The sequence below is a fragment of the Enterobacter cloacae complex sp. P14RS genome (assembly GCF_014895895.1).
Taxonomy (GTDB): Bacteria; Pseudomonadota; Gammaproteobacteria; order Enterobacterales; family Enterobacteriaceae; genus Enterobacter; species Enterobacter bugandensis.
Genome location: NZ_JADBQM010000025.1, coordinates 1 through 57671, shown reverse-complemented (window position 1 = coordinate 57671; position 57671 = coordinate 1). Strand labels below are relative to the sequence as shown.

The following is a 57671-nucleotide window of genomic DNA, read 5'->3' as shown; positions in this document are numbered from 1 at the left end:
GGTTAACCATATCACCATACTTACGGATCGGGGAGGTCCAGGTGGCGTAGGCTTCCAGACCGAGGCCAAAGTGCGGGCCTGGCTCGGTGCTGATTTCCGCGAAGGACTGGAAGCGGCGAATACGGCTATCCAGGAAACCGGACGGCTGAGCGTCCAGCTCGCGGCGAAGCTTGCAGAAGCCCGGCAGTGTCAGCACTTCTTCCGGATCAACATGCACATCGTGATTCTTCAGGAGGGCCGCGAGCGCTTCGGTATTGGCCGGATCGAATCCGGTATGAACGTTATAAATACCGAAGCCCAGCCTGTCGCGCAGCACGCGCGCGGCACAGATGTTGGCGGCAATCATCGCTTCTTCGACGATGCGGTTAGCAATGCGTCGCGGCTCGGCCACGATATCCAGCACTTCGCCTTTTTCACCGAGAACAAAACGATAATCCGGACGATCCTTGAAGACCAGGGCGTGAGTCTTACGCCACTCGCCGCGGTTCAGGCAGATGCGGTGCAGCAGACGAATCTGTGCCGCGATAGCATCGGATTCAGGTTTCCAGCTGCCAGTGTTTTCCAGCCAGTCGGATACATTGTCATAGGCCAGCTTGGCTTTGGATTCGATGGTGGCGGCAAAGAATTCGATATCGTCTTCAATCGTGCCATCTGCGGCAATGGTCATGCGGCAGGCGAGAACCGGGCGCACCTCATTTGGGCGCAGCGAGCAGAGGTCGTCAGACAGTTCGCGCGGCAGCATCGGGATGTTAAAGCCCGGCAGGTAGTTGGTGAACGCGCGGATTTTCGCCGTTTCGTCCAGCTTGCTGCCTTCCACAATCCAGGCGGTTGGATCGGCAATGGCGACGGTCAAATGCAGTTTGCCATCGGCGCTCTCTTCAGCGTAGAGCGCATCGTCCATATCTTCTGTGCTGGCGCTGTCGATGGTGACAAACTCCAGCGCGGTAAGATCGCGGCGCGCCAGGCCTTCATCCTGCATCTCAGTTGCCACGCCGTTCGGCGCTTCTTTTTCAAGATTATGGCGCGCCAGCGTGACCCACCACGGGACGAAATGGTCGTCGCCAAAGGTGATGAACTGGGTCAGTTCAGCATAGAAACCGCGGTCGCCTTTCAGAGGATGACGGCGCATTTCTGCTACGGCCCAGTCACCTTCTTTAAAATCATGCTCAACGCCGCGGGCGGCGCGGCAGGGAATGGCATCTTTCAGCAGGGGGTGATCCGGCACGACAGAAAGACGATCGTCCTTTCTCTGCACTTTGCCCACAAAGCGGGTCAGGAACGGCTCGATCAGTTCTTCCGGCTCGGCGGATTCACGTTCCTTCTCGGTATGGATGACGGCCATGACGCGATCGCCATGCATCACTTTCTTCATCTGCGGTGGCGGAATGAAGTAGCTTTTCTGCGCGTCAACTTCAAGGAAGCCAAAGCCCTTTTCCGTGGCTTTCACGACCCCTTCTGCACGCGGCGTCTGGGAATGCAGTTGCTGTTTAAGCTGCGCTAGCAGCGGGTTGTCCTGAAACATAATGTTCTATTTTCGTAGCCATTGAGCGGCTGACAGTTTTACGCGATTCTCACTGCTACAGCAAGCGCTCTTTGGGGAAAGAGTGTGGTTATTCCGCTTTGCCGGACGCGACTTTTAGTCGATTGAGCCAGCCCTCCAGCGCGCATTGGCTGAGCAGGTTGATCGCCTGAACGGCAGTAAGTCCTTCTTCCGTGAGCGGGGTAAATTGTGCGGCGCTGAAGCGGTCCGGCGAGCGTGTCAGCAATTCGGCTGCTGCCGAAAGCGCCGGAGGAGGCAGCGAAACCGTTTCCCGGCTGTTTATCAGGATCTCCCCCATCAGATCGAGCAAGGTCGGTTCATGGCACAGGACCGGCGTCAGCGCCTCAAGCGTGGGCTCTGCCTGCCAGCGGGAGAGGGACTCAAGCTGATGTGCACTGGCATAGCGAAGCTCGACCACGGGCAGAAGCGAGATCCACGCGTCGGAGGACGTTGGCAGGGTGTGCGGCTGAATATGATGGCCCGGCAGCCAGCGGACGGGATGGCCGAGCAGCGCCTGAAAGACGGCGACCACGCGCGCCTGAAAACCGATAAAGCCGATTATCTGGTTAATTACCACAACGTCATAGATAGACAGACCTACCTCATCAAGCTGGTTTCGCGCCTTATCATCAATGACGTCAGGTGAGCTGGCGAGCTGGCGGGCGTACTGCGTGATTTGCGCCAGCCGTCGGTTACTTTCGCGGGAGGAGTCAGGGCCCGGCAGCGGGGCGAGGAGGGCGGCGTAGTGGTTGCACAGCCGCTGAACGCCGCAGGCCTGCGCCACCGTCAGCGCGGTACTTAACCGATCGTAGGCGCTAAGCGTTCGCAGGCGGTTTACGGGAAGTGAGAGCGGGAACAGCTGATGACATAAGGATCTGGCAGGAGCGAGCCAGCCGGTACAGGCGGCGACAAGCTCATCTGGCAGGGCTAAATCGAGCAAAAAACGATCGTCGACGTTAGCGGCTTCGGGCACCAGGGGCAGCACATCCGGCTGCGCGTGGTTAGACTGGGTTTCGTGATACCAGTGGCCTTTGCCGGAAAAACGGCGTTGTTCCATGGGCGTTCCTTGATCTCAAAATGGCGATCAATATCCTGGCGTAAGGCAGATAAAGGGAAAAATATTGTTAGGTGATAACAAATAGCAGAACGGAATAACGAAGGGGAGTGCGGAGGGGGAAAGCTCTCTTCCCGTGCGGGAAGAGAGCCACAGCTTATTTAATTTCCAGCTCGTTCATTGCAGCGATGTTGAAGCCGCCGTCAACGTGAACCACTTCGCCGGAGATACCTGCGGAAAGGTCAGAGCACAGGAACGCAGCAGAGTTACCCACATCTTCAATGGTAACGGTACGACGAATCGGGGTAACCGCTTCGCAGTGTGCCAGCATTTTACGGAAATCTTTGATGCCGGACGCCGCCAGAGTGCGGATAGGGCCAGCAGAGATGGCGTTAACGCGCACGCCTTCTGGACCCATTGCGTTCGCCATGTAGCGGACGTTGGCTTCCAGAGAGGCTTTCGCCAGACCCATAACGTTGTAGTTAGGGATAGCACGCTCTGCGCCCAGGTAGGACAGGGTCAGCAGCGCTGCGCCCGGGTTCAGCATTGCGCGGCAAGATTTCGCCATTGCAACGAAGCTGTAGGAGCTGATGTCGTGCGCGATTTTAAAGCCATCACGGGTTACCGCGTTCACGTAGTCGCCGTCCAGCTGGTCGCCAGGAGCGAAGCCGATGGAGTGAACGAAACCGTCGAATTTCGGCCATGCTTTTGCCAGTTCAGCAAACATGCCGTCGATGCTTTCGTCTTGTGCAACGTCACATTCCAGAACAATGCTGGAACCCAGCTGCGCGGCAAACTCTTCAACACGGCCTTTCAGCTTGTCGTTCTGGTAGGTGAACGCCAGCTCAGCGCCTTCGCGATGCATTGCCTGTGCGATGCCGTATGCGATGGACAGTTTGCTGGCAACGCCAGTCACCAGAATGCGCTTACCGGAAAGAAAACCCATAGCTTTAATCCTTATATTCATTGCTTATTTTGCCTTGTAATTCATAGCGTTACAGGCAGTATTTCAAAATCATTCGAAATTAGCTCGAAATTATAGCCCACTCACGGCCCCTTGTGTCACGATATTTCTCGTCGATCTCCGAAGAGGAATGCCCCAAAAGGTGAGGCGCGGGCTGGAGGGGGCTCAAAATTTCAGCATTCGTCCAGTATATCACCCGGCAGCAGCTTCGCCTCATCCAACCAGCAAGGTTCAGCGATCCATCAGCGGTATTCACACGTTCCTGGCGTTTTCAACGAAACGCGCAACGACAATAAAAAATACCGGGACGAAAAAAATCGCGAGGAGCGTGCCGCTGATCATGCCGCCAAACACCCCGGTGCCGATAGCGTGCTGCGTGCTGTCACTCGCGCCACGCGCCAGCATCAATGGCACCACGCCTAACGTAAAGGCTAACGATGTCATCAGAATAGGGCGCAGACGCTGGCTTGCGGCCTGTATCGTAGCCGCCAGCAGGGGTTGTCCTTCCCGGTGGAGTTGCCTTGCAAACTCGACAATCAGAATGGCGTTCTTGGCGGAAAGGCCTATCAGGGTGATAAGACCGACCTTAAAGAAAACATCATTCGTCATGCCCGCAACGGAGACGGCAACCACCGCACCGATAAGCCCCAGGGGAACGACCAGCATGACCGCAAATGGAATTGACCAGCTCTCATACAGGGCGGCGAGCACCATGAATACGACCAGTATCGACAGAACGATCAGACCCGGGAGCTGAGATTCGGATTTTCTCTCCTGCAATGAGCTCCCGGCCCACTCGCCGGCCATCCCCTGCGGTAAATCCCGTGACAACGTCTCCATGGCCTTCATTGCAGTGCCGCTGGATTTGCCCGGGGCCGCACTGCCGGTAATGCGGATAGCAGAATATCCCTGATAACGCGTCAACTGCTGCGGCGCAACGTTCCAGGAAAGCGTCGCAAACGTAGATACTGGCACCATCTGCCCCATACGGTTTTTTACCGATAATTTCAGGATCTGCTCAGGCTGCATGCGGTAAGGGGCGTCGGCCTGAATAATGACCTGCTGAACGCGGCCCTTGTTCGTGTAGTCATTAACGTAGTTCGACCCCATGGTGACCGAGAGCGTCTGGTTGATTTCATCAAATGAAACGCCCAGCGCTTCCGCTTTTTCCCGGTCAATCTGAAGGGCCAGGCTTGTTCCTTCCGGCAGACCGTCTATATACACGTCACTCAGTTCAGGACGTTGATTAGCTTTCATAACCAGCGCATCGGCCGCTCTCTTTAACGCCTCGTAGCCCAGTCCCGCCCTGTCCTGCACGTACCAGGTGAAGCCCGAGGAGGTGCCCATATCCGAAATGGCCGGCGGGAGAAGGCTCATCGTGACGGCATCAGAGACGTTAGCCATGCTGGCCTGTATATGGTCGGCTTCATTCTGTGCGGTCGTACCCTGCCGATCTTTCCAGTCCTTCAGCGTGGTGAAGGCCATGGCCGAATTCGGTCCCGAGCCTGAAAACCCAAATCCCAGAATCATAATGTTGCTTGCAATATCCGGCCGGGCCGCAATTTCCTCTTCAAATTTTTTAACCACTCTCAGGGTGCGCTGCATTGTGGCATCGGAAGGCAGCTGAAATGAGGACATAAAATAGCCCTGATCTTCATCCGGAAGAAAGGACGAGGGCAGCGAAGAAAGCCCCAAACATAGGGCAGCACATAGCGCAACATACAACAGCAGCATACGCCCGGTACGTCTCAGCACCGCGCCCAGCCAGGATTCGTACCACGTCGTGAGGGTACGAAAGCGGGCGTTAAACCCTGCTGCGAACCTGCCACCTACGTGCTTTGCTGCGCTGTGAGGCTTAAGCAGCGTCGCGCATAGCGCGGGGGTAAGCGTGAGGGCAAGAAATGCCGACAACAGTATGGAGACCGCCATGGAAATACAAAATTGTCGATAAATAATCCCGACGGATCCTTCGGCGAAACCCATGGGAATAAAGACGGCGGTAAGCACCAGCGTGATCCCGATAATTGCCGGCGTGATTTCATTCATGGCCTCCCGGGTTGCGTCGCGCGGAGAGAGTTGTTTTTCTTCCATCAGGCGCTCGACGTTCTCCACGACCACAATAGCGTCATCTACGATAATCCCTATCGCCAGAACCATGCCGAACATGGTCAGAATATTGATGGAGTATCCACTCAATAGCATCACCGTGAAGGTGCCAAGCAGTGCGACGGGGGCAACAATCGCCGGGATAAGCGTACAGCGTATCTTATGCAGAAACAGCAGCATTACGAGGAAGACCAGAATCATCGCTTCCACAAATGTCTGCACCACCTTCATGATGGAGAGCTTCACAAAAGGCGCGGTATCGAAGGGAACCGTAAACGTCATTCCTTCCGGTAACACCTGAGAAAGTTCGTCGATGCGTGCGCGTACGCCTGCAGCCGTGCTCATCGCATTGGCGCCAGGCGATAGCTGGACCGCCGCAGCCGTTGCGGGAACTCCATTTTCGCGGATACCGAAAGCGTAGCTTTGCAGGCCGGACTCAATGCGCGCGACGTCGGACAGCTTCAGCCTTGCGCCGGACGCCTCTGATTTAAGAGTAATATTCCTGAAAGCCTCTACGGAAGTGAGTTGCCCCTTCACGGTGATCGGATACGTTACGCCTTGCCCTTCAGATGCCGGTTCATCTCCCGTTTTGCCGGGCGAAACCAGGGCATTTTGCTGGCCAACGGCGGTAAGCACATCGCTCACCGAAAGTCCGTAGCTATGAAGCTTCATCGGGTCCAGCCAGATGCGCAGCGCTTTTTCGCCACCAAACAGCTGAATTTTCCCTACTCCAGGTACGCGGCGAAGCTCGTCGCTGACATGCCGGGCAAAGTAATCGCTTAAATCGGCTTCCTCAAATTTACCGGTTGCGGACTTCAGCCCCACCATCATTAAAAAACCGGAATTGGCCGCCTCGACGTTGATGCCATTTTGCCTGACCGCCTGTGGCAAACGCGGCTCCACAATTTTAATCTGGTTCTGAAGGTCCATCTGCGCCAGCTTGATGTCCGTGCCGGGCTTAAACGTCACGGTAATAGACGCAGAACCGGTTGTGTCACTGGATGATTCGAAGTAAAGCAAATTATCGACGCCAGATATTTCGCGCTCAAGTAACGACACCACCGACGTATTCATAATATCGGGGCTGGCGCCCGGGTAGGTGACAGAAATAATAATCCCAGGCGGTGCCACCGCAGGATACTGCGCAACCGGCAGCCGGGGGATAGACAATACACCCGCCAGGACGATAAAAAGCGCCACGACCCAGGCGAAAATGGGACGTTCAATAAAGAAATGAGGCATTAATTTAACTTCCAGATACGTGACTATTTCAGTGAGTTATTTTGTTCAAGATGGTGTGATGGAGAGTCTACAACTCGCCTGTTTAGCGGACATGGGCGGTTTATGGAGAGAGTGTGGAGCGAAACAACACGGTTGTTTAAATCATTCTCACGATGAGGTACAACGGTGAACCGCCAAAAAAGAGAATTAAATAACACTCATAGTAAAACACCAAATCGTTAAAATCTGGCGTAGCGTTCAGCAGCACAGTGAACGTAATAATGAGATAAACGAAAATCACCATTAGCCAGAAGGCGATGAGAAGTAATTCAGTGAACGCGCCTGCTTTGTTTTGTATTATCAGAGAGACAACCGACAAGGCAATGCAGCCATAGATCATGGGGGAAGAGAGTAGCGTTGCGGCGACTTTCTCATCCATTATATGCATCAATACCAGCCAGGTATAAAGTAATCCCCACGATAGCAGCAGGAAGAGAGAAAATATGCCGATTTTTTTAGGAGAGAAGTATTTCGAAAGTTCCATGCTCATTATCTCAGCCAAATTCAGAAAGCCTTTAAGCGACAGGGGTATTTACCACGTTAAACGAAAGACGGTTTAACTCCGAATAACTATTGTGGACTGACATTGTCGAGTCTTTATTGACTGAATGTGTAGGCTGTATGGAGAAATTGCCGGGCGCTTAAATTAACCCAGGAAATTTTCGCGGTCACGGCACTTTTTCCCGGAGCCTGTGTCTTATTGTGCTAAAGATATCTGATAGCGTGCTCAAAGGGATTTCACCCGCGGAGATAAAATGAACAAAAATACTCTAATCCTTGTTGTTGAAGATGAAAACGAAATTGCCGATATACTGATGAGTTACTTAGAGCGTTCTGGGATGAAAACGCTGAGAGCCCGGCAGGGCGAGCAGGCGATAGCGCTTAATCGGCTCCATAAACCGGATCTTATATTGCTGGATATCCATCTGCCCGTATGCGATGGCTGGAGTGTACTCACGACGCTCCGTCAGGAAAGTTCTGTGCCCGTCATTATGGTGTCCGCACTCGATCAGGACGTGGATAAGCTGATGGGACTCAGGCTTGGCGCGGATGATTACGTCATCAAACCTTTCAACCCTTCCGAAGTGGTCGCGCGAGTTGAAGCCGTGCTGCGCAGAACCAGACCCGTTTTCCAGCAGGCGGGTGCCGTGCCTCTCAGGACGCCTTTTATTACGGTCTACCCGGACGATTTTTACGTTGAGGTCACCGTGGGCGAAGAGGTAGTCTCCCCAGTATTAACGACGACGGAATTTAAACTTCTTACTTACCTGGTGAGATACCCGCGAAAGGTCTGTTCCCGGGAAGAGTTACTTAACGCGTGTCTGCCGGAAGGCGATACGCTCGACAGAACGGTAGACAGCCATATGAGCAAGCTACGTAAAAAGCTGGAGCTTGCAGGCCTTTATGGCGTTCCTGAGAGCATCAGGGGGATGGGCTATCGGCTCGGGGAGAAAAAATGAACAGAGATTCTGTTCTGAGTCGGCAGATCCTAACGTATATGCTGCTGCTGACGTTTATGATCATTGCCATTGCGGTACTGGGCTCCTGGTTTTTTTACTCTTTTATTCTCGATCACCTCCCCGGCGGTGCCGTTGCGGGCGATGACGAGCAAATGACGATGTGGGACTGGGTGTGGATTGGGACCGCGACAACAATCAGTCTGATAATCGCGATATTTTTAACGATAAAACTTTCTTCACGAATACTCACCCCGTTAAACGCGGTAGCGTCCAGCCTGAGAAAAATTTCTCAGGGCCAGCTGGATGCCCGTGCTTATTGCGCCAGCTCCCGTCTGGGAGAGGTCAATCATCTGGTCACGGATTTCAATGAAATGGCGGAAAAACTCCAGACGCTGGATATTCAGAGGAAATCCTGGAATGCCGCCATTGCCCATGAGCTGAGAACCCCGGTCACGATTTTACGCGGACGGCTTCAGGGGCTGGTTGACGGCGTTTTTGAGCCGGATCCGCTGCTTTTTAATAATCTTCTCAAGCAGACTGAGGGGTTAACCCGTTTGATTGAAGATCTTCGGGTGATCAGCTCTGACGGCGGGGCGGGTTATACGCTGTATAAATCCAGAACGGACCTCAAAGGCACAATCCAGGATGCGCTTGATACTTTCATGCCCGAGTTCAAGCGCAACCAGTTTGCGATTAAAACAGAATTGAGTGAACAGCGATGCGTGTTCGATCCGTTGCGCATCAATCAGTGTCTGGCCGTTCTGTTTGACAACGCATTACATTATTCAACTTCGCGAAAACTCATCGTAAAAAATGGCGTCTCTGATAAAGGCAATTATATCCTTATTGAGGATGGCGGGCCGGGCATCCCCAGGGAATTTCATGATTTCTTATTTCAACCTTTCCAGCGGGATAAAGGTGCCAGAGATGTTAATCCCGAAGGATGTGGTTTAGGGTTATCGGTGGTAAAAGCCATCATGCTGGCTCATGGTGGCGATGTAACGTATACCCTATCGAAGCAAAACCACTCCCTGTTCAAACTGACCTGGCCCGATGCCTGAGCCCTGGCGGCAGGTCAGCCTGGCCTGCCCGCCGATAGCGGCAACTGCCATATATCGCCTAACTTTGTATCCCATTCCAGAGGGGTAATTCGCAGTTTGCCCCGTTTTGGGCTTAAGGTTATTTCACTGAAGTAAATTTCATCGCTTTTCAACATGAGGTCAACGCGGCAGTAGTCAAGGCCCTTCGCCAGCTCCTGAGCGGCCAGCAGAGCCTCACGGAACAATTTCGGCTCGCCGGGCGCGACCGGCGTATTAGGATATTCCATCTGGAAGGGTTGTAAATTCCAGTGTCGGTCGTAAACGTTGATAAATTCTCTGCCGCGGTCATCTGTAAAATCGGCCTCAACATAGTGTGCGACGCCGTGAAAACAGTGAATTCTCAGCATTTCCGGCGTGCTGTTCCTGTCCGCATTATTGAAAAGATCGACATAGGGCTCACACAGTATAACGGGTGTAATATTTTTGTACTGCCACTCGCGCGTGGTGTAATACAAATTCTTCTTTAAGGCGAGAGTGAGCTTTTTTCGGGCCTGCCGGTAATTGAACTGGTTTTTGTTTGTACAGATTATTGTGCTTCCACTGTCATGATTGCACTTAAGGACGAATTGATCGGGCAGTGTTGAAAAATCGATATGCGAAAACCTGCGGTATACCCCAATCAAAGGCACCGCTTTTACTCGCGTTGTTCTGGACGCAACGTATTCGCGGACGGCGAGTTTATCGGCAAGCATTGTGTAGAGATTATTATGGTCATAGACCAGGCGATGACATATTTTTTCACTCAACGTAGTGGGTGATTTAATGTCAGGGGTTATGCCTGATGTCTTTTTGAGTTTTGCAGTGTGAAAATTGAGGTCCGTCATGAAATATGAACGGCATTTTCTGATGAGATACTCCGTATATTTTAGAACATATGTGGTGGTGTTCATTTCTTCTCCTCCGTAATGTTCCGGTATTCTGGAGAAGAACTATTGCTGGATATTGCTTAAAATATGGAGCAGGGATGGAGACAAAAAAATAAAAGGATTAAATAGCGCACGCAGGCTATTTAATCCTTATTTGAGCGGAGCAATCCGTGTTTACCGCCGCGCTTAACGGTCTTTTCTCCACGCATCGGCGGTCAATGCTTCACCGAAATGCCCGGCAATCAGCCTTTTCGTCAGCTCATGAAGCGGGGAGGCCATCACATCCGCCGTGCTGCCGCGCTCGACGACTTCCCCCTGGTGCATGACCATTACCTGATCGCTGATGTGCTTCATCATCCCCAGATGCTGGGTGACGTAGATGTAGGAGATACCCTGCTTTTCCTGTAATTCGAGCATCAGGTTAATCAGCTGCGAACGCATCGACATATCCAGCGAGGCAAGCGCTTCGTCTGCAACGATCACTTTCGGGCGCAGAATCAACGCGCGGGCCAGACCCAGACGCTGTTTCTGACCGGGGGCCAGCATATGCGGGTAGTAGCTTTCGTGATCCGGTAACAGCCCAACCATACGCAGCGTTTCGAAGATACGCTTGCGGCGCGCCTCTGGCTCCAGTTCGGTATTCAGACGCAGAGGGAAATCAAGGATCTGCGAAATGCGCTGGCGTGGATTAAGCGAGGTAGACGGATCCTGGAAGATCATGCGGATGCGCTGGCTGCGAAAAGAGTAATCGCCAAACTGCAGAGGATGATCGTCAATCAACACTTCTCCAGCAGTGGGCTCGACCATGCCGGCAAGCATTTTCGCCAGCGTGGATTTACCGGAGCCGTTTTCGCCGATGATCGCCAGCGTCTGTTTTTCACGCAGGGTAAAACTCAGCGGCTTAACCGCTTCGACAGTCTGACGATGAAACAGCCCCGTGCGATAGCGAAAGGTCTTACTCAGATTGCGGACTTCCAGCAAGGTTTCGACCATTTCACTCTCTCTCCATGTTCAGCGGGAAATGACAGGCGTAAAGATGATTTTTGGCGCCGGTCAGGCGCGGCGTTTCGATACATTTACGCTGAGCATACGGACAACGCGGCCCCAGACGACAGCCTATCGGCAACGATTCCAGCAGCGGAATCGCTCCGGGCAGGGTATTCAGACGGCTCTTGTGCGGCATGGCGCTGCCAAAATCAGGAATGGCGCGGATAAGCGCCTGCGTATATGGATGGTGCGGCGCGGCGATCAGCTCCTCACTCGGGGCAGTTTCGACCGTTTGCCCGCAGTACATCACGTCAATTTTATCCGCCCATTTGCTGAGCATTTGCAGGTCATGGCTGATCAGCAAAATGGTGGTGTTATTGTTCTGGTTCAGGCGCGACAGCAGGCGGAAAATTTGTGCCTGGGTGGTCGGCTCCATCGCGTTGGTGGGTTCATCCGCAATCAGCAAACGCGGCTGATTAGCCAGGGCGATGGCAATCATCACCTTCTGGCATTCACCGTCGGTCAGCTCATACGGGAAGCTGCGCATCGCGTCTTTATGGTCTTTGATCCCGACGCGGTGTAATAGCTCAATGGCGCGGCGCTTGCGCCAGCCGAAACGCTGCCACCAGCGGCCTTTATAGGTCCAGCCGGGAATGTTCTGCATCAGCTGTTTGCCTACGCGCTCGGACGGATCGAGGCAGGACTGTGGCTCCTGGAAAATCATCGAGACGTTATGGCCGACCAGCTTGCGACGCTCGCGCGGAGAGAGGCGCAGCAGGTCTATATCGTCGAACCGCATGCGGTCGGCGGTCACGCGCCAGTTGTCTTTCGCCACGCCGCAGATCGCTTTGGCGATCAGGCTTTTTCCCGAACCAGATTCACCCACCAGCCCGCGAATCTCGCCCTCGGCGAGAGTAATGCTGATGCGATCGACGGCTTTAACCCAGCCTTCACCGGTTTTGAATTCAATGGTGAGGTTGCGAATATCAAGAAGCGGCATTATTGCACCCCCGCGTTAATTGCACGGCGAATACCATCGCCCAGCAGGTTGATCAGCAACACGCTTACCATAATCGCCGCCCCCGGCAGCATAACCGTCCACGGCGCCACGTAGATCAATTCCAGCGCGTCACCGAGCATTGCACCCCATTCAGGGGACGGCAGCTGCGCGCCGAGGTCGAGGAACCCGAGCGCAGCAATGTCCAGGATCGCCATCGACAGCGCACGGGTGATCTCGGTGACCAGCCCGGCGGCGATGTTTGGCAGAACGGCAAACCACAGAATATTGAAGGTCGTCGCGCCGTCCAGACGGGCCGCAACGACATACTCTTTTTCCAGCTCGTCATGCACCATGCTGTAAACCGAGCGCACGATGCGGGGGAGGATAGCCAGCCAGACGGCGAACATGGCATGCGACAGATGCGGACCGGCAAAGGCAACCACAATGATTGCCAGCAGCAGGGACGGAATCGACAGCAGCGTGTCCAGAATGTGGTTCAGCACCGCCGAGCGCAGGCCATGCGTGGAGCCCGCGAAAATACCGAGCGCCAGTCCACAGAGCGTCGCCGCGAGCGTCACGACAAACGCGCCGCCCACCGTCGGGGCAGCCCCGCTTAACAGACGGCTCAATACGTCGCGTCCGAGATCGTCAGTGCCCAGGAAGAATGAGACTTCGCCGTAGCGTGACCAGGAAGGCGGTAGCAGCTGATAGCCAAGGAACTGCTGATCGATGCCATAAGGCGCAAACCACGAACCAAAGAGGCAAAGCAATACCAGACCGGCGCAGCCATAAAGGCCGATCATTGCCGTGGTGTCACCATAGAACTTACGCCACACGGTACGCAGCGCACCGGGCGTGCGCTTTTCACTGTAAACGTTATCGTAAGGCATACCATTCCTTATGCTTCAATGGGTTAGCCATCGCACCCAAAATATCGGACAACACGTTAACAATAATGACCAGCGAACCAATCACCATCACACCCGCTGAGATAGCAGCATAATCCTGCTGACGGATGGCGTTAATCAGCCAGCGTCCCAGCCCGGGCCAGCTAAAGACCATCTCGGTGATCATGGCCAGCGTAAGCATGGTGGAAAACTGCAGCCCCAGGCGCGGAATTACCGGCGGCAGAGCGTTGTGCAGGACGTTGCGGCGCAGTATGGTCAGGCGCGACAATCCGCGCGTGGCGGCAGCTTTGACATAGTTCTGCTCAAACACCTCGATGGTGCTCAGGCGCATCAGACGGATCACCTCGGTTGTCGGCGCAACCGCCAGCGTCAGCACCGGCAGTACCATATGACGCAGGGCGCTGACGATCATCTCATGGCGCCAGACGGAATCGGACAGCCAGGCGTCAATGATGGCAAAACCCGTTACCGTTTTAACCGTATAGAGCAGGTCAAAACGGCCAGAGACCGGTAGCCAACCCATCGTCAGCGAGAAGAACAGCGTCAGCAGCAGCGCCAGCCAGAATACCGGGATAGAGAAGCCGAGCAGGGCAAGGGCGCTGATAAACTTATCCTGCCATTTGTTGCGGTAGATCCCGGCCAGCATGCCCACGGGAATACCTACCATCAGGGCAAAGCCGAAGGCCAGAATGCACAGCTCCATCGTGGCCGGGAACACCTCCTTCAGCTGCTCGGAGATAAGCTGCCCGTTGATGCTCGACACGCCGAAATCCCAGTGCAGCAGACCGTTAAACCAGAACAGCCAGGCATCCCACAGCGATGAGCCCTGTAGCGGGGCATGCGGCGTGAAATAGCTCAGGCTGAAGCCGACAAAGTTCAGGAAAAAGAGCGTCACCAGCAGTAAAAGGAGCCGACGCAAGGTAAAAATAATCATGGTTTTTTCACCTCTTGTTCTTTTTCACGCGATACGCCGGCGAACGAGGCGTTGCCGAACGGGCTCAGCACCAGGCCTTTAATATCATAGCGGTAGGCCTGAAGGCGCAGGGAAGAGGCCAGCGGAAGCACCGGCAGTTCCTGAGCGAGTATCTTTTGCGCTTCATCGTAAGCGTCAATGCGCGAGGCCAGCTGTTGGGAAGAGAGCGCTTTTTGCAGCACGGCGTCGAACTCCCGGTTACACCAGTGGGCGTAGTTGGTCTGCGAATTTATCGCAGCACAGCTCAGCAGCGGCCGGAAGAAGCTGTCCGGATCGTTACTGTCGGTAGCCCAGCCTGTCAGGGTGAGGTCGTGATTCATATCCATCAGGCGCGCCTCCTGGAAACGGCCCTCAACCGGTACGATGATCACCTTGACGCCCACCTGCGCCATATCCGCCTGCAGCAGTTCAGCGGTTTTCAGCGGGCTCGGGTTCCACGCCTGGGAGCTGGTGGGCACCCAAAGCTGGAGCGTCAGGTTTTCCGCGCCCAGCGCTTTCAGTTGTTCACGCGCTTTTGCCGGATTGTATTCCGTAATTTTAGCCTCACCGTCGTAGGCCCACGAGGCGCGCGGTAAAATTGAGGCGGCGGTTTCCGCCGTGCCGTAGTAGATCGACTGCATCAGACGCTGGTTGTTGATGGCCAGCGCCAGAGCGTGACGTACGGCAGGGTTGTTCAGCGGCGGCTTATCGGTGTTAAAGGCCAGATAAGCGATGTTCATCCCCGGGCGTAACGTCAGACGCAGACGCGGATCGTCGCGCAAAATGGTGAGCTGGCTGGCAGCGGGCCAGGCGAGCACGTCGCATTCCCCGGTGAGCAGTTTCGAGAGTCGTCCCGTTCCGCCAGACCCGAGATCGACCACCACCTGCGGCATCAGCGGCGTACCACGCCAGAAATGTTCGTGGCGCTGCAGGCGAATATATTGCCCCGCGCGGTATTCGGCCAGCTGGAATGGACCGGTACCGACCGGCTGACGGTCGAGCAGCTCCTGACGATCTTTTTTCGTCAGCTTCGCCGCGTATTCGGCGGACATAACGGACGCATAGTGGGTCGCCAGGTGCCAGAGGAAGGAGGCATCCGGGCGCGTCAGCGTAAATTCAACCGTCCGGCTATCCAGCTTGCGCACGCTTTTAACGGTGTCGGCAAACTGCAGGCTGTCGAAATAGGGCAAATTATCCCCGTTAACGTTATGCCACGGGTGGTTACGGTTAAAGATACGCTGGAAGGTGAAGACCACGTCATCCGCGTTCAGCTTGCGCGTAGGGGTAAACCACGGCGTACGCTGAAACGCGACATCATCGCGCAGGCGAAAACGGTAGGTTGCACCGTTATCCAGGACTTCCCAGCTTTCCGCAAGTTCAGGCACCAGGCGATAGGTGTACGGGTCGACATCAAGCAGACGGTCGTAAAGCTGCGCGGCGAGCGTATCCACAATCAGGCCGCTGCCCGCTTTTTGCGGGTTGAAGGTGTCCACCTGGCCACTTACGCAATAGACGAAGCCGCTGTCACGAATGTCAGGCTGCGTAGACTGCCCGGGCGCAGCAAACGCCAGGCCGCTGAACAGACCGAGTGCAAAAAAGGACGATAAAACCAGACGCATAATTTTTAAGGTTTTTAGGTTCGATCTGCAAAGTGTATCGCACTTACGCCTGCTTCGTAAAAATGTCTGCGGGTAAGTGCCGATATTGTCAGCGCATTTGATGTTTTTTAAGCAATGCCCGTAACTGATGGTAGGTCAGGCCCAGGAGTTCGGCCGCTCGTTTCTGGTTATATTTCGCCGCCTTCAGGCTTTGCTCCAGCAGCTGTTGCTCCTGCTCGTGCTGGAACTGACGCAAATCAAGGGGCAGCGCGGGAGTATCGCCTGACGATGACGGGGAGGAAACCGGCGGCGCATTGCGCTGAAAAGGATCGATAATGATATTGTCCAGCTCCGTCTCGCTGCTGCCGTGGCGGTAAACAGAACGCTCCACAACGTTCTTCAGTTCGCGGATATTTCCCGGCCAGCGGTAGGCCAGAAGCGTCTCCCGCGCATGATCGCTGAAGCCGGGGAAAAGAGGGAGACCGAGCTCGCGGCACATCTGAATCGCAAATTGTTGAGCAAGCAGCATGATGTCGCTTCTCCTGTCGCGCAGGGGCGGAAGCTGAACGACGTCAAAGGCCAGGCGGTCAAGCAGATCGGCACGGAATTTCTCCTCCGCGACCATATCCGGCAGATTGGCGTTGGTGGCGCAGACCAGGCGCACGTTAACCTGCAGCGGCTGGCTGCCGCCGACGCGCTCCAGTTCACCATACTCAATCACGCGCAGCAGCTTTTCCTGCACCAGCATCGGCGCGGTGGCGAGTTCATCAAGGAACAGGGTGCCGCCGTCGGCGCGCTCAAAACGTCCCGGATGGCGCTTTTGAGCGCCGGTAAAAGCGCCCGCCTCGTGGCCGAACAGCTCGGTATCGAGCAGGTTTTCATTCAGCGCCGCACAGTTTAGAGAAATGAAGGGGCCGTCCCAGCGTCCGGATAAATAGTGCAGACGGTTAGCAATCAGTTCCTTACCCGTGCCGCGCTCGCCGATAATGAGTACCGGTTTGTTGAGCGGCGCAAGGCGAGAAACCTGTTCCAGTACCTCAAGAAAGCTGTTGGCTTCGCCGAGTAAGTTATCTTTGTATTGAGCCATGATGAAATTAACCACTCCTTAGCGATATTCACCAGGTCAGCATAGTTCTGTGCTGAATAAAAATCAATCACGCCGTGTAAAATCAATAAGATAAAAAACTGGCACGGGAATTGTATTGTCAGTACAGCAGGGCATAGCCCGATAACAGAACTATGAGGATTTGATTATGGGTATTTTTTCTCGTTTTGCCGACATCGTGAACGCCAACATCAACTCACTGCTGGAGAAAGCAGAAGATCCGCAGAAGCTGGTGCGCCTGATGATTCAGGAGATGGAAGACACGCTGGTTGAAGTGCGTTCTACCTCCGCCCGTGCGCTGGCTGAGAAAAAACAGTTAACGCGCCGTATTGAGCAGGCCACCGCTCAGCTCAATGAATGGCAGGAAAAGGCGGAACTCGCCCTGCGCAAAGATAAAGAAGATCTTGCTCGCGCAGCGTTAATTGAAAAGCAGAAGCTGGCGGACATGATCGCTACGCTGGAGCATGAAGTCACGCTGGTGGAAGACACGCTCACCCGCATGAAAAAAGAGATTGGTGAGCTCGAAAATAAACTGAGCGAAACCCGCGCGCGTCAGCAGGCGCTGACCCTGCGTCATCAGGCGGCAAGCTCTTCCCGCGACGTGCGTCGTCAGCTGGACAGCGGCAAGCTGAATGAGGCCATGGCGCGTTTTGAGTCATTCGAGCGTCGTATCGACCAGATGGAAGCGGAAGCAGAGAGCCACGGCATCGGTAAGCAAAAGTCGCTGGATCAACAGTTTGCCGATCTGAAAGCGGACGATGAAATCAGCGAGCAGCTGGCGGCATTGAAAGCCAAAATGAAGCAAGATAACCAATAATAATGTTGCGGCACCTGAGCGTGCCGCTAAGCATCCGACGACAAGGAGTACACATGAGCGCGCTTTTCCTGGCCATTCCCCTGACGATTTTCGTGCTGTTTGTTTTGCCGATTTGGCTATGGCTGCACTACAGCAACCGTTCTTCAGGGAACGATTTATCCCAGAGTGAACAACAACGTCTTGCGCAGCTTACCGACCAGGCTAACAAGATGCGCGATCGCATTCAGGCGCTGGAAGCAATCCTGGATGCAGAACATCCTAACTGGAGGGACCGTTAATGTCAGGACTGAATCTGAACAAAAAATTGTGGCGAATTCCACAGCAGGGCATGGTGCGCGGCGTTTGCGCCGGGCTGGCCCATTATCTCGACGTTCCGGTAAAGCTGGTTCGTGTGGTCACGGTGCTGTCGATATTTTTCGGCCTGGCGTTTATCACTTTCGTCGCCTACATCGTGCTGTCGTTTGTACTTGACCCGATGCCGGAAGGCGAACTGGCTGCGGAAGGCGCGCCTACCAGTAACGATCTTCTCAATGCGGTTGACGATCGGCTGGCTGAAGGGGAGAAGCGGTTACGTGAAATGGAACGCTATGTCACATCCGATACCTTTACGCTGAGAAGTCGTTTTCGTCAGCTTTAAGAGAGAATATACATGAAGAAAAACTGGCAACAGGCCGGTCAGAAGGTAAAACCCGGCCTGAAAATCGCAGGTAAACTGGTTCTGATGACGGCGTTACGTTACGGCCCGGCAGGTGTGGCGGGCTGGGCGATCAAATCTGTTGCCCGCAAGCCGGTCAGAATGTTGCTGGCCGTGGCGCTTGAACCTCTGTTGCAAAAAGCGGCAAAGCGGCTGTCACGCCGTTACTTATCCCGATAATTCACGCTCGCGTTAGCCCTTTCTCTCCCCGGAAGGGCTAACGACATTTCATCCCTTTCCCTCACTTTCTTTGCGGCAGCTCACATTACTGCACAGAGCTGCTTTGTAATTGCGTTTTTCAGCCTCCCGGTTCGTTGACAGATATTTTTCAGGGGAGTAGATTGCCCTTCGTGGGACCGCTACCATGGAAAATAATGTGAACGCAAAAATTAAAAAACTTATCAATCATATTTACGGTGAATCATTTTCTGAAGCACATTTTAAAGTGTTATTAACAAAGCTTGAACAAGCTGCTGTTGGTATTACAGAAAAGCGTAAATCAGGCTGGGATGAAAAAGACGTTGTTCTGATCACCTACGCCGATCAGTTCTCCGCGAAAGGGGAGAAAGCGTTGCCGGTATTTACCCGCTTTTATAATGAGTGGCTTGCTCGCACGTTTTCCCATGTCCACCTTTTACCTTTTTATCCGTGGTCCTCTGATGACGGATTTTCCGTTATTGATTACCACAACGTTGCGCCTGAAACCGGGACCTGGCAAGACGTTGCTGATTTAAAACAGTCTGCCAGCTTAATGTTTGATTTCGTCTGCAACCATATGTCAGCAAAAAGTGAATGGTTTGCTAATTATCTTGCGCAGAAACCTGGCTACGAAGATTTCTTTATTGCTGTCGATCCTGAAACTGATTTATCTGCGGTGACGCGTCCTCGCGCATTACCGTTGCTGACGCCGTTTACGCTGCATGATGGCTGCGTGCGTCATCTTTGGACCACCTTCAGCGATGACCAGATCGATCTTAACTTCGCCTCGCCTCAGGTGCTGATTGCGATGGTTGACGTGCTGCTCCATTACCTGGCGGAAGGGGCGCGTTATATCCGTCTGGACGCCGTCGGGTTTATGTGGAAGATCCCTGGAACAAGCTGCATCCATCTGGAACAGACTCACTGCCTTATCCAGCTATTCCGTGCTATTACCGAGGCAGTGGCGCCGGGTACCGTGATCATTACTGAGACGAACGTTCCGCATAAGGACAATATCTCTTATTTCGGTGACGGTGAAAATGAAGCCCAGATGGTCTACCAGTTCTCCTTGCCGCCGCTGGTGCTGCATGCTGTGCACCGTCAGGATGTTAACGCTCTCTGTCAGTGGGCGGGATCGCTGGCGCTGCCTTCAACAAAAACGACCTGGTTCAATTTCCTGGCGTCTCATGACGGTATCGGTCTGAACCCACTGCGCGGCATTCTGCCGGAATCAGAAATCCTCGCACTGGTTGAGAAACTTCAGCAGGAAGGGGCGCTGGTCAACTGGAAAAATAATCCTGACGGTACGCGCAGTCCTTACGAAATTAATGTGACCTATCTTGACGCGTTAAGCGCGCAAAACAGTTCAGATGATGAACGCATTGCGCGCTTTATTCTGGCGCATGCGGTGCTGTTAAGTTTCCCAGGTGTACCTGCCGTGTATATTCAAAGTATTCTTGGCTCCCGTAACGATTATGAAGGGGTCGAGCGCCTCGGCTATAACCGCGCGATAAACCGCAAGAAATATACCGCCGGTCAGGTTGATCTCGAACTTAATAATAAAAATAGCATTCGTCATAAAATTTATTCCCGTTTAAGCGAGTTTATTGCGATTCGTCGTGGGGAAAGTGCGTTTCACCCTGATGCCCAGGCATTTTTTGAATCACTGGATGAACAAATTCTTAAAATTGTACGCGTGGCTGAAAACGGTGAGAGAATTACAGCCCTGTTTAATTTTAGTAATAACGTTCATACCGTTTATGGGGACACGCTTACTGGTATGGAATTACTATCAGGACAAGCTGTTAGCGGTAAAAAGCTGACCCTCAATCCATGGCAGGTTATGTGGATTAAAGAAAACTAAAAAGGACCCTAAAATGAAAATGCCCAAAATTGTGCTGTTATCAGCACTGGTTTCGTGCGCCCTGTTATCAGGCTGTAAAGATGATAAAGCGTCTGCTGTGACCATTGAGTTCATGCACTCGTCAGTAGAGCAGGAGCGCCAGGCGGTTATTACGAAACTGATCGAAAAATTCGAGAAAGAAAACCCCGGCATTACGGTGAAGCAGGTGCCGGTGGAAGAAGATGCCTACAACACCAAAGTGATTACGCTCGCCAGAACGGGCGCGCTGCCTGAAGTGATTGAAGTCAGCCATGATTACGCGAAAGTCATGGATAAGGAACAACTGCTGGATCGCAAGGCTATCGGTGAAGCCATTGAAGCGGTAGGCGAAAAGACCTTCTATGACGGGATCCTGCGCGTTGTGCGTACTGAAGACGGCACAGCCTGGACAGGGGTGCCGATGAGCGCCTGGCTGTCCGGCGTCTGGTATCACAAAGATGTGCTTGCCGCTGCGGGTATTCAGGAACCGCATAACTGGGAACAGCTGCTGAAAGCCAGCCAGAAGCTTAACGACCCGGCCAACAAACATTACGGTATTGCGCTGCCCACCGCGGAAAGCGTCATGACCGAGCAGGCGTTCTCCCAGTTTGCGCTTTCCGGCGGCGCGAACGTTTTTGATGCCAACGGAAACGTTGAAATTGACACCCCTGAAATGGCGAAAGCACTGGCGTTCTATAAAGCGCTGGCCGCGACCACCATGCCGGGCTCGAACGACGTCATGGAGATCAAAGATGCCTTCATGAACGGTTCTGCACCGATGGCCGTCTATTCCACCTACATCCTGCCAGCGGTATTCCAGGATGGTAACCCTGCCAACCTTGGCTTCGTTGTCCCGACAGAAAAGTCCTCTGCCGTTTATGGCATGGTCACCTCGTTGACGATCACCAGCGGACAAACCGAAGAAGAAACGCAAGCGGCTGAAAAGTTTGTGACGTGGATGGAGCAGGCTCAAAACGCAACCGACTGGGTCATGATGTCGCCGGGCGCGGCGCTGCCGGTGAACACGCTGGTCGTAGGAACGGATACCTGGAAAAACAACGAGGTGATTAAAGCGTTTGGGCAACTGCCTTATGAACTGATCGCCCAATTCCCGAACGTACAGGTGTTTGGTGCTGTCGGCGACAAAAACTTCACGCGCATGGGCGATGTGACAGGGTCCGGCATTATCAGCTCCATGGTGCATAACGTCACCGTGGGTAAACAAGATCTCAGCGCAACGCTTAGCAAGAGCCAGACGCGACTGACTGACCTGATTTCACAACGATAGGAGCGCTCTGCGGAAGGAAATTATGAAGACGTTGTTTTCTGGTCGTTCAGATATGCCTTTCGCCATGCTGCTGTTGGCCCCCAGCCTGATTTTGCTGGGGGGCCTGGTGGCCTGGCCAATGATTTCCAATATTGAAATCAGTTTCTTACGCCTGCCGCTTAATCCGCGTATTGATGCGGTGTTTGTTGGCCTGGATAACTACATCCGCATTCTGGGGGATGCTGCGTTCTGGCACTCGCTGTGGATGACGTTCTGGTATACGGCGCTGGTCGTGCTCGGCAGCACCGGGCTGGGGCTTGCCGTCGCCATCTTCTTTAACCGTGAGTTTCGTCTCCGGAAGACGGCGCGTTCGCTGGTGATTTTATCCTACGTGACACCCTCTATTTCCCTGGTATTTGCCTGGAAATACATGTTCAACAACGGCTACGGCATTGTGAACTATCTGGGCGTCGATCTGCTGCATCTGTATGACCAGGCGCCGCTCTGGTTCGACAACCCTGGCAGCAGCTTCGTGCTGGTGGTGCTGTTCGCCATCTGGCGCTACTTCCCGTATGCCTTTATCTCATTCCTGGCAATTTTGCAGACCATTGATAAATCGCTGTATGAAGCGGCAGAGATGGACGGAGCCAACGCCTGGCAGCGTTTCCGTATCGTCACGTTGCCCGCCATTATGCCTGTACTGGCAACGGTGGTGACGCTGCGAACCATCTGGATGTTCTACATGTTTGCGGATGTTTATCTGCTGACCACGAAGGTCGATATTCTGGGTGTGTATCTCTATAAAACTGCCTTTGCATTCAACGATCTGGGCAAAGCAGCCGCCATTTCTGTTGTGCTGTTTGTGATCATCTTCGCCGTCATTCTGCTGACCAGAAAAAGGGTAAACCTCAATGGCAACAAATAAACGCATACTGGGCCGTATTGGTTTCTATCTGGGGCTGGCGGTATTTCTGATTATCACGCTGTTCCCGTTCTTCGTGATGCTGATGACGTCATTCAAGAGCGCGAAAGAGGCCATATCGCTGAATCCGACTATTTTGCCGCAGGCGTGGACGCTTCAGCATTACGTTGACATCTTTAACCCGCTAATTTTCCCGTTCGTGGATTACTTCCGCAACAGCATGGTGGTGTCGCTGACGTCATCGGTAATTGCGGTGTTTCTCGGCACGCTGGGCGCTTACGCCTTGTCCAAGCTGCGTTTTAAAGGACGTGCGACGATCAACGCGAGCTTCTACACCGTCTATATGTTCTCCGGGATTCTGCTGGTGGTGCCGCTGTTCAAAATCATCACCGCGCTCGGCATTTACGACACTGAACTGGCGCTGATCATCACCATGGTGACCCAGACGTTGCCTACGGCGGTATTCATGCTGCGCAGCTATTTCGACACCATTCCGGACGAAATAGAAGAGGCCGCGATGATGGATGGTCTGAACCGCCTGCAAATCATCTTCCGCATTACCGTGCCGCTGGCCATTTCCGGTCTCGTGTCGGTGTTTGTTTACTGCTTCATGGTGGCATGGAACGACTACCTGTTTGCCTCCATTTTCCTGTCCAGCGCCAGCAACTTTACCCTGCCGGTCGGGCTGAACACGCTCTTTAGTACGCCAGATTATATCTGGGGTCGCATGATGGCGGCATCGCTGGTGACGGCGCTTCCGGTGGTCATCATGTACGCACTCTCTGAACGTTTTATTAAAAGTGGTTTGACCGCCGGTGGCGTCAAGGGCTAAGGCGGCCAATTTTTTATCAGGAGCAAGTTATGAAGAAGTTAGTTGCGACAGCGCCACGCGTGGCGGCGCTGGTGGAGTATGAAGACCGTGCTGTGGAAGCACATGAAGTGAAAATTCGCGCCCGCTTTGGCGCCCCGAAGCACGGAACGGAAGTCGTGGATTTCCGCGCGGCAAGCCCGTTTATTGATGAAGAGTTCAACGCAGAGTGGCAGATGTTCACGCCGCGTGAAGAGGGCGCTGCGCGCGGTATCGAATTCGGTAAGTTCCAGCTGGGCAACATGATCGTTGGCGACATTATTGAATGCGGTGCAGACGTAACGGAATACCAGATCGGCGACAGCGTCTGCTGCTACGGCCCGCTGCAGGAGACGGTCATCGTTAACGCGGTGAACAACTATAAGCTGCGTAAAATGCCGCAGGGCGCGTCCTGGAAGAATGCCGTTTGCTACGATCCGGCGCAGTTCGCCATGAGCGGCGTGCGTGATGCCAACGTCCGTGTGGGTGACTTTGTTGTCGTGGTCGGTCTGGGAGCCATCGGACAGATTGCGATTCAGCTGGCGAAAAAAGCCGGTGCGTCAGTGGTTATCGGCGTTGATCCGATTGAACACCGCTGTGAGATCGCTCGCCGTCACGGCGCGGACCACTGCCTGAATCCAATCGGTACCGATGTCGGTCTGGAAATCAAAAAGCTGACCGGGAAGCAGGGCGCGGACGTGATCATCGAAACCAGCGGCTTTGCGGATGCGCTGCAGTCCGCGCTGCGCGGGCTCGCCTACGGCGGCACCATCTCCTACGTGGCCTTCGCCAAACCGTTTGCGGCAGGCTTCAACCTGGGCCGCGAAGCGCACTTCAACAACGCTAAGATTGTCTTCTCCCGCGCCTGCAGTGAACCGAACCCGGACTATCCGCGCTGGAGCCGCAAGCGTATCGAAGAGACCTGCTGGGAATTGCTGATGAACGGTTATCTGAACTGTGAAGATCTGATCGACCCGGTCGTGACCTTCACCACCAGCCCGGAAAGCTATATGAAGTATGTCGATCAGCATCCGGAACTCAGTATCAAAATGGGCGTCACTTTTTAAGCTAAGGACAGCAAATCATGAAGATCGCAACACAAAACCAGGCCTTTTTCCCGACCAACATCATGGAAAAATTCGAGTACATCAAAGCGATGGGTTTTGATGGCTACGAAATTGACGGCCGTCTGCTGGTGGAAAATCTCGACGAAGTGAAAGCCGCTATCAAAGCCACGGGCCTGCCGGTGACGACAGCATGTGGCGGGTACGATGGCTGGATCGGTGATTTCATCGAAGAACGCCGTCTGAACGGATTACAGCAGATCGAACGCATTCTGGAAGCGCTGGCGGAAGTCGGCGGAAAGGGCATTATCGTGCCTGCGGCCTGGGGTATGTTTACCTTCCGTCTGCCGCCAATGACCTCTCCACGCAGCCTGGACGGTGACCGCAAAGCCGTAAGCGCCTCGCTGCGCTGGCTGGATGAGGTGGCCGCGCGCACCGGCACCACCGTCTACCTGGAGCCGCTGAACCGCTACCAGGATCATATGATCAACACCCTGGCAGACGCGCGTCGTTATATCGAAGAGAACGGCCTGAAGCACGTGCAGATCATCGGTGATTTCTATCACATGAACATTGAAGAAGACTCACTGACGGACGCGCTGCATCAGAACCGCGATCTGCTGGGTCATGTTCACATTGCAGATAACCACCGCTATCAGCCGGGCAGCGGCAGCCTCGATTTCGCCAGCCTGTTCGATCAGCTGCGTACCGATAACTATCAGGGATACGTGGTGTATGAATGCCGTGTTCGCGCCGAGGATCCGGCTAAGGCTTATCAGGACTCTCTCACTTATTTGCGTGAATGCTAAGGATGACGAGCGTGATGAGTGCTTCTACACCTTCGCCTCTGCGCGTCGCCATTATTGGCGCCGGGCAGGTCGCGGACAAAGTGCATGCCTCGTATTACGCCACGCGCAGTGATGTTCAAATGGTGGCTGTCATGGACAGCCGCCTTGAGCAGGCACAGGCGTTCGCGGAACGTTATGCTATTCCATCGGCATGGCAGGACGCTCACGAGATGTTGCAGGCAGTAAAACCGGATGTGGTGAGCGTCTGTTCGCCCAACCGGTTCCATTTTGAACATGTGATGGCGGCGCTCGAGGCGGGTTGCCATGTGATGTGTGAAAAGCCCCCGGCGATGACGCCGCAGCAGGCTGATGAGATGCGCATCGCGGCGCGCAAGGCAGGAAAAGTCCTGGCCTATGATTTTCACCATCGCTTTGCCCTGGATACCCAACTCCTGCGCGATGCGGTAATGAACGGAACGCTTGGTGAAATTTACTTTACCTCAGCGCAGGCGCTGCGTCGCTGCGGTGTGCCGGGGTGGGGCGTTTTTACCAACAAATCGCTACAGGGCGGTGGACCGCTGATTGATATCGGCATTCATATGCTCGACGCCGCAATGTATGTCCTGGGTTTCCCGGCGGTAAAACGGGTGACTGCGCACAGCTTCCAGAGGCTGGGAAACCGTAAAAGCACCGGTCAGTTTGGCGAGTGGGATCCTGCGCAATTTACCGTGGAAGATGCGCTGTTTGGCACGATTGAATTCTGCAACGGCGGCATTTTGCGTCTGGACACCTCCTTTGCGCTTAACATTCGCGAGCAGTCGATAATGAACGTCTCTTTCTGCGGTGAAAAGGCGGGGGCAACGCTGTTCCCGGCGCACATCTACAACGACGAAGCCGGTGTTTTAGAAACCCTTACCCAGCGCGAAGAGGCGGACGATCAGCGCCATCTGCGCAGCATGGATGCCTTTGTACGTCACGTGCTGGGAGAGCCCGTGATGATTGCCGATGCAGAACAGGGACTGGTAATTCAGCAGCTTGTTGGCGCGCTTTATGAATCCGCAGAAACAGGGGAAAGCGTAACACTATGCTGAACGTCTCTGTATTAACCGATCCGGGCTTTTGTCCACACAGCCTGAATAAATACGCCTCCATCATGGCATGCGGCAATGGCTACATGGGCATTCGCGCCGCGCATGAAGAAGAGTACACCCAGCAGACCAGAGGCATGTATCTCGCTGGGCTGTATCATCGCGCGGGGCGCAACGAGACCACCGAGCTGGTCAATCTGCCGGATATCACCGGTATTGATGTAGAGCTGGACGGCGTCAATTTCACCCTCCTTGCCGGGGAAATTCTTGAGTGGCAGCGCGAGCTGGCATTCGCTAACGGCGAACTGCATCGTAACGTTGTCTGGCGTTCGCCCGACGGCAAGCGCTATCGGCTGGAGAGCCGTCGTTTTGTATCGCTGGACCAGCTGCCTTTAGTGGCTATGCAGCTCGCGATCACGCCCCTTGATGGCGCCACGCAGGCGGTGCTGAAAACCGGCATTGATGCGACGCAAACGAACAGCGGCAGACAACATCTGGATGAAATCTCGGTCAGGGTCTTTGACCAGCACTACATGCAGGGCGTGTATGAAACGCAGGATCGGGCGTCTGAAGTTGTTGTTTCGGCGTTTTGCCAACTCTCCTCGAAAAGTGACAGCTGTTTCACCGCCAAAAATCGGCATCTCAGCGTACATCATTCACTGACCATTGCTCAGGGTGACACTGTCACGCTTGAAAAGATCGTCTGGGTGACACATCGCAGCGATAAAGCGCTGTCACAGGAGTCTTTTGCGCGCAACGCGCTGGCCGATCTCAAAGTTTCTGCCGCAAGAGGTTACGACGCATTGCTTGAAAGCTCAGCGTATGCCTGGAAAGAGGTCTGGCGTGATGCCCGTGTGGAAGTGACTTCCGCGGAGCAACAGGATCAGCAGGCGCTGGATTACGCCGTCTGGCATCTGACCACCATGACGCCTGCCCATGATGAGCGAAGCAGTATCGCCGCGAAAGGGCTGACGGGGGAGGGTTACAAGGGCCACGTCTTCTGGGATACCGAAATTTTCCTGCTGCCTTTCCATCTATTTACCCGCCCGCAGGTTGCCCGCAGCCTGCTGCGCTATCGCTGGCTTAATCTGGCTGGCGCACGGGAAAAAGCCCGTCGTAACGGCTGGCCGGGCGCGTTGTTCCCATGGGAAAGCGCCGCAAGCGGAGAGGAAGAGACGCCGGAGTTCGCGGCAATCAACATCCGCACCGGGGTACGCCAGAAGGTGGCTTCCGCACTTGCTGAGCATCACATCGTGGCTGATATTGCCTGGGCCGTCGTTGCGTACTGGCAGGCGACGCATGATGACGCCTTTATGCGTAACGAAGGCCTGACGCTGCTGATGGAAACGGCTTTGTTCTGGATGGGACGCGCAACGGACGTCAATGGTCGTCTGGAAATCCATGATGTGATCGGACCGGACGAATACACCGAGCACGTGAACAACAACGCTTACACCAACTATCTGGCCTGGCACAACGTTGCCTGCGCGCGCCAGTTTATGGCGATGTTTGGGCATGAGGATGAGCGTTTTACGGAGAATGCCGCGCAGTTCCTGGCGCGCTTATGGCTACCGGAGGCCGATGCAGACGGTGTGATCCCGCAGGATGATACCTTCATGGCAAAACCTGCCATCGATCTGAGCCGCTACAAAGCCAAAGCGGGTAAACAGACGATTCTGCTCGATTATTCCCGCGCGGAAGTGAACGAGATGCAGATCCTTAAGCAGGCCGATGTGGTGATGCTTAACTACCTGCTGCCAGAACGGTTTACGCCACAGCAATGCGCCGCCAATCTGGCGTTCTATGAGCCACGCACGATCCATGATTCGTCCCTGAGCAAGGCCATTCACGGGATTGTGCTCGCGCGCTGCGGTGACACGCAGGGGGCCTATGCCTTCTGGCGCGATGGCATCGCCATTGATTTGGGCGACGATCCGCACAGCAGCGATGAGGGCATTCATGCTGCGGCAACCGGTGCGATCTGGTCTGGCGCAATTCAGGGATTTGCTGGCCTGCAAATCATTGAAGGGGAACTGCATCTCGCGCCAAAACTGCCTGCTCACTGGCAGAAACTCGCTTTCCCGCTGCGGTGGCGGAACGCAGCAATGCACTTCACGTATGAAAACGAGGTGTTAACCATTGAAACCACGGCGCCTGCCACGCTGACACTGTGGGGCAAAACGCTACATATCCCGGAGCGAGAAGTCTTCGCGTATAAGGATTTTCTTGCTTCCGTGAATGGGACCGCTACCACGGAGGGGCAACATGACGCTTAAGGCTGTTGTATTCGATTTGGACGGTGTGATCACCGATACCGCGCATCTTCACTTTCTGGCCTGGCGTGCCGTGGCGGAGGAAATTGGCATTACCTTCGACGAAGTGTTTAACGAACAGCTCAAGGGAATAAGCCGCATGGATTCCCTCCAGCGCATTCTGAAGCACGGCGGAAAAGAGGGGATGTTTAGTGAGGAGCAGTGCCTGGCGCTTGCGACGAAAAAAAATGCGCTTTACGTCCAGTCGCTGGCATCACTGACGCAGGATTCTCTGCTGCCGGGGATCCGCGACGTGCTGGCGGAGATCCGTGCCGCGAAGGTCAAGATTGGGCTGGCATCCGTATCGCTCAATGCCCCAGGGATTTTGCACGCGCTGGGCATTCATCAGGCCTTCGATTTTTGCGCTGATGCTTCCCGCATTTGCCGTTCAAAGCCGGACCCGGAGATCTTCCTTGCGGCCTGTGCGGGGCTGAACGTGCGTCCTGAAGAGGCGATTGGCATTGAAGATGCCGCTGCGGGTGTTGAAGCAATCAACGCCGCAGGAATGCTGTCGGTCGGGATTGGGCCTGGCCTTAACCATGCGGGATTACAACTTCATTCAACGCGGGAACTGACCTGGAAATGCCTGACAGAATTCTGGGCGTCCCGGGCGTATTGATAAGGAATAAATTATGGCTCAACTTTCTCTGAAACATATTCAGAAAATCTATGATAACCAGGTCCATGTGGTTAAGGATTTCAACCTCGAAATTGAAGACAAAGAGTTTATTGTTTTCGTCGGTCCGTCGGGCTGCGGCAAATCCACGACGCTGCGAATGATTGCCGGTCTTGAGGAGATCAGCGCGGGTGAACTGATTATCGACGGCGTGTGCATGAATGACGTGCCTGCCAAATCGCGTGATATCGCAATGGTATTCCAGAACTATGCGCTTTATCCGCATATGACGGTCTACGACAACATGGCGTTTGGCCTGAAAATGCAAAAAATAGCGCCCGCGGTGATTGAAGAACGCGTGAACTGGGCGGCGCAGATTTTAGGGTTACGCGAATACCTGAAGCGTAAACCTGGCGCTTTATCGGGTGGTCAGCGCCAGCGTGTGGCGCTGGGCAGGGCGATCGTGCGCGAAGCGGGCGTCTTCCTGATGGATGAGCCGTTATCCAACCTTGATGCCAAGCTTCGCGTGCAGATGCGTGCCGAAATCAGCAAGCTTCACCAGAAGCTTAACACCACCATGATCTATGTTACGCACGACCAGACGGAAGCCATGACGATGGCGACTCGCATCGTGATCCTGAAAGACGGCATCATTCAGCAGGTGGGTGCGCCGAAGCAGGTATACAACGAGCCGGCCAATATGTTTGTCGCAGGGTTCATTGGCTCTCCGGCAATGAACTTCATTCGTGGCGCTATCGACGATCGCTATTTCGTAACGGAAACGCTGCGTCTGGAGATCCCTGAGGACAAGCTGGCCGAGTTGAATGCGCAAGGTTACCAGCGTAAAGCGGTCGTCTTCGGGATTCGTCCGGAAGACATTCTTACCCTGCAGAGCAGCGGAGAAGATATTGCGGCGAAAGTCAGCGTCGCTGAGCTTACCGGTGCCGAATTTATGCTTTATGCCACCGTGGGCGGACATGAACTGGTTGTCCGCGCAGGCGCGGCCAATGACTACGTAGCCGGAGATACTATCGGCATTCAGTTCGATATGAATAAGTGCCATTTCTTCGACGCCGATACCGAAGCGGCTATTAGATAAGAAAGGTGTTTGCCGGAAATGCAAATTTCCGGTTTTTTTTGTTTGTTAATTATAAAGGGAATATTTTATGAGTACTCTACTAAGAAGTGCTGCGCTCGTTCTGTGCGCAGGGGTTAGCTGCGCGCAAGCAACAGAATCCGCAAAGCAGTGGGCGTTTAATATCGGTGCCATGTATGAAATTGAAAACGTCGAAGGTCAGAGCGACGATAAAGATGGATTATATGAACCCTCCGTATGGTTTAATGCAACATGGGATGCCTGGACAATCTCTCTGGCAATGTATCAGGAAGGGCCGGTTGATTATAGCAGCATGACGCGTGGCACCTATTTCGATCGCCCGGAATTTGAATTGCGCTATCGCTTTATCGGCACCGATGATTTTACGTTCGGTCTGACCGGTGGCTTCCGCAATTATGGTTATCACTTTAAAGATGAACACGGTGCCAAAGACGGCAGCGCTAATATGCAGCGCTATAAAGTTCAGCCTGACTGGGATATTAAATTAACCGACGACTGGCGCTTTGGCGGCTGGTTTGCCATGTATCAGTTTGCCAACGATCTGGAAAAAACCGGTTATTCTGACAGCCGCGTCGAGACCGAAACCGGTTTTACCTGGACCATCAACGAAACGTTCTCTGCGAAAGTAAATTATTATTTAGAGCGCGGCTTCAATATGGACAGCTCACGTAATAACGGCGAGTTTTCTACCCAGGAAATTCGTGCCTACCTGCCGATTTCGTTAGGCCAGACGACGTTAACGCCTTATACCCGTCTGGGGCTCGATCGCTGGTCAAACTGGGACTGGCAGGACGATCCGACGCGTGAAGGACATGATTTCAACCGTCTGGGTATGCTGTACGCCTATGATTTTAACAACGGTTTATCCATGACGCTGGAATATGCCTACGAATGGGAAAACCATGACGAAGGTGAGAGCGATCGCTTCCACTACGCGGGTGTCGGCGTGAACTACGCGTTCTGATCATGATTTACCAGGGGCGAATGCCCCTGGTTATTAGCGCAAGGACGCCGCATCCGAAAAATGGGTATCAACCAAAATCTTATGCGGCGCAGGTTTACCCGCAATACGCTTAAACAACACGTTGCAGCTCTCTTCGCCGAGCTTTCTCGTCGGAATATCAAACCCGCCTGGCGCAGGGGTTAAAACGAGAGACAGCATCGGATCGCTGTAGCCTGCCATAGCAACCTGCTCGGGAACCATCAGATTTAACTCATCCGCAGCACGATAAAGACCCAACAATTTCATACTGTCAGTAGCAAAAACGGCATTGGGCGGGTTGTCAGACGAGAGTAATTTGCAGGCTGCCTGGAGCGCGCTTTCATGGGTATATCCGCCATCAATGACCCAGTCCGGGTTAATGGCGATACCCTGCTTCTCAAGGCTGGATTTATAACCCGCAAGGCGATCGATAGAAACGTGATAATCGAGCGGGGCATGCAGACAGGCAATTTTTGTTCGCCCATGTTTAATAAACGAATCGACCAGAATAGCGCTGTCGTGAAAATTGTCCGTATCAACAGAATAAATATTCTGGAACTTACCTTCTACTTTTCCAATAACCACCACGGGCACACCGTATTCGTCCAGCGTGGTGAAAAAAGATTCGTTTGCGGGTGAACTCAGCATGATGATCCCTTTGATCATCTTCTGCTTTATTTTTCCCACGCACTTCTGCAGATCGTCCTCACTGCTTTTCGAGGTTTGTAAAATAACGTCAAACCCTTCCTCTTCCGCTTTTGCCGTAATGGCGTGAAGAACATCGGAGAAAAAAGGGTTACCGGCAGTAGTTTTGGTCGAGCGGGTCGAAATAACCATAATGGCATCAAAGCCAGAAGAGGTCAGGGCGCGGGCCAGTTTGTTGGGCTGATAATTTAATTCGTCTATCGCCTTAAGCACTTTGTCACGCGCTTCAGGGGAAATATTCGTTTGTTTATTCAGAACGCGGGAAACGGTTGATTTCGATACGCCCGCAACCCGTGCGATATCATAGATGGTGGGTGACATACACCTTACTCACTCCGGACTGACAGCAATGTCGTTCATCTTACTGGAGAGAAAACGGCAATAGCAATAAATAAGAATTGATAATCAACGATCTGCCCCCATTTATTGTATTCTGAAGCCATACATTCCTGGCTTCCGGGCAATGAAGGATGGCGATGAAGCGATTTAAGAACGAACTCAATTCACTGGTGAACCGCGGCGTTGATCGACATCTGCGTCTGGCCGTTACCGGCCTGAGCCGCAGCGGTAAGACGGCGTTCATCACCGCGATGGTAAACCAGTTGCTGAATCTGCACGCCGGCGCGCGGCTGCCGTTGCTCAGCGCCGTGCGCGAAGAGCGTCTGCTGGGCGTTAAGCGCGTCCCTCAGCGTGATTTTGGCATACCGCGTTTTACCTACGACGAAGGGCTGGCGCAGCTTTACGGCGATCCGCCCGCGTGGCCGACGCCAACGCGAGGCGTCAGTGAAATTCGCCTTGCGCTGCGCTTTCGTTCTAATGAATCGCTGATACGTCACTTTAAGGATACCTCAACCCTGTATCTGGAAATCGTCGATTATCCCGGCGAATGGCTGCTCGACCTGCCGATGTTGGCGCAGGACTACCTCAGCTGGTCCCGCCAGATGACGGGCTTGTTGCAAGGGCAACGCGCAGAGTGGTCAACGAAATGGCGACAGCTGTGCGAGGGCCTTGATCCGCTGGCGCCTGCGGACGAAAACCGTCTGGCGACCATTGCTGAAGCCTGGACGGACTATCTGCATCAGTGCAAACAGGAAGGGCTGCACTTCATCCAGCCGGGCCGTTTTGTCTTGCCGGGTGATTTAGCAGGCGCGCCCGCGCTGCAGTTCTTCCCGTGGCCGGATGTGGACGGCGCAGGCGAGTCGAAGCTGGCACAGGCCGACAAACACACGAATGCCGGCATGCTGCGCGAGCGTTACAATTACTACTGCGAAAAGGTGGTCAAAGGTTTTTATAAAAACCACTTTTTACGTTTCGACCGCCAGATTGTGCTGGTGGATTGCCTGCAGCCGCTCAACAGCGGGCCGCAGGCATTTAACGATATGCGCCTCGCGCTGACGCAGCTGATGCAGAGTTTCCACTACGGGCAGCGGACGCTGTTTCGTCGTCTGTTCTCACCGGTGATCGACAAGCTACTGTTTGCGGCCACAAAAGCCGATCACGTTACGGTCGATCAGCATGCCAACATGGTTTCTCTGCTGCAGCAGCTGGTGCAGGACGCCTGGCAAAACGCCGCGTTTGAAGGCATCAGTATGGATTGTCTTGGGCTCGCATCGGTGCAGGCGACCCAAAGCGGCCTGATTGACCTTAACGGCGAGAAAATACCAGCATTACGCGGGAATCGACTCAGTGACGGCGAGCCGCTTACCGTCTATCCCGGCGAAGTCCCCGCGCGGCTGCCGGGTCAGGCCTTCTGGCAGAGTCAGGGCTTCCAGTTTGAAGCCTTCCGCCCTCAGACCATGAGCGTCGATCGGCCGTTACCGCACATCCGTCTGGATGCGGCGCTGGAGTTTTTGATTGGAGATAAATTGCGATGACGGAACCGTTAAAACCGCGCATAGACTTTACCGGAACGCTTGAGCCCGAGCGTCAGGACGCCTTTAAAACGGCCCAGACGTTCAGCGGCGCGCAGGCGGAGAACTTTGCCCCGGCGCTGCCGGACGATCCCGCCGTCGAGGAAGGTCCGGCGGAGGCGGCCGTGGAAGCCGCTCTGCGTCCTAAACGCAGCCTGTGGCGCAAGATGGTCACCGCCGGTCTGGCGCTGTTTGGCGTCAGCGTGGTCGGGCAGGGCGTCCAGTGGGCGATGAACGCCTGGCAAACCCAGGACTGGGTTGCGCTGGGCGGATGTGCCGCGGGCGCGCTCATCGTGGGGGCGGGTGTCGGGTCGGTTGCCACCGAGTGGCGCCGCCTCTGGCGTTTGCGACAGCGCGCGCACGAGCGCGATGAAGCGCGGGATCTCCTCCACAGCCACGGCACCGGCAAAGGCCGTGCCTTCTGTGAAAAACTGGCCAGCCAGGCCGGTATCGATCAGTCGCATCCGGCGCTCCAGCGCTGGTACGCCGCCATCCATGAAACCCAGAACGACCGGGAGGTGGTCACGCTCTATTCCCATATGGTTCAGCCGGTGCTGGATGCCCAGGCGCGGCGTGAGATTAGCCGCTCGGCGGCGGAATCCACGCTGATGATTGCCGTCAGCCCGCTGGCGCTGGTGGATATGGCCTTTATCGCCTGGCGTAACCTGCGCCTCATCAACCGTATCGCGAACCTTTACGGCATAGAGCTGGGTTACTACAGCCGGCTCAGGCTGTTCAAACTGGTCCTGCTCAATATCGCGTTTGCGGGCGCGAGCGAGCTGGTGCGCGAAGTAGGAATGGACTGGATGTCGCAGGATCTGGCGGCGCGTCTTTCAGCCCGTGCAGCTCAGGGCATTGGCGCGGGCTTGCTGACGGCGCGTTTGGGTATCAAAGCGATGGAGGTGTGCCGTCCGCTGCCGTGGATTGATGGCGATAAGCCGCGGCTGGGGGATTTCAGGCGTGAACTGATCGGTCAGCTGAAAGAAACGCTCAATAAAAAACCGTCTCCTTAAGGTGTTGTTCACTAATCGTGCTGGCTGTCAATATTTCTTGACAGCCATCTTCCGGTTCACCGAGTTCTGACATATCATTTTAACGTTATTGGCTTAAAACGGTGAATTTCCCATGCGTCTTGAAGTCTTCTGTGAAGACCGTCTCGGTCTTACCCGCGAATTACTCGATCTTCTTGTTTTACGTAGCATTGATTTACGTGGCATTGAGATCGATCCTGTCGGGCGAATTTACCTCAATTTTGCCGAAATTGAATTTAACACCTTCAGTAGCCTGATGGCGGAAATCCGCCGTATCGCTGGCGTTACGGATGTACGCACCATCCCCTGGATGCCCTCCGAACGTGAGCACCTCGCCCTGAGCGCGCTGCTTGAAGCGATGCCCGAACCATTCCTCTCTTTGGATCTGAAAAGTAAAGTCGAGCGCGTTAACCACGCGAGCTGCCAGCTTTTCGCGCAGAGCCAGGAGAAGCTCAGCAGCCACCACGCCGCGCAGCTGATCCCCGGTTTTAACTTTCAGCGCTGGCTGGACAGCAACCCGCAGAATACGCACAGCGAGCATGTGGTGATTAACGGGCAGAATTTCCTGATGGAGATCACACCGGTCTATCTGAAAGGAGAAGGAAATAGTCGCGTATTGACCGGGGCGGTGATCATGCTGCGCTCGACTCTACGCATGGGGCGCCAGCTGCAAAACCTCTCCAGCCAGGACGTTGGCGCATTCAGCCAGATTATTGCCGTCAGCCCGAAAATGCGCCACGTGGTTGACCAGGCGCGCAAGCTTGCCAGCCTTACCGCGCCGCTGCTGATTACCGGCGATACCGGTACCGGGAAAGATCTGCTGGCGCACGCCGTGCACCTGGCAAGCCCGCGTGCGGCAAAACCGTATCTGGCGCTTAACTGCGCTTCAATTCCAGAAGATGCCGTCGAAAGCGAGCTGTTTGGACACGCGCCGGAAGGCAAGAAAGGGTTCTTCGAGCAGGCCAACGGCGGCTCCGTGCTGCTGGACGAGATCGGCGAAATGTCGCCGCGTATGCAGGCTAAACTGCTGCGTTTCCTGAACGACGGCACCTTCCGCCGCGTCGGTGAGGATCACGAAGTGCATGTGGACGTGCGCGTCATTTGCGCCACCCAGAAGAACCTAGTGGAACTGGTGCAAAAGGGGATTTTCCGCGAAGATCTCTACTACCGTCTCAACGTCCTGACGCTGAACATTCCACCGCTGCGCGATTGTCCGCAGGACATCATGCCGCTAACGGAGCTGTTTGTGGCCCGCTTTGCCGACGAGCAGGGCGTTCCACGTCCGAAACTGTCTGCAGATCTCGGCACGGTGTTAATGCGCTACGGCTGGCCGGGCAACATTCGTCAGCTTAAAAACGCCGTTTATCGCGCGCTGACCCAGCTGGAAGGGTATGAACTGCGCCCTCAGGACATTCTGTTGCCGGATTACGACGCCGGGACGGTATCGGTAGGCGAAGAAGCGATGGAAGGCTCGCTGGATGATATCACCAGCCGCTTCGAGCGCTCCGTGCTGACGCAGCTGTACCGCAGCTACCCCAGCACCCGCAAACTGGCAAAACGGCTTGGCGTCTCGCATACCGCGATTGCGAATAAGCTACGTGAGTATGGATTGAATCATAAGAAAGGTGACGAATAACAAAAAGCCTCTGTAAAGAGGCTTTTTTAATGTTTATTCCTTCGCCAGCGGCGTGGTCACGATCTCTGTTTTTGTCTCGCCCTGAATCGACGCAATCCTGCTTTCGACGTCCTTCACCTGCTGCGCGCTGTGTAGCAGGGTATAGGTCAGGTCAAACTGAGCGCTGGCGCCTGGTTGCAGCTGCTTAACCCGCTTCTGCTCGCGTTCAATGGTGACGGGGTAGGCGTAGCTGGTGCCTGGCTCAATCCCCGTGACATAGCCCTGTTTTGGCGTATCGGTATTTTTCCACAGGGTCAGCACGGGCAGCTGGCGGGTATCAAACTGAATTGACGCGCCTTTGTCACCGGCTTTATTCACCACCGCCGCGAGGGTTTCATGGTTGCTGTCCGCAAGCGGTTTGATGTTAAAGACCATCTCATCAAAGCCTTTTGTCGGCCCGGCGTAGGTTTGCCAGTCGTTAACGCCCGCTTTCGCGTAATCATTGAACGGGCTCACGCTTGCCGCCGGGGCAAGGAAGCGCGCGCCTTCTTCGAGGACAGGCGCCCCGAAGTTGCTGTGGTAGATGATCTGATAGTCATGAGGATAATCGGCATGGTTCGTCAGAACGTCATGCAGGCTGAACTGGTTGGTTCCTGGAACGTAACGCAGTTCGGTCATGGTTTGCAGATCCGCTTTTTTAAAGGTGCTTTCTTTGATGAGACCGCGAATACGAATTTCATGCGGGGCAGCATCCGCAATTTCTACCTCCACCTGGGATGCCGGTGTATTCCCCGCCTTGCCATGCAGGGTGTAAATCTGGCCGTCAGCGGTGACCGGGTGCCCCGTCCATTCGTAGCCACAGCGGACCATCATCTCGTTGAAACCTTCCAGCCAGCCAAGTCCGTTTCGGCTTTCCAGATTAATATACGCCGGGTTAACGACCTCTTTAACGGGCGAATTCCACCCCAGCCTGGTGCCAAAGCCCTCCACATGCAGAAGGTTCATCCCGCGCGTCGGGCTTAAGGTGATGGTCAGGCCGTTTTTACTGCTAATAACGATCACTTTACTACCTTCCTGCTTGCCGCCGTGCAACACTTTTTGCTCGATGCTGAACGTTCGATCGTTAATTTTCAGCTCATCGCTGGAAATCTTCCAGTTTCCTTTTTCCACGCTGCTTTCAGCGCTTGTCAGCACCCAGGTTTTTGCTGCGGCATGGCCCGAAACCAGTACCGAAAGGAGCGTTAAAGCCAGTTTTATTTTCATATTTATCCCTTTTTGCTGAAACGATTATTTAACTTCGTAAGCAAATCTAATGTTTTGGCGATAAGGGAAATGTGATGCGCCTCACTGAGGGTAAATTCAGGGTTGTTTAACGATCAATATGCGGATCTGATCGCTATTTTGGTGAATTCTTGAAACTGAATTGCGTTAATTTTGTGACGCAAGCTCATTGTTGCTTTAACGATTCAGCCAGTAATTAATAAAAAACCCCGCCATAGCGAGGTTTTGAAAAAGCGGTATAGAATGCTAAGTAATGATTATGCTTTCAGCTTTTCCAGCGCGGCGGTGTAATCCGGCTCGGTAGTGATTTCATTAACCAGTTCGCTGAAGATGACAGTGTCGTTTTCATCAAGAACCAGTACCGCGCGTGCTGCCAGGCCTTTCAGAGGGCCTTCGGCGATGCTGACGCCGTAGTTTTCGAGGAAATCCGGGCTGCGCAGGGTGGAGAGGGTGATAACGTTGCTCAGGCCTTCAGCACCGCAGAAGCGAGACTGGGCGAACGGCAGGTCAGCAGAAATGCACAGCACAACGGTGTTGTCCATTTCAGTTGCCAGCTGGTTGAACTTACGCACGGATGCGGCGCAAACACCGGTATCAATGCTCGGGAAAATGTTCAGCACTTTGCGTTTGCCCGCAAACTGAGCCAGTGTGACGTCAGACAGATCTTTAGCCACCAGAGTAAAAGCCTGCGCTTTGCTGCCAGCCTGCGGAATGGAACCTGCAACAGCAACCGGGTTGCCCTGGAAATGAACGAGTTGTGACATAGATATCTTCCTGTTTACATATAGTTAACGTCGGGGCTAGTGTATGCCATCCGCGGATAACACGGCAAACCAAATTTTTTCGCCTTTCCGGGCTGCAAGGAGTCAGTGATGAGAAGCGTTAAGGTCTATGAAGAAGCCTGGCCATTGCATACCCCGTTTGTGATCTCCCGCGGCAGTCGAAGCGAAGCCAGCGTGGTGGTCGTTGAAATCGAAGAGGACGGTTTTAAAGGCGTAGGGGAGTGTACGCCTTACCCGCGCTATGGTGAAAGCCTCGCGTCAGTGATGGCGCATATCATGACGCTGGTGCCAGACCTGCAAACCGGGCTCACGCGCGAGGCATTACAGCAGCGTTTGCCCGCCGGGGCCGCACGTAACGCCATTGATAGTGCGCTCTGGAGCCTGGAGGCGGCGAAACAGCAGCAACCCCTGACAGCATTGCTGGGCGTGGCGCTGCCTGAATCGGTGGCTACCGCGCAAACGGTAGTGATTGGCGAGCCGGAACAGATGGCCGCCAGCGCTAAAGCGCTTTATGACGCCGGGGCCCGGCTGCTGAAGGTGAAGCTTGACGATCGTCTGATTAGCGAGCGGATGGTCGCCATTCGCGCGGCGGTACCCTCAGCCACGCTGATTGTTGATGCCAATGAATCATGGCATCCAGAAGGGCTGGCCGCCCGCTGTCAGCTGCTGGCCGACCTGGGGGTGGCCATGCTGGAGCAGCCTCTGCCAGCAAAAGATGACGCGGCGCTGAAGAACTTTATCCATCCGTTGCCTGTTTGTGCGGATGAAAGCTGTCACACACGCGCGAGCTTGAGCGAGCTGCAGGGCCGCTACGAGATGATTAATATTAAGCTCGACAAGACCGGCGGGCTGACAGAGGCGCTGGCCCTGGCGGCAGAAGCCCGGGCGCAAGGTTTTTCACTGATGCTGGGCTGTATGCTCTGTACGTCCCGGGCAATCGGCGCGGCGCTACCGCTGGTCAATCAGGTCCGTTTCGCCGATCTGGACGGCCCGACGTGGCTGGCGGTTGACGTCTCTCCCGCGCTCCATTTTACCAGCGGCGTGCTTCATCTCTGAGGCTGCCAGCGTAAAAGATCCACCATGGCTTTTAAGTATTTTTCGCTGGCCTCGTCGGAGGAGATCGGCGGGAATTCAGCGGTTATGCAGGGCAGGCTCAAATCGGCGCACCAGCTACCGAACGAGCCTGGCGTTTCATAGCCCACGCTGGTCACGAGCGGCAGGGCGAAAGCGTCTGCCAGCCACGCGCCAAGCTCGGAGTGACGCGGATCTTCAATACAGGCCAGCGGATCGTGGAAGGAGACCACCCACGCGGGATGGATCTTATGGATTAGCTGGCACAGCGCCTGGGTTTCCGGCTCTGAGCCTGGCTTATCTCCCGTTAGCAGAACCACATCACGCTCCTCGGCGGAGCTGTTCCAGCGATACACCGTTTCCCCGGCGCGCCAGTTTGCTGATGGAAAATTACGGTTTAAGTCAACGCCTCGCGCATTGGCGCGAAGACCCAGCTGGCAGCCGTCCGGGTTAACCGCCAGAATCACGTGATGACGTCGCAATGACGGCGTCAGCGTCCGCAGCGCGCAGGAAAGCGTCACGATGGAGGAGTTTTCATCCCCGTGCGTGCCGGCAAGAATCAAGCCGCTTTCGCGGTCTGCATCGGGGGCGGGGAACCAGATCAGCGATGCGCCTAAAAAGGAGCGGCCATATTGCTCAGCGCCCGGCGGAAAGGCGCCGCGTTCCGCTCTCGGTCGGGTGGTTGCCATACGAAATCCTGATAAAGAAGTCACCACTGGCAGTGTTGTGCAAAACCCGCTGTTAATCAAATAGTTTCCGTAATGGCTAAGAATTGCCTTAAATCACTATTCAGGCGTAAGTTATTTGCATTTCTCTTTGTCGAAACAAATAATTACGCATCTGCTTAATACCTGAATTCATTAAAGGGGATCTTATGAAGCATCCTGTTTCGCGTCTTTTTGTCGCACTGTGCCTGTGCGGGCTCTCTTCACTTTCTTTCGCAGCTGACGTGCCGCAGGGCACTGCGCTGGCGCAAAAACAGGAGCTGGTCAGGCATATTAAAGACGAGCCGGCTTCGCTGGACCCGGCGAAAGCCGTGGGGTTGCCAGAGATTCAGGTGATTCGCGATCTCTTTGAAGGCCTGGTTAATCAGAATGAGAAAGGGGAGCTGACGCCGGGCGTGGCGACACGCTGGCAGAGCAACGATAACCGCGTCTGGATGTTTACCTTACGCGATGACGCGAAATGGTCCGACGGCTCCCCTGTCACCGCCCAGGATTTTGTCTACAGCTGGCAGCGTCTGGTTGACCCGAAAACCACCTCTCCGTTTGCCTGGTTTGCCGCGCTGGCGGGAATTAATAACGCGCAGGCCATTATTGACGGCAAAGCCGCGCCCGATACGCTGGGTGTGACGGCGGTGGACGCCAGAACGTTACGCGTTCAGCTGGACAAACCGCTGCCGTGGTTCAGCAACCTGACGGCGAACTTTGCTTTTTATCCAGTACAAAAAGCTAACGTCGAAAGCGGTAAAGAGTGGACGCGACCGGGCGCGCTGGTGGGGAACGGGGCTTACGTTCTGAAGGACCGCGTGGTGAATGAAAAACTGGTTGTGGTGCCCAATACGCACTACTGGGACAATGCCAAAACGGTACTGCAGAAGGTGACCTTCGTGCCGATTAATCAGGAATCGTCGGCGACCAAACGCTACCTGGCAGGGGATATTGATATTACCGAATCGTTCCCAAAAAACATGTATCAGAAGCTCATGAAGGACATTCCGGGGCAGGTTTATACGCCGCCTCAGTTGGGAACGTATTACTATGCCTTTAACACCCAAAAAGGCCCGACGGCGGATGCACGGGTTCGTCTGGCGCTGAGTATGAGCATCGACCGTCGTATCATGGCAGAAAAGGTGTTAGGGACGGGGGAGAAGCCCGCCTGGCACTTCACCCCAGACGTGACGGCAGGGTTCACTCCGGACGCCTCACCGTTTGAGCAGATGTCGCAGCAGGAGCTGAACGCCCAGGCCAAAACCTTGCTGCAGGCTGCAGGATACGGTCCTCAGCGTCCGCTAAAGCTGAACCTGCTGTATAACACTTCGGAAAACCACCAGAAAATCGCGATTGCGGTGGCCTCCATGTGGAAGAAAAATCTCGGTGTGGATGTCAAACTGCAAAACCAGGAGTGGAAAACCTACATTGATAGCCGTAACACCGGCAACTTTGATGTGATCCGCGCCTCATGGGTGGGCGATTACAACGAACCATCAACGTTCCTGTCGTTGTTGACCTCCACTCACAGCGGCAACATCTCCCGCTTTAATGACCCTGCCTACGATAAGATCGTCCAGCAGGCGACGCTGGAAACCACCGCGAAGGCGCGCAATGCGGACTACAACATGGCGGAGAAAATCCTTATGGAGAAGGCGCCTATCGCGCCAATTTATCAGTACACTAACGGTCGCCTGATTAAGCCCTGGGTGAAGGGCTACCCCATCAATAACCCGGAAGACGTGGCATATAGCCGGACGATATATATTGAAAAGCACTAATCGGTACTGGCTTGCTGTTAACGCAAGGTAACCACGGCTAAATCCAGAGCTGGCGCGGCTGACAGCGCCAGTTTTCATTAGCGTCCTGAAAAGAGATTTCCTCAAATGACGGTTTTTAGCAATGACGCTATATCCTGGGTCGGCAGATTATTCAGTACATTCCAGGTATCTTTCATCGGCCACCATACACCGTCTCCCCTGGCGAAGGCCGTGCGATAGCCTGTCATCGTATCATCCGGTTTCAAACGCAGCTCATCCAGTAGCGCAGAGAGGGGTAATACGTCTTTAGTGAACGTTTGGCCGGTCACGCGTTCAACAGTTTCTGCCAGTTTTCCGTATGAGGTTGTTTCACCTGCAATAAATATCACTTCATTTACGATCCGCGGCTGATGCAAATAAATTTCGGTGGTGAGTCGGCCAATATCCGCAGGTGATGTCACGGTGACCTGTGTGTCCCATCCTCCGAGCGCATTAATGGTTTTTTCGGATAAATTCACCACATCAAATGCCGGTTCGAAGAGAAAGCTGGTAAACATACCGGTTGAAATAATCACCCATTCCGTCGCGTTCTGTTCCCGCAGTAGCGTCCTGACATCATACTGCTCGTCCCAGACGGGCTGACCGCTCCCTTTGCCTACCACATCGTAATTCACGCCAAACTGCCAGGGAAAATAGCGTTTAACGCGAGCCTCCAGTACCGCGCGAGTAATCTTTATCTGTGTTCCCGCGCCAGCGACAAACCCCATGCAGTTGATAACAGTATCAAAATCCGCGAAGTGGTTTTTTAACGCGTCAATCGTGCTGGCAGCGACATCGACAGAGATAAATTTGGCCCCTGCATCAGCCAGTTTTTGATGCGTTTCGGACTGAAGCTTACCCCGGCTGTCCCTGGAGCCGGGCGATACGATAACGGAGACAGCGCCGTCGCGCTGCGCGACTGCCGGAACCAGATACTCCAGCACGGCAGCGCCCAATTGTCCTGCACCAAGCACTAATACTTTTTCGCCTGTCGTGATATCACGTTCTTTCATACTGAGCCTCTCTTTGTTAAATCGCTTGATTACTTCAACTTGAGCAAGGTTATGTCAGATGGCTGCATTCGATAAGACGACAAGTATAAGTTAGACTGTTCGTAAAAATGGGATAATCGATCTTTTCAGGCGCGGTGGGAATATGGATAAACTGGAATCAATGCGGGTATACGTTTATGTGGTCGAAACCCATAGCTTCGCCAGGGCGGCAGAAGTGCTGGGGCTACCGCGCTCAACCGTATCGCGGGTCGTTAAGGAGTTGGAGACATACCTGGGCATTCAGATTTTACAGCGCACCACCCGGAAACTCAGCGTGACCGCAGAAGGCCGACGTTACTATGACGAGAGCAAACGGCTGCTGACGGATATTGCGACAATGGAGTCTTCCTTTCCCGGCAGATCCGCGCAGCCAAGAGGCCGTTTTAAAGTCGGGATGCCGCAGTCTCTCGCCCGACATTGCATTCTTCCCAGTCTCCCGGAATTTCTCCGCCAGTATCCCGAGCTGGAGCTGATACTCTGTTCCAGCGATAACGTGGAGGACATTATTCAGGAAGGGTATGACTGCGTGATCCGCACCGGGAGGATCGAAGATTCAACGACGCTGGTCGCGCGCCCTCTGGCGAACTTCAGGTGGGTTGTTCTGGCTTCTCCGGGCTATATAGCCGCCTGTGGTAAGCCGGAAAATCTCGACCAACTGGAAAAGCATTACGCAGTCGGCTACCTGAACCACCGCACCGGGCGTACCATTGACTGGTTTTTTACGCGTGATGACGGCGATTGTGCAATCCGCATGAAAGAGACGCTGATCGTCGATGACACCGACGCCTATATCCAGGCCGGAATTCATGGGCTCGGATTAATTCGCGTGGCCAGCTATCTGGCTGAGCCGTATCTGAAGAGCGGGGCGTTGGTTCGCTGTATGGAGGACGTCTCTTTCGATTTACCGCTTTCGCTTGTCTATCCACAAAACCGCTATCTCCCGCCTTCGGTACGCGCCTTTTATGACTGGAGCAGAGCGGTGCTACACCAACATGGTGACTGACGGGCGAAAACCCTGATTTTGCTTAATAGCCGGAAATAAAAAAAGCCCGTCAGAGAACGGGCGAAATAAGCAAATGATTTAGTGATTCGTTATCAACATTGTTGGAGGATAACGCCGCGTATCTTACGTGGCTGAGGGCAATGCAGATACCTGACAAATTCGGTAGGTGAAACAATAAATTAAACGTGCACTACAGTGCGTCAAAAGTGGGGTAAAGACTGTTTTCCAGATATTCAACGAAAAACCAAATCTCACCGCTGAAAATAAACCATAAGCCAAATATAATAAGCAATAAAATAATTAAGGTGAGTATTATTTCTGTCTTTCCCATTGTTGCCACAACCCACCCGTCGTTAATTTACTTAAGCTGGGCATTGTAGCGGGGCTTTTCACGATACTCCAGTTTCATGCCGCAAGGACTTTATTACGCCCGTCGTTTTTGGCGCGATAGAGCGCATCGTCGACACGTTTAAACAGCGCGTCAATACTCTCTTCCGGGTCATGCCGAGCCACGCCAATACTGACGGTAAAGCGTGGTAAGCCTGGGAGGGTAATATGGGCGACCGCCGCACGGACGGATTCGGCAATCTTCAGCGCCGTTTCGAGAGACGTACGCGGCAACAGGATGACAAACTCTTCACCGCCCCAGCGAAACACCAGGTCATCTTGTCTGCTGCAGGCTTCCAGCGTTCGGGAGAGGGCGATGAGCACCTCATCACCCTTCAGGTGACCAAAGAGGTCATTGATGTTTTTAAAATGATCGGTATCCACCAGCAGCAGGCTAAATTGCTGCTGGGCGGAGAGGTGGCTCAGGTTGGTTTGGTCGATAACGTTATAAAACTGACGTCGGTTGAGTAACCCCGTCATCGAGTCACGTAATGCAGCATTTTCCAGCTCCTGCTCAAGCCTCTTTTGCTCAGTAATATCATGGATTATGCACAGCATCAGTTTGTCGCCGTAGATCTCAATGGGCCCCGCGTAGGTCTGGACGTGGCGGGTGGTGCCATCGGCAAGGCGGTGAATAAAATTGAGCGGCTTATGTCCGCCGGGCAGCGCGGCAATCTCCGTCATGATGGGCATGACGCCTCTGCCAAGCGTGTTAATTTCCCAGGTGTGCTTCCGGCACATCTCATCATGTGAATAACCGTAAAAGCTGAGCGCGGCCAGGTTTGCATCGACAATTTGCCCGTCACGGGCAGGATCGATTAGCAACATTGGTGCGCTGTTGGTCAGGAAAAAGCGGGCGTAAAACCCCTGTTTTTTGCGTTGATAGGTTGCGGAACGGCTGGCTTTCAGGCTTGAGGGGGCGTGCGAAGAGATCCCTTCGAAAACGATAACATCACCATCCGGCGTGACGTGGGTGAGGGAGAGGCGACAGCTTATCGGTACGTCCTGCCCGCCCCGGCTAACTGTCCAGATCTCGACAATATCGTGATCGTTTTTCAGTTCAGGAACATACATCGACAGTACGGTTTGCGCACTTGCAGAACAGGACCCTTTACGCAGGTCATTCAGCGTTTTATTACCCGTTAGCTGTATTGCGGCCACATTTGCAAAAATAATCTGTTCCGAAACAGGAGAAATGAGCCACACGGGCGTTTTAATTGCATTAAGCGCATCAAAACTATTTTGCGACATAGTATTTTCCTGTTCATCGGCACGATACGCTGGTAATCATGGCAGAACTGACCCGCATGTACTCCCTTGAAACATACTCTAGTCAATCCCGTCAGGCATGATTTTTTTGTGAAATAAATTCGGGGTCCGTTTGAATTTTACTTATGGGTATAATTTGTTTGTCTGAGTTTTTTTGTAGCAGCAGCCACGGAACCTGTTCAGCAGGCAAGGGGCGGGAGAAAAGGTAGCCCTGGAGATAGTCACAGCCGAGGCTGGTCAGTATTGCCTGCTGTTCGTCCGTTTCAATCCCCTCGGCAACGACAGTCATCTCCATGGTGCGCGCAATATTAATAATGGTTTCCACCAGCTTGCGGCTTTTTTCATTTCCCAGCATAGAGGACACAAAGCTCTTGTCGATTTTAAGCTCTTTTGCCGGAAGAACGCTCAGCATCAGCAGGTTGGAATAGCCCGTGCCAAAATCATCAATAGAGACGGTGATCCCCGCATGGTTAAAGGCGTTGAGCAGCTCGATGCTGCGGTCGAGATTTTTTAGCGCGGTACTCTCCGTGACCTCCAGGATCAGCCTTGAGGGCGACAGATTATATTTATCCAGCATGGACGACACGATGTGAAAGATATCCGGCTGTTCGAACTGAACAGGGGATAAATTGAGCGATAACGTCCACTGGCTGAAACCTTGTTCAGTCCAGAAATGAAGCTGCCGACACGCGGCTTCAATAGCCCAGTTGCCAACCGGAATAATCAAACCCGTTTGTTCCAGAGTGGGTAAAAACATACCTGGCAGCAAAACGCCTTGCTCCGGATGCCGCCAGCGCAGAAGAGCCTCAAAACCGTGGATCGTCTTATCTTTAGCATGCCAGGTTGGCTGATACCACAGTTCAAACCGATCGCTTTCCAGCGCCTGATAAAGTTCATGCAGAAAACCCGGCTGCGCCGGAACCGCCGTTGACATCTCAGGGCGGTAAAACGCCCAGCCGTTACGACCTTCTTGCTTAACGTGGTGTAAGGCGGCATCCGCCTTAAACTTCAGTTCATGCAGCGTTTCGCCATCCTGAGGATAAAGGCTTACACCCGCGCTGAGGGTGGTACTCAGCGTATGTCCGCAAAGGGATAGCGGACGGCGCATATCCGCGAGCAGCGTCGTGAGCAGGGTATTGAGCTTTTCTTCGTCGTATTCGGGAACCAGCAGGATAAAGGCATCCCCACCAAGCCTGGCCAGCGTCATCTCACGGGTAAGTAGGGAGGTGATGCGTTGGGCAATGGTAATTAATAACTCATCACCGACGCTGTGACCCCAGGTATCATTCACGCGTCTGAAGCGATCGACATTCAGAAAAACCACGCCAAATTGTTTGTTACTCAACAAGGCGCTGTGCAGACAATCCTGCATTCGGATATCCATCTGCTGGCGGTTTGCGAGGCCGGTGAGAGCGTCAAAGCGAACCTGTAGCTCAAGCTGACGGTTGAGTTGGCGCAGATTGTCCGTCAGCCGGCTGGTCCGCCAGTGCGAATCGATAAGCGAAATAATTAACATCATGCCGAGCAGGGCGAGCGTGGTGACGGAAACCCAGATGGATAACCCCAGCTCGCTGACCCCGCCGGGGAGCGTATGCGCCATCTCATGGAAATGCGCGGCGCTCATGCCTGTATAGTGCATCGCGCAAATGGCGGCGCCCATGACTAACGCGGCGAGAATGCGAGTCACAAAGACCCCTTTGTGCTTATCTCTAAGGCGAAAAGCCAGCCACAGCGCCACACCGGAGGCGACCACGGCAATCATCACGGACACACCCACAATGCGCCGATCCCAGAGGATGCTTCCTTCCAGCATCAACGCGGCCATGCCGATATAGTGCATAGCGACCACGCCAGCGCTGAGGATAACCGTGGCGAAGAACAGCCGAAAGGGAGAGAGGTGTTTGCCCGTAACGGCAATATTTATTGCTATCGTGGAGGCAACGATCGCCACGCCGAGAGACGCAAGGGTTAGCCATAGGTCATAGCTCATCATCATCGGCATTTGCATCGACAGCATACCGATGAAGTGCATTGACCAGATCCCGATGCCCAGCGTGATCCCGCCGGCAATGCGCCAGAACAGAGCCGCTTTACGGCTGGAAAGGGGAATTTTCCCGGCGCTGTCCAGGGCCACAAAGGAGGCGATAAACGCCACCAGATAAGAGACAGCGATCAACACAGGGTCCCACGATATATTGAGCATTATGCAATCCCACGCCTGAGAGGGTTACCGATTTTGCCTGCCGGCACGTCTTTATCTGGCAACGAACATGCGCATTCAAACCATATTAGTTATTTATCGTGGAAAATAGCCACTAATATAAAAGGTCAAACTTACCCACAATATAAAATATATTCTTTATGTTAATGCATTAAGTACTGCTAAACATAGTCGATAGATTGTAGCAAAGCGTCTTAAATATGTGTGCATATGGACCGTTTTACCGCAGATAATGGTATCGCTTCAGGAGGCTTTGGACCAGCAATACAGCATATGGGGCATGACATTTCTACTAAAACCTCTTTTTTATCTGACTTAAGTTAAATACAGGGTGGGTAACGGCGAAACGAGAAACCAGCGTATTATGTGAGGACAAACGCAAAAGTGAATGCTATAAATCTAAATGCCGACCAAAATATAAGTTGTGGGTAAAAACATGCTAAGAAATATTAGTGTCAGGACCTTCATTGCCTGGTTCCTGCTGTGCCTGTTTTTAGTGAATGCAGGTATCGTTGCTCTATTTTCCAGCAATCTTCCTCTTTTCGTTTCGATTAATCTGGTCAATTTCGTTGGATTATTTTTGCTCTGGAGTTATATGACGAAGTTTCTTGTGACGCCGATCAATACTGTGAAAAAAAGTATTGAAGAAGTGACCGCAGGCAACTTAGGCGTCTCTATCCCCGAGTTTGGCAATAACTGCGCGGGGCGATTAATTCCCGGGATTAATAGTCTTTCCAGCAACATCGCTACGCTGGTGCGTGAGATCAGGGCATCATCACAAAACGCCATGGCCTTGTCGGATCAGCTCTCTTCCCGCAGTGCCCAGCTCTCGGTGAAAACAGAGCAGCAGTCTGCGTCTCTGGTGCAAACTGCGGCAAGCATGGAGCAGATGGCGGCAAGTACCCGAAACAATGCCGATAATACCCGGCTGGCGAGCGAACAGGCGAATGCCGCGACGTTGCAGGCACGCAAGGGCGGAGATCTGATGGAACAGGTTGCCAGCAATATGCAATCCATTACCGAGTGCGCGCAGCAGATGACGGAAATTATCTCCCTGATCGACGGGATTGCATTCCAGACGAATATTCTGGCGCTTAACGCGGCCGTCGAGGCCGCGCGGGCGGGCGATCACGGGAAAGGGTTCTCCGTGGTTGCAGAGGAAGTCCGAAACCTGGCTCACCGCAGCGCTGAGGCGGCGAAAAACATCAAAACGCTGATTGACGTTACCAGCAGTAATGTCACCCAGGGTGCCAGCGTTGTGTCGGAAGCGGAGAAGAATATGCGTGACATCGTGACCGGCTCCGGCAACGTCAGCCGGTTAATGGACGAAATTTCTACCTCAACCGCAGAGCAGGAGAAGGGCATTTCCCAGATCACGCTGGCGCTGTCCGAACTGGAGCGGGTCACGCAAAGCAACGTGGCGATGGCGGAGGAGCTCAACGGTTCCTCTGATGTGCTGCGTAATCAGGTGATCGAACTGCAGACGCGGACCCGAAATTTCAGGCTGGACCAGGGGCACCCCCCGTCACCAGTAGCCAGCCCTGTCTCGTTTCATCCGCGCCCCGAGCACTCTCATTGACAGCTTCCCGAAGCCTGGCATGCCAGGCTTTTTTATTCTCAAAATATAGCGTGTACAATTCCTGAGCGATTTCAGCGCGATGCGAAACATAGTTGTTGCTTAACCCCTGATGGAAGCTAGACTGACATCGAAAGAGCCAAACAGGGGAGGCGCTGTGGAGAGCATTAAAGGATCCGAACTTAACGTTCCTGACGCAGTTTTTGCGTGGGTGCTGGACGGTCGCGGCGGTGCCCGACCGCTGGAAGATGATGATGTCATTGATAAAGAGCATCCCTGCTGGCTACATCTGAACTATACCCACCCGGACAGCGCTGACTGGCTGGCCTCGACTCCGCTGCTGCCTAACAACGTACGCGATGCGCTGGCGGGGGAAAGCCTGCGGCCTCGCGTAAGCAGGATGGGTGACGGGACGCTTATCACCCTGCGCTGTATAAACGGCAGCACGGATGAACGTCCCGATCAGCTGGTTGCGATGCGCGTCTATATGGACGATGGGCTGATTGTTTCCACACGTCAGCGTAAGGTTCTGGCGCTGGATGACATTGTGAACGACCTCAAAGAGGGGACCGGACCGGTTGACTGCGGCAGCTGGCTGGTGGACGTCTGTGACGCCCTGACCGATCATGCGAGCGAATTTATTGAAGAGCTGCACGATAAAATCATCGACCTGGAAGATAATCTGCTCGATCAGCAGATCCCGCCGCGCGGCTTTCTGGCGCTATTGCGCAAGCAGCTGATCGTGATGCGTCGGTATATGACGCCACAACGGGATGTGTATGCCCGTCTGGCCAGTGAAAGACTCAACTGGATGAATGACGATCAGCGCCGCCGGATGCAGGACATTGCTGACAGGCTGGGCCGCGGGCTGGATGAGATCGATTCCTGTATCGCCCGAACGGCGGTGATGGCGGATGAAATCGCGCAGGTGATGCAGGAGTCGCTGGCGAGAAGAACCTACACGATGTCCCTGATGGCGATGGTCTTTTTACCCAGCACATTTCTGACAGGGCTTTTTGGCGTCAATCTGGGCGGTATACCCGGCGGCGAATATCGGTACGGCTTCACCGCGTTTTGCGTCATGTTAGTTGTTTTGATTGGTGGTGTTGCATGGTGGTTGCATCGTAGTAAATGGCTGTAAATTTACGATTTTTTCACCTTTTTCGAGGATTAAAACGCTCTTTTAATTGAGCGAAGTCAATAAACATCACCCCCGTAAGGTGCAATATTACTCCCGCAGGTGAATGCAACGTCAAGCGATGGGCGTTGCGCTCCATATTGTCTTACTTCCTTTTTTGAATTACTGCATAGCACAATTGATTCGTACGACGCCGACTTTATAGTCGGCTTTTTTTTTGCCTCCTGTTTCTCAGCGTCTACCCTAAAAGGGACGACAGCAAATCCTGGAGGGAAAGATGAGCATTTTACTCGCTCTGCTACTGCAACACGCGCGTCAGTCCGATCCTGTCCCCACCGATCCCGTGCCGATGCCCGATCCCATTCCGCGTCCGCAGCCGATGCCAGACCCGCCGCCGGACGAAGAACCGATTAAATTGTCGCATCGAACCCCGAGATCTGCGAGGATACGCGCCATCTGACCGTAAAGATGACCACGAGAGATTATTGTGACCGCTTTTTCTACCCTGAATGTTCTGCCTGCCGCCCAACTCGACAACCTCAACGAGTTGGGATACCTCATGATGACGCCTGTTCAGGCGGCCGCGCTGCCCGCTATCCTTGAAGGCCGGGACGTGCGTGTGCAGGCGAAAACAGGCAGTGGGAAAACGGCCGCTTTCGGTCTTGGTCTGCTGCAGCATATTGACGCGTCGCTGTTTCAGACCCAGTCACTGGTGCTGTGCCCGACCCGCGAGCTGGCAGATCAGGTCGCGGGTGAACTGCGTCGCCTGGCGCGCTTCCTGCCCAATACTAAGATCTTAACCCTCTGCGGTGGGCAGCCGTTTGGCGCACAGCGCGATTCTCTCCAGCACGCGCCGCACATTATCGTCGCGACGCCCGGCCGCCTGCTTGATCACCTGCAAAAAGGCACCGTTTCGCTCGATGCCTTAAGCACGCTGGTGATGGACGAGGCGGACAGGATGCTGGATATGGGCTTCAGCGATGCCATTGATGAAGTGATCCGCTTCGCGCCGGTCGATCGTCAGACGCTGCTGTTCTCTGCGACCTGGCCTGAAGCCATCGCCGCGATCAGCGGTCGCGTGCAGAATAACCCGCTCACCATTGAGATCGACAGCGTCGATGCGCTGCCGGCCATCGAACAGCAGTTCTTTGAAACCTCGCAGCAGGGAAAAATCCCGCTCCTGCAGAAACTGCTGAGCCAGCACCAGCCTGCGTCATGCGTAGTGTTCTGTAATACCAAAAAAGACTGCCAGGCGGTTTGTGATGCCCTGAATGCGGCGGGGCAGAGCGCGCTGTCGCTGCACGGCGACCTGGAACAGCGCGATCGCGATCGGACGCTGGTGCGCTTTGCTAACGGCAGCGCGCGCGTGCTAGTGGCGACCGACGTGGCCGCACGCGGCCTGGATATCAAATCCCTTGAACTGGTGGTGAACTATGAGCTGGCATGGGATCCCGAAGTGCACGTCCACCGTATTGGTCGCACTGCTCGCGCCGGAAACAGTGGGTTGGCCATCAGCTTCTGCGCGCCGGAAGAGGCGCAGCGCGCCAATATTCTCTCAGAAATGTTGCAGATCAAACTGAACTGGGTGAACGCGCCGGGGAACGTCAGGCTCATGCCGCTGGAGGCCGAAATGGCGACGCTGTGCATTGATGGCGGCAAAAAGGCCAAGATGCGACCGGGGGATGTGCTGGGCGCACTGACCGGAGATGTGGGGCTGGAAGGGGCGGATATCGGGAAGATTGCGGTTCATCCGGCACACGTGTACGTGGCGGTTCGCCAGGCGGTTGCGCATAAGGCGTGGAAGCAGCTGCAAAACGGCAAGATTAAAGGCAAAACCTGCCGCGTACATCTGCTGAAATAAGGCATAAAGCGTCTCAGAAGGTCTTTCTGAGACGCCCATCGCTTATTTCACTTCAAGCACGTTCAGACGCAACTCTTCGAATTGATTGTCCTCGTCTTCCGGCTGCCAGCCCGCAGGCTTCATTGGGATCTCTTCCCGGTCAAACGCCAGATCGCCACCATTCACCACCTCCGAGCCGTGGTTGATACCTTTGAAGTCGAACAGCTCTACGTCAGCGAGGTGGGAAGGAACCACGTTCTGCATCGCGCTGAACATGGTCTCAATACGGCCCGGATAACGTTTGTCCCAGTCGCGCAGCATGTCGCCAATCACCTGACGCTGCAGGTTCGGCTGTGAGCCGCACAGATTGCATGGAATGATCGGGAACCCTTTCGCCTGAGAAAAACGCTCAATGTCTTTTTCCCGGCAGTAGGCAAGCGGGCGGATCACGATATGCTTGCCATCATCGCTCATCAGCTTAGGCGGCATGCCTTTCATCTTGCCGCCATAGAACATATTCAGGAACAACGTTTGCAGGATATCGTCGCGGTGATGGCCCAGAGCAATTTTGGTCGCGCCCAGTTCCGTTGCGGTGCGATAGAGAATGCCGCGGCGCAGACGGGAGCAAAGCGAGCAGGTGGTTTTCCCTTCCGGAATCTTCTCTTTCACGATGCCGTAGGTGTTTTCTTCGACGATTTTATACTCAACGCCCAGCTGCACCAGATATTCCGGCAGAATGTGCTCCGGGAAGCCCGGCTGTTTCTGGTCAAGGTTGACCGCCACCAGGGAAAAATTTACCGGCGCGCTTTGCTGAAGATTACGCAGGATCTCCAGCATGGTGTAGCTGTCTTTACCCCCTGACAGGCAAACCATGATGCGGTCGCCTTCTTCAATCATGTTGAAGTCCGCAATGGCCTCGCCCACGTTACGGCGCAGGCGCTTTTGCAGTTTATTCAGGTTGTATTGCTCTTTCTTTGTATTTGATTGATTTTCTTGCATTTATTACTACCTTCGGAGCCAGTAGCGGCGAAAGACGGGTTAGCGCCGGCAGATAATAGCCAGCAGGCAAAAGTATGCCGCGTATGGTACGGATTCCGGCGGCGAATGCCAGCACGTTTTACACTCTGCGCAATAGCTAATAAAGCGTAGTCGGCTTTCTGTTCGCCATCCGGGAGGAGGGACCAAAACAAACTGGCGTTATCGTTGAACGCGGAAGCCATAAGGTACTGCTTGCTCATGATGGCGCGTATGCGAAGCTTCACAAAATGCAATTCGGTGCGTCGAAGAGGTCATTCATTTTGAGGCCCGCATGCAATAGCGGGCTGATAGCACCTGACCGGATACATGCGTAAGATAGCGTATAATGCTTTCCCGACATACGCTTACATATTCCGTGACTGACCCTATGACATTGAATCGCTTTTGTTTTGTTCTGCTGATCCTCGCTGCGATCGGCAGCTTTTTTTCCTCGTATCCTTTTGCCATGTGGTTTCTGCTGATTAATATGCTGACGATAGCGATTTATGGTGTCGACAAAACGGCGGCACGAAAAGCGATGCGCAGGATACCGGAAGTCACTTTACTGACGTTTGGTACTGTGGGAGGGTGGCCAGGCGCCATATTGGGCCAACAGCTCTTTCGCCATAAAACGCAGAAGCAGCCCTTCAAAACCTGGTTTTTGCTGAGCATCGTCGTGAATATTTCAGCCACGGCGGCGCTTTATCATTTCTGTCCCTTTATTCTTTTTTGAACATCATCAGGACCGCACAAATTCACCGTTGACCTCAAGTTAACTTGAGCTTTTAAGGTGGCTACGACATGTTGATACAGGAGTAACATCTTAAAATGAAAGACATTGATGTAGGATTCACTCATGTTGCGTTTATGGTCAGGGATCTGGAGAAGAGCCTTGCTTTTTATCGCCGATATGCCGGGATGGAGGTCATCCATTCGCGTGAGCCCGATCTTCCAACTGCCCGTAAAGTGGCGTGGCTAACTGACCATACGCGTCCTTTTGCGCTGGTTCTGGTGCAGGCGGACACCGTGACCGATACGCCGCTGGGGCATTTTGGCCACCTTGGGATTGCCTGCGCCACGCGCGAAGAAATTGACAGAAAAACCGCGATGGCCGCTAAAGAAGGGGTGTTGAGGAAAGCGCCGGAAGATCTGGGTGACCCCGTCGGCTATTATGTATTTTTTGCCGATCCTGACGGTAATACCTTAGAGCTCTCATACGGCCAGCGTGTCGGAATAACAGCGATCCAGGCGAAATAGTAAAACGCCTGAAAACGGTCTGAAAAATCCTGCTACGCTTGTTTGTTGTATCAGGAGCATGAGTATGAAGAACAAAGACGAACAAACAGGATTAGTGGGGCTGGCGATTGGGGCTGCCGTTATAGGGCTGGTTTCATCGCAAAAAACGATCGATCGTGACAGCATTGTCAACGAACTTGTCAGGCTGGGCAGGCAGAAAGGCGATGGTGTAGAAGATGAGGTTTTTCTCAAAGCTGCCGAACTGGTAAGAAAAGGGGTATAGCCAATGGCTGACATTCGTCATGCACAGTGCCACTGTGGTGCGGTGGCCTTTACCGTCGAACTGACTGACGGCTTGAATACCGCGCGGCGCTGCAGCTGCTCTTTTTGCCGTATGCGGGGCGCGATTGTGGTCTCTGCACCGCTGTCGGGTATCACCGTGACCAGAGGTGAGGATAAGCTGACGGAGTACCGGTTCAACACGGGGACGGCGCGGCATTTCTTCTGCTCGGTCTGCGGGATTTACACGTTCCATCAGCGTCGCTCTAACCCAAATGAATACGGCGTCAATGTGACCTGTTTTAAAAATGTGTCGCCGTTTGATTTCCCAGAAGTGACGGTGATGGATGGCGTAAACCATCCGAGCGACGGCGAAAGCGGCGTTTTTGGCTATCTCTCGTTTCGCAAAAAAGAGACCAATCAAGATTAATTACCGCCTGGCCTTTTTTTTATCAGCCTGGCTATAGTGGGAAGTGGGTTTCTAAAACAGGAGAAATTATGCTCTGTGTAGAAAAAGACGATCCGCGTGAGGCCCCGGAATCAGGGGATAAAAAACCTCAACCCGTGAAAAAATAACGCTCGAAATGCGTATGACCGCCACCGGCACTGCTGGTGGCTTTTTTCTGGGAATCACTGTTAATGGTGATCCAGATGGTTTAGCAGCGTGCCGAGATGCCCGACAATATCTCGAAAATCAAAGATTAACGCCATCCACAAGCATGCTAAAAGTGTCAGAATGGTAACGGATATACGACCAAACAACGCAGGTATCCTTAATGAAGAGGGGGATATCGGCGCAGTCTAACCCGCTTTCTTTCAACTTATCCTCAACAATATCGCGATAAAGCGCTGTTGCGAGACAAACATCAAAAAAAGGAGAGCCCGCATGACGCTGCGGGCTCTGACCATCAGAACTGGTAAACCAGGCCTAATGCAACGACATCGTCGGTGCTGATACCGTTGTTTTTGTAGAAGCTGTCATCTTCATCCAGCAGGTTGATTTTATAATCAACATAGGTGGACATGTTCTTGTTGAAATAGTAGGTCGCGCCTACGTCCGCATATTTAACCAGGTCCTGATCGCCCTGACCGTTGCCCAGGTCTTTCCCTTTAGACTGCAGGTAAGAAATGGCCGGACGCAGACCGAAATCGAACTGGTACTGTGCGGTCACTTCGAAGTTCTGAGTTTTGTTGGCAATACCACCGCCTGATTTGCTATCACCTGAACCGTACGGCGTCATATTACGGGTTTCAGAATACATCGCCGCCAGGTAGATATTATTTGCGTCATATTTGAGGCCTGCAGTCCAGGCATCCGCTTTATCACCACCCGCATATTGAGACGCAGCGCCAGTACCTGCGCTTACCTGGTCATTTGTACGGTCAGATGAGGCGTAGGCGGCACCGGCACTGAACCCCATACCGAAATCATAGGTGGTTGAAATACCGAAGCCGTCGCCATTCTCATAACGCATGTCGCGGCCGTTGTTGGTGCCTTCCTGATTGTTGCTGGCATCTTCATTGTTGCCCTGATACTGCAGCGCGAAGTTCAGACCCTGCACCAGACCATAGAAGTCAGTGTTGCGGTAGGTTGCCACGCCGTTGGCGCGGCCGGTCATAAAGTTATCCGCATAGGTGTAAGAGTCGCCGCCGAACTCAGGCAGCATATCGGTCCAGCCTTCCACGTCGTACAGCACGCCATAGTTACGACCATAATCGAAGGAACCGTAGTCACCCACTTTGACACCCGCGAAGGCCAGACGCGTCCAGGACTGATTATCAGACCCTTCGGTGTTATTCGCCTGAATGTTATATTCCCACTGCGCGTAGCCGGTCATCATGTCGTTAATCTGCGTTTCACCTTTGAAACCCAGACGCATGTAGGTTTGATCGCCGTCTTTTGAGGCATCATCGGAGAAATAGTGCAGACCATCTACTTTTCCGTACAGATCTAATTTGTTGCCGTCTTTATTATAAATTTCTGCCGCATGCGCGGCGCCAGCCATTAACAGAGCTGGAATCATCAGAGCCAGTACTTTTCTTTGCATCGTGATATTCCTTTGCAGTTGTTTTTATTTGATTACCTGTTGAACTTTCTGAAACCGAAAGTTGTCCCATGCTAAATCACTCCTGTGAAAGAGTAATAAAATATAATTGTTACTAATTGAGTAAAATCTCAAAAGAATAAATCCGCGGAAATGATCATCGTTGTGGTGAATGATTGAAAATGATTC

General features: G+C 53.9%; 54 protein-coding genes and 2 pseudogenes (1 of these 56 running past the window's edge). 33 read left to right on the top strand and 23 right to left on the bottom strand.

Annotated features, from left to right (window positions below):
• The 5 genes from IM295_RS19950 to IM295_RS19930 form a co-directional block, all read right to left on the bottom strand.
• Positions 1-1522, bottom strand: partial view of an exoribonuclease II gene (locus IM295_RS19950; RefSeq protein WP_047368696.1) — the 5' portion only. It extends 413 nt beyond the left edge of the window; 1522 of the gene's 1935 nt are visible here — the first part of the coding sequence; the start codon lies at positions 1520-1522; its stop codon lies off the left edge, out of view.
• A gap of 88 nt (positions 1523-1610) precedes the next feature.
• On the bottom strand, positions 1611-2597 hold the full coding sequence (locus IM295_RS19945) for a hypothetical protein (protein ID WP_059357675.1): 987 nt from the start codon (positions 2595-2597) through the stop codon (positions 1611-1613).
• A 154-nt stretch (positions 2598-2751) separates the two neighbouring features.
• The gene (gene fabI, locus IM295_RS19940) at positions 2752-3540 is read right to left on the bottom strand and encodes an enoyl-ACP reductase FabI (protein ID WP_003856831.1); all 789 of its coding nucleotides are present in this window, start codon (positions 3538-3540) and stop codon (positions 2752-2754) included.
• Positions 3541-3810: 270 nt separating this feature from the next.
• A complete protein-coding gene (locus IM295_RS19935) occupies positions 3811-6906 on the bottom strand; it encodes a multidrug efflux RND transporter permease subunit (protein ID WP_193067239.1) in 3096 nt (1031 codons plus the stop codon).
• 136 nt (positions 6907-7042) lie between these two features.
• A complete protein-coding gene (locus IM295_RS19930; RefSeq protein ID WP_028013389.1) occupies positions 7043-7429 on the bottom strand; it encodes a hypothetical protein in 387 nt (128 codons plus the stop codon).
• Between the two features lie 271 nt (positions 7430-7700).
• On the opposite strand from IM295_RS19930, the gene IM295_RS19925 reads away from it, so the two are divergent.
• Positions 7701-8405, top strand: a complete 705-nt coding sequence (locus tag IM295_RS19925; protein ID WP_193067238.1) for a response regulator — start codon at positions 7701-7703, stop codon at positions 8403-8405.
• Positions 8402-9466 (top strand): ATP-binding protein, encoded by a 1065-nt coding sequence (locus tag IM295_RS19920; protein WP_193067237.1) that lies wholly within the window; start codon positions 8402-8404, stop codon positions 9464-9466. Before IM295_RS19925 ends, IM295_RS19920 begins: the two co-directional genes overlap by 4 nt.
• A 14-nt stretch (positions 9467-9480) precedes the next feature.
• Here IM295_RS19920 and IM295_RS19915 read toward each other — a convergent pair whose 3' ends face one another.
• The 7 genes from IM295_RS19915 to pspF form a co-directional block, all read right to left on the bottom strand.
• Complete coding sequence (locus IM295_RS19915) at positions 9481-10395, bottom strand: ATP-grasp fold amidoligase family protein (protein WP_063154353.1); 915 nt, start codon at positions 10393-10395, stop codon at positions 9481-9483.
• A 162-nt stretch (positions 10396-10557) separates the two neighbouring features.
• Positions 10558-11364, bottom strand: a complete 807-nt coding sequence (sapF, locus tag IM295_RS19910; RefSeq protein ID WP_028013385.1) for a putrescine export ABC transporter ATP-binding protein SapF — start codon at positions 11362-11364, stop codon at positions 10558-10560.
• A gap of 1 nt (position 11365) precedes the next feature.
• Complete coding sequence (sapD, locus tag IM295_RS19905) at positions 11366-12358, bottom strand: putrescine export ABC transporter ATP-binding protein SapD (protein WP_028013384.1); 993 nt, start codon at positions 12356-12358, stop codon at positions 11366-11368.
• The gene (gene sapC, locus IM295_RS19900; RefSeq protein WP_028013383.1) at positions 12358-13248 is read right to left on the bottom strand and encodes a putrescine export ABC transporter permease SapC; all 891 of its coding nucleotides are present in this window, start codon (positions 13246-13248) and stop codon (positions 12358-12360) included. Before sapC ends, sapD begins: the two co-directional genes overlap by 1 nt.
• Positions 13235-14200 (bottom strand): putrescine export ABC transporter permease SapB, encoded by a 966-nt coding sequence (gene sapB, locus IM295_RS19895; RefSeq protein WP_041909670.1) that lies wholly within the window; start codon positions 14198-14200, stop codon positions 13235-13237. The genes sapC and sapB overlap by 14 nt, the downstream gene beginning before the upstream one ends.
• A complete protein-coding gene (gene sapA, locus IM295_RS19890; protein ID WP_193067236.1) occupies positions 14197-15837 on the bottom strand; it encodes an ABC transporter substrate-binding protein SapA in 1641 nt (546 codons plus the stop codon). Before sapA ends, sapB begins: the two co-directional genes overlap by 4 nt.
• Before the next feature lie 88 nt (positions 15838-15925).
• A complete protein-coding gene (gene pspF / locus IM295_RS19885; protein ID WP_162269366.1) occupies positions 15926-16918 on the bottom strand; it encodes a phage shock protein operon transcriptional activator in 993 nt (330 codons plus the stop codon).
• A 151-nt stretch (positions 16919-17069) separates the two neighbouring features.
• Here pspF and pspA point away from each other — a divergent pair, with 151 nt between their 5' ends.
• The 15 genes from pspA to IM295_RS19810 all read left to right on the top strand — a co-directional run bounded on the left by pspA (position 17070) and on the right by IM295_RS19810 (position 31497).
• Positions 17070-17738 carry a phage shock protein PspA gene (pspA, locus tag IM295_RS19880; protein ID WP_193067235.1) on the top strand — a complete coding sequence of 223 codons (669 nt, stop codon included), beginning with the start codon at positions 17070-17072 and terminating at the stop codon, positions 17736-17738.
• 53 nt (positions 17739-17791) lie between these two features.
• A complete protein-coding gene (gene pspB / locus IM295_RS19875; protein WP_028013378.1) occupies positions 17792-18016 on the top strand; it encodes an envelope stress response membrane protein PspB in 225 nt (74 codons plus the stop codon).
• A complete protein-coding gene (gene pspC, locus IM295_RS19870) occupies positions 18016-18375 on the top strand; it encodes an envelope stress response membrane protein PspC (RefSeq protein ID WP_028013377.1) in 360 nt (119 codons plus the stop codon). Before pspB ends, pspC begins: the two co-directional genes overlap by 1 nt.
• 12 nt (positions 18376-18387) lie before the next feature.
• Complete coding sequence (gene pspD, locus IM295_RS19865; protein ID WP_028013376.1) at positions 18388-18612, top strand: phage shock protein PspD; 225 nt, start codon at positions 18388-18390, stop codon at positions 18610-18612.
• Between the two features lie 184 nt (positions 18613-18796).
• Positions 18797-20494, top strand: coding sequence for a sugar phosphorylase (locus IM295_RS19860; protein ID WP_193067234.1), 1698 nt, complete (start codon positions 18797-18799; stop codon positions 20492-20494).
• Between the two features lie 13 nt (positions 20495-20507).
• The gene (locus IM295_RS19855; protein ID WP_047368688.1) at positions 20508-21800 is read left to right on the top strand and encodes an ABC transporter substrate-binding protein; all 1293 of its coding nucleotides are present in this window, start codon (positions 20508-20510) and stop codon (positions 21798-21800) included.
• 22 nt (positions 21801-21822) lie between these two features.
• Positions 21823-22704, top strand: coding sequence for a carbohydrate ABC transporter permease (locus tag IM295_RS19850; protein ID WP_028013373.1), 882 nt, complete (start codon positions 21823-21825; stop codon positions 22702-22704).
• Positions 22691-23533: a carbohydrate ABC transporter permease gene (locus IM295_RS19845; RefSeq protein WP_028013372.1), complete on the top strand. Its 843-nt coding sequence runs from the start codon at positions 22691-22693 to the stop codon at positions 23531-23533. The genes IM295_RS19850 and IM295_RS19845 overlap by 14 nt, the downstream gene beginning before the upstream one ends.
• A 29-nt stretch (positions 23534-23562) precedes the next feature.
• Positions 23563-24615 (top strand): zinc-binding alcohol dehydrogenase, encoded by a 1053-nt coding sequence (locus IM295_RS19840; RefSeq protein WP_041909681.1) that lies wholly within the window; start codon positions 23563-23565, stop codon positions 24613-24615.
• A gap of 17 nt (positions 24616-24632) precedes the next feature.
• The gene (locus IM295_RS19835; protein ID WP_063437894.1) at positions 24633-25421 is read left to right on the top strand and encodes a sugar phosphate isomerase/epimerase; all 789 of its coding nucleotides are present in this window, start codon (positions 24633-24635) and stop codon (positions 25419-25421) included.
• 11 nt (positions 25422-25432) lie between these two features.
• Entirely contained in the window at positions 25433-26491 is a 1059-nt protein-coding gene (locus tag IM295_RS19830; protein ID WP_192971160.1) for a Gfo/Idh/MocA family protein, read from the top strand.
• The gene (locus IM295_RS19825; RefSeq protein WP_193067233.1) at positions 26485-28764 is read left to right on the top strand and encodes a glycoside hydrolase family 65 protein; all 2280 of its coding nucleotides are present in this window, start codon (positions 26485-26487) and stop codon (positions 28762-28764) included. Before IM295_RS19830 ends, IM295_RS19825 begins: the two co-directional genes overlap by 7 nt.
• Positions 28754-29419 (top strand): beta-phosphoglucomutase, encoded by a 666-nt coding sequence (pgmB, locus tag IM295_RS19820; protein WP_048956152.1) that lies wholly within the window; start codon positions 28754-28756, stop codon positions 29417-29419. Before IM295_RS19825 ends, pgmB begins: the two co-directional genes overlap by 11 nt.
• Positions 29420-29432: 13 nt before the next feature.
• On the top strand, positions 29433-30515 hold the full coding sequence (locus IM295_RS19815) for an ABC transporter ATP-binding protein (RefSeq protein ID WP_041909689.1): 1083 nt from the start codon (positions 29433-29435) through the stop codon (positions 30513-30515).
• A gap of 67 nt (positions 30516-30582) precedes the next feature.
• A complete protein-coding gene (locus IM295_RS19810; protein ID WP_048959131.1) occupies positions 30583-31497 on the top strand; it encodes an OmpG family monomeric porin in 915 nt (304 codons plus the stop codon).
• 33 nt (positions 31498-31530) lie between these two features.
• Here the strand turns inward: IM295_RS19810 and IM295_RS19805 are convergent, their stop codons facing one another.
• On the bottom strand, positions 31531-32541 hold the full coding sequence (locus tag IM295_RS19805; RefSeq protein WP_045260647.1) for a LacI family DNA-binding transcriptional regulator: 1011 nt from the start codon (positions 32539-32541) through the stop codon (positions 31531-31533).
• Positions 32542-32696: 155 nt separating this feature from the next.
• Between IM295_RS19805 and IM295_RS19800 the strand changes: the two genes are divergently transcribed.
• The 3 genes from IM295_RS19800 (at position 32697) to tyrR (ending at position 36797) form a co-directional block, all read left to right on the top strand.
• The gene (locus IM295_RS19800) at positions 32697-34094 is read left to right on the top strand and encodes a YcjX family protein (protein WP_045260646.1); all 1398 of its coding nucleotides are present in this window, start codon (positions 32697-32699) and stop codon (positions 34092-34094) included.
• Positions 34091-35143: a YcjF family protein gene (locus tag IM295_RS19795; protein WP_193067232.1), complete on the top strand. Its 1053-nt coding sequence runs from the start codon at positions 34091-34093 to the stop codon at positions 35141-35143. Before IM295_RS19800 ends, IM295_RS19795 begins: the two co-directional genes overlap by 4 nt.
• A 112-nt stretch (positions 35144-35255) precedes the next feature.
• Positions 35256-36797: a transcriptional regulator TyrR gene (gene tyrR / locus IM295_RS19790; RefSeq protein ID WP_028013361.1), complete on the top strand. Its 1542-nt coding sequence runs from the start codon at positions 35256-35258 to the stop codon at positions 36795-36797.
• Between the two features lie 33 nt (positions 36798-36830).
• On the opposite strand, the gene IM295_RS19785 is transcribed toward tyrR, so the two are convergent.
• Both IM295_RS19785 and tpx read right to left on the bottom strand, forming a co-directional pair.
• Positions 36831-38039 carry an aldose 1-epimerase family protein gene (locus tag IM295_RS19785; RefSeq protein WP_048959060.1) on the bottom strand — a complete coding sequence of 403 codons (1209 nt, stop codon included), beginning with the start codon at positions 38037-38039 and terminating at the stop codon, positions 36831-36833.
• 275 nt (positions 38040-38314) lie between these two features.
• Positions 38315-38821 (bottom strand): thiol peroxidase, encoded by a 507-nt coding sequence (gene tpx / locus IM295_RS19780; RefSeq protein ID WP_028013359.1) that lies wholly within the window; start codon positions 38819-38821, stop codon positions 38315-38317.
• A 108-nt stretch (positions 38822-38929) separates the two neighbouring features.
• Between tpx and ycjG the strand changes: the two genes are divergently transcribed.
• Positions 38930-39895 (top strand): L-Ala-D/L-Glu epimerase, encoded by a 966-nt coding sequence (gene ycjG, locus IM295_RS19775; protein WP_028013358.1) that lies wholly within the window; start codon positions 38930-38932, stop codon positions 39893-39895.
• Here ycjG and mpaA read toward each other — a convergent pair.
• A complete protein-coding gene (gene mpaA / locus IM295_RS19770) occupies positions 39886-40599 on the bottom strand; it encodes a murein tripeptide amidase MpaA (RefSeq protein ID WP_028013357.1) in 714 nt (237 codons plus the stop codon). The two genes, ycjG and mpaA, sit on opposite strands and share 10 nt — an antisense overlap.
• Positions 40600-40784: 185 nt before the next feature.
• Between mpaA and IM295_RS19765 the strand changes: the two genes are divergently transcribed.
• Positions 40785-42401 (top strand): ABC transporter substrate-binding protein, encoded by a 1617-nt coding sequence (locus IM295_RS19765; RefSeq protein ID WP_193067231.1) that lies wholly within the window; start codon positions 40785-40787, stop codon positions 42399-42401.
• Positions 42402-42502: 101 nt separating this feature from the next.
• Here IM295_RS19765 and IM295_RS19760 read toward each other — a convergent pair whose 3' ends face one another.
• Positions 42503-43432, bottom strand: a complete 930-nt coding sequence (locus IM295_RS19760) for an aromatic alcohol reductase (RefSeq protein WP_193067230.1) — start codon at positions 43430-43432, stop codon at positions 42503-42505.
• A 142-nt stretch (positions 43433-43574) separates the two neighbouring features.
• Here IM295_RS19760 and IM295_RS19755 point away from each other — a divergent pair, with 142 nt between their 5' ends.
• Complete coding sequence (locus tag IM295_RS19755) at positions 43575-44474, top strand: LysR family transcriptional regulator (RefSeq protein ID WP_193067229.1); 900 nt, start codon at positions 43575-43577, stop codon at positions 44472-44474.
• 190 nt (positions 44475-44664) lie between these two features.
• Here IM295_RS19755 and IM295_RS19750 read toward each other — a convergent pair whose 3' ends face one another.
• The 3 genes from IM295_RS19750 to IM295_RS19740 form a co-directional block, all read right to left on the bottom strand.
• Positions 44665-44805, bottom strand: a complete 141-nt coding sequence (locus IM295_RS19750; protein WP_032644880.1) for an Ecr family regulatory small membrane protein — start codon at positions 44803-44805, stop codon at positions 44665-44667.
• Positions 44806-44879: 74 nt separating this feature from the next.
• On the bottom strand, positions 44880-46112 hold the full coding sequence (locus IM295_RS19745; RefSeq protein WP_193067228.1) for a sensor domain-containing diguanylate cyclase: 1233 nt from the start codon (positions 46110-46112) through the stop codon (positions 44880-44882).
• Between the two features lie 91 nt (positions 46113-46203).
• Positions 46204-48333: a bifunctional diguanylate cyclase/phosphodiesterase gene (locus IM295_RS19740; RefSeq protein WP_193067227.1), complete on the bottom strand. Its 2130-nt coding sequence runs from the start codon at positions 48331-48333 to the stop codon at positions 46204-46206.
• A 454-nt stretch (positions 48334-48787) separates the two neighbouring features.
• Here IM295_RS19740 and IM295_RS19735 point away from each other — a divergent pair, with 454 nt between their 5' ends.
• From IM295_RS19735 to dbpA, 4 genes are all read left to right on the top strand, one after another.
• Complete coding sequence (locus IM295_RS19735) at positions 48788-49930, top strand: methyl-accepting chemotaxis protein (RefSeq protein WP_193067226.1); 1143 nt, start codon at positions 48788-48790, stop codon at positions 49928-49930.
• A gap of 154 nt (positions 49931-50084) precedes the next feature.
• Positions 50085-51068 carry a zinc transporter ZntB gene (zntB, locus tag IM295_RS19730; RefSeq protein WP_028013350.1) on the top strand — a complete coding sequence of 328 codons (984 nt, stop codon included), beginning with the start codon at positions 50085-50087 and terminating at the stop codon, positions 51066-51068.
• Between the two features lie 292 nt (positions 51069-51360).
• Complete coding sequence (locus IM295_RS23125; RefSeq protein WP_305143948.1) at positions 51361-51525, top strand: hypothetical protein; 165 nt, start codon at positions 51361-51363, stop codon at positions 51523-51525.
• Positions 51526-51552: 27 nt separating this feature from the next.
• Positions 51553-52926, top strand: a complete 1374-nt coding sequence (gene dbpA, locus IM295_RS19725) for an ATP-dependent RNA helicase DbpA (RefSeq protein ID WP_193067225.1) — start codon at positions 51553-51555, stop codon at positions 52924-52926.
• Between the two features lie 42 nt (positions 52927-52968).
• Here dbpA and ttcA read toward each other — a convergent pair whose 3' ends face one another.
• Both ttcA and IM295_RS23120 read right to left on the bottom strand, forming a co-directional pair.
• Positions 52969-53904 (bottom strand): tRNA 2-thiocytidine(32) synthetase TtcA, encoded by a 936-nt coding sequence (gene ttcA, locus IM295_RS19720; RefSeq protein WP_193067224.1) that lies wholly within the window; start codon positions 53902-53904, stop codon positions 52969-52971.
• Positions 53905-53924: 20 nt separating this feature from the next.
• Positions 53925-54029 (bottom strand): annotated as a pseudogene (locus tag IM295_RS23120) (site-specific integrase); the annotation flags it as partial.
• A 63-nt stretch (positions 54030-54092) separates the two neighbouring features.
• Between IM295_RS23120 and IM295_RS23115 the strand changes: the two are divergent.
• From IM295_RS23115 to IM295_RS23110, 6 genes and pseudogenes are all read left to right on the top strand, one after another.
• Positions 54093-54182 (top strand): annotated as a pseudogene (locus IM295_RS23115) (ABC transporter); the annotation flags it as partial.
• 128 nt (positions 54183-54310) lie between these two features.
• Positions 54311-54655 carry a DUF1294 domain-containing protein gene (locus IM295_RS19715; RefSeq protein ID WP_028013319.1) on the top strand — a complete coding sequence of 115 codons (345 nt, stop codon included), beginning with the start codon at positions 54311-54313 and terminating at the stop codon, positions 54653-54655.
• A 95-nt stretch (positions 54656-54750) separates the two neighbouring features.
• Positions 54751-55179, top strand: a complete 429-nt coding sequence (locus IM295_RS19710; protein ID WP_048956133.1) for a VOC family protein — start codon at positions 54751-54753, stop codon at positions 55177-55179.
• A 64-nt stretch (positions 55180-55243) separates the two neighbouring features.
• Positions 55244-55441 carry a hypothetical protein gene (locus tag IM295_RS19705; protein WP_028013317.1) on the top strand — a complete coding sequence of 66 codons (198 nt, stop codon included), beginning with the start codon at positions 55244-55246 and terminating at the stop codon, positions 55439-55441.
• A 3-nt stretch (positions 55442-55444) separates the two neighbouring features.
• Positions 55445-55867 (top strand): GFA family protein, encoded by a 423-nt coding sequence (locus tag IM295_RS19700; protein ID WP_193067223.1) that lies wholly within the window; start codon positions 55445-55447, stop codon positions 55865-55867.
• 68 nt (positions 55868-55935) lie between these two features.
• On the top strand, positions 55936-56013 hold the full coding sequence (locus IM295_RS23110) for a hypothetical protein (protein ID WP_223239581.1): 78 nt from the start codon (positions 55936-55938) through the stop codon (positions 56011-56013).
• Positions 56014-56345: 332 nt separating this feature from the next.
• Here IM295_RS23110 and ompC read toward each other — a convergent pair whose 3' ends face one another.
• Positions 56346-57485, bottom strand: coding sequence for a porin OmpC (gene ompC / locus IM295_RS19695; protein ID WP_028013315.1), 1140 nt, complete (start codon positions 57483-57485; stop codon positions 56346-56348).
• Between the last annotated feature and the right edge of the window lie 186 nt (positions 57486-57671).

Bases quoted from the DNA above. Each gene is read 5' to 3' on its own strand.
- IM295_RS19800 (WP_045260646.1), top strand. From the start codon at position 32,697: ATGAAGCGATTTAAGAACGAACTCAATTCACTGGTGAACCGCGGCGTT.
- IM295_RS19710 (WP_048956133.1), top strand. From the start codon at position 54,751: ATGAAAGACATTGATGTAGGATTCACTCATGTTGCGTTTATGGTCAGG.
- sapB (WP_041909670.1), bottom strand. From the start codon at position 14,200: ATGATTATTTTTACCTTGCGTCGGCTCCTTTTACTGCTGGTGACGCTC.
- IM295_RS19700 (WP_193067223.1), top strand. From the start codon at position 55,445: ATGGCTGACATTCGTCATGCACAGTGCCACTGTGGTGCGGTGGCCTTT.
- tyrR (WP_028013361.1), top strand. From the start codon at position 35,256: ATGCGTCTTGAAGTCTTCTGTGAAGACCGTCTCGGTCTTACCCGCGAA.
- IM295_RS19785 (WP_048959060.1), bottom strand. From the start codon at position 38,039: ATGAAAATAAAACTGGCTTTAACGCTCCTTTCGGTACTGGTTTCGGGC.
- ompC (WP_028013315.1), bottom strand. From the start codon at position 57,485: ATGCAAAGAAAAGTACTGGCTCTGATGATTCCAGCTCTGTTAATGGCT.
- sapA (WP_193067236.1), bottom strand. From the start codon at position 15,837: ATGCGTCTGGTTTTATCGTCCTTTTTTGCACTCGGTCTGTTCAGCGGC.
- ycjG (WP_028013358.1), top strand. From the start codon at position 38,930: ATGAGAAGCGTTAAGGTCTATGAAGAAGCCTGGCCATTGCATACCCCG.
- IM295_RS19755 (WP_193067229.1), top strand. From the start codon at position 43,575: ATGGATAAACTGGAATCAATGCGGGTATACGTTTATGTGGTCGAAACC.
- pspD (WP_028013376.1), top strand. From the start codon at position 18,388: ATGAAGAAAAACTGGCAACAGGCCGGTCAGAAGGTAAAACCCGGCCTG.
- IM295_RS19925 (WP_193067238.1), top strand. From the start codon at position 7,701: ATGAACAAAAATACTCTAATCCTTGTTGTTGAAGATGAAAACGAAATT.
- tpx (WP_028013359.1), bottom strand. From the start codon at position 38,821: ATGTCACAACTCGTTCATTTCCAGGGCAACCCGGTTGCTGTTGCAGGT.
- IM295_RS19935 (WP_193067239.1), bottom strand. From the start codon at position 6,906: ATGCCTCATTTCTTTATTGAACGTCCCATTTTCGCCTGGGTCGTGGCG.
- pspA (WP_193067235.1), top strand. From the start codon at position 17,070: ATGGGTATTTTTTCTCGTTTTGCCGACATCGTGAACGCCAACATCAAC.
- IM295_RS19945 (WP_059357675.1), bottom strand. From the start codon at position 2,597: ATGGAACAACGCCGTTTTTCCGGCAAAGGCCACTGGTATCACGAAACC.
- IM295_RS19715 (WP_028013319.1), top strand. From the start codon at position 54,311: ATGACATTGAATCGCTTTTGTTTTGTTCTGCTGATCCTCGCTGCGATC.
- IM295_RS19930 (WP_028013389.1), bottom strand. From the start codon at position 7,429: ATGGAACTTTCGAAATACTTCTCTCCTAAAAAAATCGGCATATTTTCT.
- IM295_RS19745 (WP_193067228.1), bottom strand. From the start codon at position 46,112: ATGTCGCAAAATAGTTTTGATGCGCTTAATGCAATTAAAACGCCCGTG.
- IM295_RS19920 (WP_193067237.1), top strand. From the start codon at position 8,402: ATGAACAGAGATTCTGTTCTGAGTCGGCAGATCCTAACGTATATGCTG.
- IM295_RS19750 (WP_032644880.1), bottom strand. From the start codon at position 44,805: ATGGGAAAGACAGAAATAATACTCACCTTAATTATTTTATTGCTTATT.
- IM295_RS19805 (WP_045260647.1), bottom strand. From the start codon at position 32,541: ATGTCACCCACCATCTATGATATCGCACGGGTTGCGGGCGTATCGAAA.
- IM295_RS19915 (WP_063154353.1), bottom strand. From the start codon at position 10,395: ATGAACACCACCACATATGTTCTAAAATATACGGAGTATCTCATCAGA.
- pspC (WP_028013377.1), top strand. From the start codon at position 18,016: ATGTCAGGACTGAATCTGAACAAAAAATTGTGGCGAATTCCACAGCAG.
- IM295_RS19740 (WP_193067227.1), bottom strand. From the start codon at position 48,333: ATGCTCAATATATCGTGGGACCCTGTGTTGATCGCTGTCTCTTATCTG.
- mpaA (WP_028013357.1), bottom strand. From the start codon at position 40,599: ATGGCAACCACCCGACCGAGAGCGGAACGCGGCGCCTTTCCGCCGGGC.
- IM295_RS19795 (WP_193067232.1), top strand. From the start codon at position 34,091: ATGACGGAACCGTTAAAACCGCGCATAGACTTTACCGGAACGCTTGAG.
- IM295_RS19860 (WP_193067234.1), top strand. From the start codon at position 18,797: ATGGAAAATAATGTGAACGCAAAAATTAAAAAACTTATCAATCATATT.
- IM295_RS19835 (WP_063437894.1), top strand. From the start codon at position 24,633: ATGAAGATCGCAACACAAAACCAGGCCTTTTTCCCGACCAACATCATG.
- IM295_RS23110 (WP_223239581.1), top strand. From the start codon at position 55,936: ATGCTCTGTGTAGAAAAAGACGATCCGCGTGAGGCCCCGGAATCAGGG.
- IM295_RS19735 (WP_193067226.1), top strand. From the start codon at position 48,788: ATGCTAAGAAATATTAGTGTCAGGACCTTCATTGCCTGGTTCCTGCTG.
- IM295_RS19815 (WP_041909689.1), top strand. From the start codon at position 29,433: ATGGCTCAACTTTCTCTGAAACATATTCAGAAAATCTATGATAACCAG.
- pgmB (WP_048956152.1), top strand. From the start codon at position 28,754: ATGACGCTTAAGGCTGTTGTATTCGATTTGGACGGTGTGATCACCGAT.
- fabI (WP_003856831.1), bottom strand. From the start codon at position 3,540: ATGGGTTTTCTTTCCGGTAAGCGCATTCTGGTGACTGGCGTTGCCAGC.
- IM295_RS19840 (WP_041909681.1), top strand. From the start codon at position 23,563: ATGAAGAAGTTAGTTGCGACAGCGCCACGCGTGGCGGCGCTGGTGGAG.
- IM295_RS19810 (WP_048959131.1), top strand. From the start codon at position 30,583: ATGAGTACTCTACTAAGAAGTGCTGCGCTCGTTCTGTGCGCAGGGGTT.
- IM295_RS19705 (WP_028013317.1), top strand. From the start codon at position 55,244: ATGAAGAACAAAGACGAACAAACAGGATTAGTGGGGCTGGCGATTGGG.
- IM295_RS19765 (WP_193067231.1), top strand. From the start codon at position 40,785: ATGAAGCATCCTGTTTCGCGTCTTTTTGTCGCACTGTGCCTGTGCGGG.
- IM295_RS19825 (WP_193067233.1), top strand. From the start codon at position 26,485: ATGCTGAACGTCTCTGTATTAACCGATCCGGGCTTTTGTCCACACAGC.
- IM295_RS19845 (WP_028013372.1), top strand. From the start codon at position 22,691: ATGGCAACAAATAAACGCATACTGGGCCGTATTGGTTTCTATCTGGGG.
- IM295_RS19850 (WP_028013373.1), top strand. From the start codon at position 21,823: ATGAAGACGTTGTTTTCTGGTCGTTCAGATATGCCTTTCGCCATGCTG.
- ttcA (WP_193067224.1), bottom strand. From the start codon at position 53,904: ATGCAAGAAAATCAATCAAATACAAAGAAAGAGCAATACAACCTGAAT.
- IM295_RS19855 (WP_047368688.1), top strand. From the start codon at position 20,508: ATGAAAATGCCCAAAATTGTGCTGTTATCAGCACTGGTTTCGTGCGCC.
- IM295_RS19760 (WP_193067230.1), bottom strand. From the start codon at position 43,432: ATGAAAGAACGTGATATCACGACAGGCGAAAAAGTATTAGTGCTTGGT.
- sapC (WP_028013383.1), bottom strand. From the start codon at position 13,248: ATGCCTTACGATAACGTTTACAGTGAAAAGCGCACGCCCGGTGCGCTG.
- sapD (WP_028013384.1), bottom strand. From the start codon at position 12,358: ATGCCGCTTCTTGATATTCGCAACCTCACCATTGAATTCAAAACCGGT.
- sapF (WP_028013385.1), bottom strand. From the start codon at position 11,364: ATGGTCGAAACCTTGCTGGAAGTCCGCAATCTGAGTAAGACCTTTCGC.
- pspB (WP_028013378.1), top strand. From the start codon at position 17,792: ATGAGCGCGCTTTTCCTGGCCATTCCCCTGACGATTTTCGTGCTGTTT.